Here is a 57,012-nt window from a genome sequence, read left to right as displayed (position 1 = left end):
TGATCCTCGTAGAGGACGGCAGCCCCAACGGCTGCGGCGAGCTTTGCGACCAGCTGGCCAAGACCGACCCCCGCATCCGGGTGGTACACAAGAAAAACGGCGGTCCCGCATCCGCTGCCAACGCCGGGCTGGACGCCGCTACCGGCGATTACATCAGCTATGTGGATTCCGACGACCTGCTGCACCCGGATTTTCTGAAAACCCTGTACAGCACCGTGAAGGAAAGCGGCTGTCCGCTGGCGTCCTGCGGCGCGGTGTGCATCGACGAAAAGGGCAATTTTCTCGAGCGTGGCGTGACCCTGCCCGAGGAATTCCTGGGCCGCCACGACGCGCTGGAGCAGTTTCTGGACGTGTTCAAAAACGGCGGCATGTACTCCATGGTCACCTGGAACAAGCTGTACGACGCGCGGCTGTTTAAAAACGTGCGCCACGACGAGACCATGTTCTACGGCGACGACGCCAACATCATGGACAAGATCTACGACGGCAACGAGATCGTGCTCTCCAACGAGCCGCTCTACTACTACCGCACCCGCACCGGCAGCATGACCGCCCTGGCCTTCTCGGCCAAGCGGCTGGACGATCTGCGCCTGTACGGCGGCTGGGTGGACTTTTTCACCGGCAAGACCGGCTATGAGGATCTGGCCGCCTGGGCGGTGGCCCGCTACTGGCAGGTGTTCTACCTGTTCTACGTGCACGCCAACCTGGCGGGACCGCTGTCCGACCAGCTGAAATCGGGCTTTGCCCTGCACAAGAAAAAACTGAACAAGCTTTTGCCTCGCATCCTCTCAAACCCTCACGTGCCCGGGTTTGAAAAGCTGCGGGCGGTGCTGTTCTGTGTGAGCCCCGCGCTGTGCTACAAGCTGGCTGCTGCCCGGGGAAAAATGGACCGCAAAAAGGAGGCCTGAGCCATGCCCCGCATCAGCGTGATCGTTCCGGTTTATAAGGTGGAGCAGTTTCTGCCCGCCTGTGTGCAGAGCATTCTGGGCCAGACCTTTGCCGATTTTGAGCTGATTTTAGTGGACGACGGCAGCCCGGACGGCTGCGGCGCACTGTGCGACGCTTATGCCGAACAGGACAGCCGGGTGCGGGTGATCCACCAGAAAAACGGCGGGCTTTCCGCCGCCCGCAATTCCGGCATTGCCGCCGCGAAGGGCGAGCTTCTGGCCTTTGTGGATTCCGACGACCTGATCGCGCCGGATTATCTGGAGCAGCTTTACAACGCGCTGTGTTTCTCGGGGGCGGATATGGCGCTCTGCGCGGTGGAGGACGTGAACGAGGACGGCTCACCGCTGGAGCACCCCGAGATCACCGCCCCCGCCGCTGCCGGAAGCTTTTCCGGCAAAGCGCTGCTGGCGGAATTTTTCGGGCCCAACGCCACCTGCTACACGGTGGCCTGGAACAAGCTGTACAAACGCAGCCTGTGGGAGCAGCTGCGCTACCCGCAGGGACTCATCCACGAGGACGACGCGGTGGCCCATCGGCTGTTCGCCGCCTGTGAAACGGTTTCCTGCCTGGATGCTCCCCTTTACCGCTACCGGCTGCGCCAGGGCAGCATCTGCCGCAGCGGCATCAGCCCCGGCAGCTTCGACGGGGTGACCGCCCACGCCGACTGGTGCCGTTTTTTTCGGGACCAGGGCATGGACAAGGCCCTTCTGGACAAGGCGCTGGCCGCCTGTTTCCGTCGGTATCTGGCCCTTTGCGCCGGAGCGAAAAACGAGCTGACCTGGCCCATCGCTGCCCGCTGGCACGGCGTCCAGGCGGAGCTGCGCTGCCTTTTGCCCCTTGTGAAGCATTGCGGCGCGCTTTCGCTGACCGAAAAGCTCAGCTGCCTGCGCTGGTGCACCCGGCCGCTGCCCCTGCCCGGACACAGCGGAACGCCCCGGGCCGCCCTGCTTTTGCCGCCCGAGCTTCCGGTGCCCGCCGTGAAGGGCGGCGCGGTGGAGACCCTGGCCACCCACCTGATGGAGGAAAACCAGACCCAGCGGCAGCTGGAGCTGGCCCTTGTCTGCCGCCTGGACGAAGAGGCCGCGGCGGCTTCGGCCCGGTTTTCCCAGTCGCTGATCTTCTTCGTGCCCCCCGCCGGGCAGGCGCGTTTCCTTGTGCACCGGGTCCGTTACCGGCTGGCAAAGCTGGCCAAGCGGCCGGTGTACTGGCAGGAATACCAGCATTCCCCCCTGCCCTTTTTGAAGCGGCTGAGCGCCGATCTCTACTCGGTGGAAGGCGGCCAGCTGGACGCCTGGCAGCAGGCCGCCGCCTGCTTCGGCGCCGAAAAAATGGCGGCGCACCTGCATGGGGTGGCATACAGCAGCCCCGCGCTGGACGCTCAGTTCGGCCGGGTGCTGGCCATCAGCGACTATGTACGCAGGGCCTGGCTCTCCTCCAGCGCTCTGCCCGCTGACCGGGCGGTGCTGCTGCCCAACTGCGTGGACACCAGCCGCTTCTGCCCCATCCCTTCGTCGGAAAATGAGCGGGCACAGCTGCGCAGCCGCCTGGGCCTTACACAGGATGACTTTGTGGTGCTGTTCTGCGGCCGGGTGTGCGAGGAAAAGGGCATCCACCGGCTGGTGCAGGCCATGCGGCAGATTCAGGACCCCGCCGTGAAGCTGGCGGTCATCGGCTCGCCCTTCTTTGCCGGGCAGGCCGATTCCCCCTTCTTTGCCGAACTGCGGAAGCAGGCCGCGGCCCTGGGCGAGCGGATCGTCTTTACCGGCTTTGTGCCCAATGAAGAATTACCCGCTTATTACCGCATGGCAGACGCCGCCTGCTTCCCCGCGCTGTGGGAGGAGCCGGCAGGCATCACCGCCATCGAGGCCATGGCCTGCGGCTGCCCGGTGATCGCCACCGACAGCGGCGGCATGCCGGAATATCTGGAGGGCAGCGGCGCGGTGCTGCTGCGCCGGGATGAGATTTGGGACGGCGAATGCACCCCCATGCCCGGTGTGCCTGAGCTTTCCTGCCAGATCGCCGAAGCCATCCTTGCTCTGAAAGACCAGCCCGCCCGCCGGGCCGAAATGGCCGCGGCCGGTGTGCGCCGGGCGCAGGATTTTTCCCGCCAGAGCTACTACCGGACCTTCGCCGGTTTCGTCCGCCGGATGCGCCGCTGAACAGCAAAGGAGTTATTATGCAGCCCATTGTGAGTATCATCGTGCCGGTGTACAACCCCGGCCGTTATTTCAGCCGCTGCCTGAGCAGCGTGGCAGCCCAGACCTTCCGGGACTGGGAGTGCATCCTGGTGGACGACGGCAGCCCGGACGGCTCCGGCGCTCTGTGCGATGTGTGCGCCGAAGAGGACAGCCGCTTCCGGGTGATTCACCAGAAAAACGCGGGGGCCAGCGCCGCCCGCAACGCGGGCATTGCCGCTGCCCGGGGTGAGTATCTGCTGATGCTGGACGCGGACGACGCGCTGAGCCCCATCGCGCTGGAGACCCTGCTGGAGGTGCAGCGCCGGTTTGCCGGGGATTTTCTTTTCTTCAGCTTCACCGAGGATGCCGCCCGTCTGGCCGCTCCCGGCCAGATGCCGGAGGTGACCGCCTACCGGCCCGCTCAGGCCGGAGAGCTTTACAACGACGCGCCTTTCCCCACCCCCTGGGGCAAGCTGTTCTGCGCCGGGCAGCTGCGCGACACCGGTCTTTTGTTCGACACCAGCCTTTCCTGCTACGAGGACCGGCCCTTTGTGCTGGAATACCTACGGGATTTCTGGGCCAGGAATCCCGAGGCCTGCTGCCGGCTGGTGAAGCTTCCCCTTTACTATTATGAAAACGGCAACGAGAACAGCCTGAGCAAGTCCGACCGGTCCCGGCTGCAGCCTGCCTTCTGGGAGATGTTCGACCGGCTGCTCTGTTTGTTCTGGAAGGAATACGGCGTGCCCCACACCCAGATGCACGGCATCGTTTCGGAATATCTGAACACCCTGCTGTACGGGCTGTGGTGTACCCCCAAAAAGGACCGCCGGGCGGTGATGCGGCGCTTTTATCAGAGCGATGCTTACCGCAATCTGATGGACTTTTTTGCCCGGAACCGCCACTACGAGACCCGCTATCTGCCCCTGCGCTTTCACCTGACCAGCCTGGCCCTGGCCCTCAACAAAAGCCGCCTGGGCGAAAAGAAGCTGTGGTGGAAGCTGCACTGGCTGGGCTGGTATCTTTTGGGCGGCCGCTGGTACCGGGGCTGACCGCCCTTTTATTGCAAGTTGGCCGAAAACATGCTATAGTATCAGTAATTCTAATTGTGATAAAGGTTGAGTTTCTATGGCTACAAGAATCAATGTTACCCGGGCTTCTTTGCCTCCCTTTGAGGAATACATTCAGGAGATCGCCCCCTTGTGGAACAGCCACTGGCTCACCAACATGGGCGAAAAGCATCAGCAGCTGGAAGCCCGGCTGGCGCAGTATCTGCAGGTTCCCCAGGTCAGTCTGTTTTCCAACGGTCACCTTGCGCTGGAACTCATGCTTCAGGCATTTCATTTGAAGGGCGAGGTCATCACCACGCCCTTCTCCTTTGCAAGCACCACCCACGCCATCGTGCGCAACGGGCTGACCCCTGTTTTCGCCGACGTGGACCCGAATGACTGCACCCTGGACCCCGCCTGCGTGGAGGCGGCCATCACCCCCAACACCTGCGCCATTCTGCCGGTACACGTGTACGGCAATCCCTGCCATGTGGAGGAGCTCCAGGCCATTGCCGACGCCCACGGGCTGAAGCTTCTGTATGACTCCGCCCATGCCTTCGGCGTGACCTACAAGGGCCGGGGCATTGCGGAATACGGCGACGCCTCCATGTTCAGCTTCCATGCCACCAAGGTGTTCAACACCATCGAGGGCGGTGCGGTCACCTGCAAGGACCCGGCGCTCTACCACAGCCTGTATCAGCTGAAAAACTTCGGCATCGCGGACGCCGAGCACGTGAACGCGGTGGGCGCCAACAGCAAGATGAACGAGGTGCAGGCCGCCATGGGTCTGTGCAACCTGCGCCATCTGGACGAGTCTCTGGCCAGCCGGAAGGCCGCGCTGGAGCGGTATCTGGATCATCTGACCGGCGTGCCGGGAGTGAAGGTCCTGCTGCGCCGGGAGGAAAGCATTCGGCCCAACCATGCCTATCTGCCGGTGGCCTTTGACCCGGAGCAGTTCGGGCATGACCGGGACGAGGTATATGCCGCGCTGGCCCAGCACAACATCTTTGCCCGCAAGTATTTCTATCCCCTGATTTCGGACTACGCCTGCTATTGCGACCAGTACGATTCCTCCGCCACCCCCAACGCCAAGCGTCTGGCGGCCCAGGTGCTCACCCTGCCTCTGTTCGAGGGGCTGGAGCCCGGCCAGGTGGACGAGATCTGCCGCATCATTCTGAACATGAAATAAGGAGCATTTATGCCCAAGATCAGCATCGTGATTCCCGTATACGGGGCAGAAAAATATCTGCCCCGCTGCCTGGACAGCCTCGCCGCCCAGACCTTTGCCGATTGGGAGTGCATCCTGGTGGACGACGGCAGCCCGGACGGCTCCGGCGCCATCTGCGACCGCTACGCCCAGGCCGATCCCCGCTTTGTGGTGATCCACCAGAAAAACCAGGGCGGAAGCGCCGCCCGCAACAACGGCGTGGACCGGGCCCGGGGGGAATATCTGGCCTTTCTGGACAACGACGACGCCTATTCCCCTTTCCTGCTGGAATCGGTGCTCGCCGCCCAGCAGCACCAGCCGGAAGACCTGATCGTCTGGCGGTATTCCTCGGTGGAATCCGAGCTGGCCGAAAAAAGCTGCGAGTTTTCCCGCATCGAAACGAAAAAGGCGGGCCAGCTTTACCTGCAAAGCCATCTGTACTACGCCTGGAATAAGCTGTTCCGGCTTGATCTTGTACGCCAGATCAAACTGGCACACATCCCCGGCATCACCTATGGCGACGACGTGTATTTTTCCATGGAATACGCCCGCCACTGGTTCCGGCTGCATCCCCAGGGCTGCTTTGCTGTGAGCGACGCACCCCTGTACTTCTACGAAAGCGGCAACGAGAACAGCACCACCTTCCGTCTCAAGCCCTGCTACTGCAAGGACGAGCTGTGGCTCACCGGCCATGTGCTGGACTGGTTCGAGCGGGACTTTGCCATTCCCGAGGAGGACATGCGGCTGGTGCTGATCCATCTGCTCAAGACCATTGCGGGCGGGCTTTCGGTGGATGTCGCCCAGCCCGGCGGCAAGGCGCTGGCCCGGGAGCATCTGAACGACCCCGTCGCCCGGCGGCTGGTGGAAAAGGCCCGGGCGCTGGGCTGCTACAGCCCCTTTCTGTTCCCTATGGTCCACGGCTTTTCCTCCCTCACTGCCCGTCTGGGCGGCTGGATGATGGAGGATTCCCGCTGGTACCACCGCGTTTACTGGGCGGGCTGGCATCTGCGCCGGCTGCGCACCGGCCAAAAGCCGCCCGTGACCTTATAATGAAAAAAGGATTTTTGCCATGAAAACCATCCTTGTGACCGCCATCGGTTCCTTCTCCGCCGACATTGCCCTGCGCTCGCTGCGCGATGCGGGCTGGCGGGTGATCGGCTGCGACATCTACCCCCGCCAGTGGCTGGCCAACAGCCTGCTCACCGACAGGTTCTATCAGGCCCCCCTCTGCGCCGACCCGGACTACCTGCCCTTCATCCGCCGGGTATGCGAGAGTGAGGGCGTGCAGTTTCTTCTTCCCCTCACCGACCTGGAGGTGGACGTGCTCAGCCCCTGCCGCCAGCAGCTGCTGGAGCTGGGCGTGACCCTGTGCATCTCCGGCGAGGCGACCATCGCCCTCTGCCGGGACAAGCTGACCTGCTTTGAGCATCTGCGCGCCACCACCGGCCTGCCCCTGATCCCCACCCGCCGCCTGGCGGATGTGGTCCCGGGCGAGGCGCCGGTGCCCTGCGTGCTCAAGCCCCGGGACGGCCGCAGCAGCCAGGGCCTGCACAAGGCTCCGGACGCGCGCCACTGGGACTTTTTCATCCAAGAGCTGGACCCGGACAGGACCCTGGTACAGCCCATGATCGAGGGCCGCATCGTCACGGTGGACGTGGTGCGGGACGCTGCCGGGCACTGCGTATGCATGCCCCGGCGCGAGCTGCAGCGCACCCTGAACGGCGCGGGCCTCACGGTGGAGACCTTCTGGGACGAGCCGCTGGTTCAAATGTGCCGTGAAGCAGCCCAGGCGCTTTCCATCACCGGATGCGTAAATTTCGAGTGGATCGACAGCCCCCAGGGCTACTACTTCCTGGAGTGCAATCCTCGGTTTTCCGGCGGGCTTGCCTTCAGCCACATGGCCGGGTACGCCTGCGTAAACAACCACATGGCCTGCTTCACCGGCGGCGAGATCGAGCCCCAGGTGATCCCCCAGCAGCGTGTGCTGACCCGCAAGTACCACGAGTATTCCGTTTGACCCATCTTCCGAACAGAAAGGACAGGTATCGACTTTGAACCCCAACGAACAGCAGTGGACCACCGTTGTGAAACCCCGCACCGGCTGGTTCGACATCGACCTGAAAGAACTCTGGCATTACCGGGACCTGGTGACCCTGTTCACCAAGCGCAACTTTGCGGTGATCTACAAGCAGACCATTCTGGGCCCGCTGTGGATTCTGCTGAACCCGCTGATCACCACCATCCTGTTCAATGTGATCTTCGGCGGCATCGCCGGGCTGCCCACCGAGGGCGCGCCTAGCTTTTTGTTCATCATGGCCGGCAACACCCTGTGGACCATGTTCGCCGCCTGCATCAACAACACCGCCAACACCTTCGTGGCCAACGCGGGCATGTTCGGCAAGGTCTACTTTCCCCGTCTGACCATTCCCCTGTCCCAGGTGCTCACGGCGGCGATCAACTTCTTCATTCAGTTCGTCATGTTCCTGGTGTTCTGGGTCTTCTTCTTTTTCAATCAGGAGGCCTTCGGCCATCTGAGCATGACCGTGTGGCTTGTCTACCTGCCGGTGTGCATCATCCAGGTGATGCTGCTGGGCCTGGCGGTGGGCATCATCGTTTCCAGCCTGACCACCAAATACCGTGACCTGGCCATCGCCGTGACCTTCGGCGTGCAGCTGTGGATGTACGCCACCCCCGTGGTGTACTCCACCACCAGTCTGACCGAGCAGCCGATCCTGAGCGCCATCGTGAACCTGAACCCCATGACCGCGCCGGTGCAGGCCTTCCGCATGGCTTTGCTGGGCTGCGGCAGTGTGGACCCCACCGGACTGGTCTACAGCCTGATTGTGACCGTAGTCCTGCTGGCCATCGGCGTGGTGCTGTTCAGCCGCATTGAAAAAACCTTTATGGATACCGTGTAACAGGAGGATTTTTGCATGTCCAATCACAGCGAGCCGGTACACAGCAAAGAGCCTGTCATTCAGGTATCCGGCGTAAAGAAACAATACAAACTGGGCCAGATCGGCGGCGGCACCCTCACCGCCGACCTGCAGAGCTGGTGGGCCCGCATCCGCGGCAAGGAGGACCCCAACCTGCCCATCGGCACCGACACCCGCCTGTTCGGCCAGACCTTCATGGCGCTGAACGGCGTGGACCTGACCGTTTACAAGGGCGAGGCACTGGGCATCATCGGCCGCAACGGCGCGGGCAAGTCCACCCTGCTCAAGCTGCTCAGCCGCATCACCGCCCCCACCGAGGGCGAGATCAAGATCAAGGGCCGCATCGCCAGCATGCTGGAGGTGGGCACCGGCTTCAATCAGGAGATGACCGGCCGGGAAAACATCTACATGAACGGCGCCATTCTGGGCATGACCAAGGCCGAGGTGGATTCCAAGCTGGACCAGATCATCGAGTTCTCCGAGTGCGGTGACTTCATCGACACCCCGGTCAAGCGCTATTCCAGCGGCATGTTCGTGAAGCTGGCCTTTGCGGTGGCCGCCCATCTGGACAGTGAGATCATGGTGATGGACGAGGTCCTGGCCGTGGGCGACATGAAGTTCCAGCAGAAGTGCCTGGGCAAGATGAGCGACGTGGCCGGCCAGGAGGGCCGCACCGTTCTGTATGTGAGCCACAACATGAGCACCATCCGCCAGCTGTGCACCCGCTGCGTGGTGCTGGACAAGGGCAAGGTGATCTTCGACGGCAACGTGGACGACGCCATCGCCGTATATATGGACACCACCGACGTGAACGTGGTGGACTACGACCTGCGCGAGATCGGCCGCATGAGCTCCAGCGCGGGCAAGCGGCTGCGGGTGGAGCGGCTGACCTTCCTGGACAAGGAAAGCAGCGTGTTCGCCGCCGGCGAGCCCTTGCGGGTGCGCATCGACTGGCAGGTCATGCAGCACTTCGACGCGGTGAACCTGAAGCTGAACTTCCATTACCGGGATTCCACGCCCGTGGGCATCACCCATCCCATCACTCTGGGCGAGGCCGAGCCGGGCCGCCGCTACTCCACCGTGTTCACGGTGGACACCTCCATCTTCAGCGAGGGGCAGTATTTCTTCTACCTGGACGTGTTCGAGCGGGAGCTGGCCAACGCCGCCTGCCTGGACAAGCCCGCCCAGGAATTCGCCTTCGAGATCACCAACATGGACCGCACCCTGCCGGAGTGGTCCAGCGGCTGGGGGCACATCCACTTCCCGCCGGTGGTCATTGAATCCAATGAGGTAAACTGACGATGGGTCTGCCCAATTTATACATCTGCCACACCGCCTATCAGGTGCTGGTGGAGCTGGTCCGGGCCATGGAGGACACGGTGGCCCCGGACCTTATTCTGAGCAGTGTCATCCCAAACACCGAAGAACTGGCCGGGCGGCTTTCCGCCACCGGCCTGTTCCGCTGTGTACGGGTTTTTGACGAAGAGGCCTGCGGCAACGCCATCCAGACCGGTTTTCTGCGCACACTACTGTTGCAGCGAATCATGGGCCGCCGCAATGTGGAAAAATACTACGGCTTTTCCATCGACCCCAAGGCCTACGGGGCCATCTACATCCACAACGACTGGAGCGTGCTGGGCCGGTATTTGCAGGACCTGAAAGCCCCCTACGTGCTCTGCGAGGACACCATGGCCAGCACCTGCCACCCGGACCATCCGCTGATCGACGAGCAGCGGACGCTGCCCCATTTCAAGCTGCGGCAGAAGCTGGGCTACGGTTATCTGTACTGGGGCGACTACAAGCGGGTCACGGCGGTGGAGACCGAGTGCGCCGCCAGAACGCCCTTGTTCCCCCAAAAGCTGCGGGAGGATTCCAAGTCCGACCGGTTCCACCGGCTCACCGACGAACAGAAGGCGCTGGTTCGGCAGGTGTTCCTCACCCGGCCGCTGCCGGAAAACGCCGAGGGCGCTGTACTGTTCCTGCCCCGGGATTTCGTGCCGGATGGTCTTCTGGACGGCGAGACCCAGCAAAAAATGTTCACCGCCGTGGTGAAGGCCCACTGCCACGGCGGGCCGCTCTTCATCAAGACCCATCCCCGGGACGCTTTTGACTATTCGCGTCTCTTCCCCGACGCGGTGATCCTGGAGCGCACCATGCCCAGCGAGGTGCTGAACTTTGCGCTGCCCTTCCGGTTCAAAAAGGCGGTGACGGTGGAATCCACCGTACTGAAAACGCTGGAGGTGGCGGACGAAAAGCTGGAACTGAGCCTGACCGAGGCGCTGGCCCTGCTGGACTGAGCTTTTTGTTGCACAGCGCGCTTGTGCGCTCACAATTTGTTCATACCGAAGCATTACCATGAAATCAAGCGGCCCGGTCCATCGTTCTTATTACGGGCCCGCAAGGAGGTTGTTCCTATGAAAATCATCGGCGTGATTCCCGCCCGGTATCAGTCCAGCCGTCTGCCCGGCAAGCCCCTGGCGGACATTCTGGGCAAACCCATGATCTGGTGGGTCTACCAGGCGGCGAAAAAGTGCGAGAAGCTGGACGATCTGGTGATCGCCACCGACGACGAGCGGATCATGGAGGTCTGCCGCCAGTACGACATGCCCGCCCTCATGACCCGGGCCGACCACGACACCCCCACCGCCCGCATCCACGAGGTGAGCTGCATGCTGGACGCGGACCTGTACCTGCAGATCATGGGCGACGAACCCCTGATCGATGCCCGGGCCTTTGACCTGATTCTGCCGGACACCCTGCCCGAGGACCCCTACTACGTGGCGGGCGTGACCAACATCATGGACCATCCGGCGGACGTGATCGACTTCTCCAACCAGAAGGTGGCCTGCAATGCCCGCCGGGAGATTCTGCTGATCTCCCGCAGCCCCATCCCCTATCCGAAGGGAACGGCGGATTTTGAGTACGAGAAGATCACCGGCATCCAGCTGTTCAGCAAAAAGGCGCTGGACTTCTACGCCGCCACCCCCAAGAGCGCGCTGGAAAAGGCCGAGGAAAACGACCTGATGCGCTTCATCGAAAACGGCCACACGGTGCACGCTGTGGTCTCCCCCTACAAGACCGTATCGGTGGACACGCCCAAGGACGTGGACATCGTGTGCGATATCCTGAAACAGCGCGGCAACTGAAACTTGCCGGAAAGGAGCTGCTTTATGCATACCCTCAAACTTCTGGACTGCACCCTGCGGGACGGCGGTTACATCAACGAATGGCGCTTTGGCTATGAGAACATCCGCGACATCGTGCGCAGCCTGGTGAAGGCGGGCACCGACATCGTGGAGGTGGGCTTTCTGCGCAACGTGGACTATGACCCGGACTGCACCCGCTGGAACACGGTGGCCGAGCTGAAGAAGATCCTGCCCGCCGACCGGAAAAACGTGATGTTCAGCGGCATGGCCCTGCACAACTTCTACGACATCGACAAGCTGGAGCCCTGGGACGGCACCGGCATCGACCTGATCCGGGTCACCTTCCACGACTACGACATTGAGGAGGGTCTGGCCTTCTGCAAAAAGGCCCAGGACAAGGGCTACAAGATCAGCTGCAACCCCATCAACATCATGGGCTACTCGGACGCGGGCGTGCTCTGGCTGGTGGAGCAGGTGAACAAGCTGCACCCCTACGCCTTCTCCATCGTGGACACCTTCGGCAGCATGCGCCAGCAGGACCTGGACCGCATCGTGAGCCTTGTGGACAACAACCTGGCCAAGGACATCACCCTGGGCCTGCACCTGCACGAGAACATGGCCCTCAGCTCCAGCCTGGCCCAGAGCTTTGTGAACAAGCATCTGAACCGGGACGTGATCGTGGACGCCAGCCTTCTGGGCATGGGCCGCACCCCCGGCAACCTGTGCATCGAGCTGATCGCCGATTACCTGAACCTGAACTTCGGCAAGCAGTACGACATCGACTGCATGCTGGATGCCATCCAGGATCAGATCATGCCCATCCGGGAAAAGGAGCCCTGGGGTTACTCCCCGCCCTATTTCCTGTCCGCCCGGTACAACCTGCACCGCAACTACGCCGAGCATCTGCTGGGCAAGGGCGATCTGTCCAACCGGGACATCAACCACATTCTGAGCCGCATCGCTCCCGAGAAGAAGACCGCCTTTGATGCCGCCTACGCGGACGAGCTGTATGCCCAGTACAAGGGCAGCGCCCTGGACGACGCGGCCGACCGGGCCAAGCTGAAAGAGCTGCTGGCAGGCCGGAAGATCCTGGCCCTGGCCCCCGGCCAGACGCTGGACACCCACCGGCAGGCCATCGAGGCCTACATCGCCGAGAACGCCCCCGTCGTCATCAGCGCCAACTTTGTGCCGGAGCACTACAAGGCGGATTTCGCCTTCTTCACCAACGGCAAGCGCTTTGAAAAGCTGGAAAACTGCCCCTGCGCGGTGATCGCCACCAGCAACCTGCAGGGCGAAGCGGATTACCGGCTGGATTACAACAGCCTGGCCGGGGCCTTCGACAAGGGCGCCAACAGCCTGATCATGCTGCTGCATCTTCTGGCGGAGCTGGGCGTGGACGAGGCTGCCATCGCCGGCGCCGACGGCTACGGCCCCGCGGGCGACAACTACTGTGACCCCCGCATGAAGAACCACACCCTGCGGGGCGCGGACTACAACCACGCCATGGCCGAGGCCATCCGGGCTCAGGAGCTGCGCGTGCGCTTCGTGACCCCCAGCTATTACGAAAAGGAGTAACATGCCCATGCAGACCAAGCTGCTTGTGCTGGATGTGGACGGCACCCTCACCGACGGGGGGCTGTATCTGGATTCCACCGGCAACGAGACCAAGAAATTTTCCGTAAAGGACGGCGCGGGCCTTGTGATCGCCCGCACCGCCGGCATCAAGGTGATGATTCTCACCGGCCGGGAAAGCGAGCCGGTGCGCCGCCGGGCCGCCGAGCTGCACCTGGACTACTGCGTGCAGAACTGCAAGAACAAGGCGGCCTATCTGACCGATTTTCTGGCGCAGCAGGGCCTGAACGGCCAGGAGGTTGCCTATGTGGGCGACGACTGGAACGACATGGCGGCCATGAAGCTGTGCGGCTTCGTGGCCTGCCCCGCCGACGCTGCCCCCGAGGTGAAGGCCATCGCCCATTACGTCTGCCCCCAGAAGGGTGGCGAGGGCGCGGTGCGCGGCGCGGTGGAAAAGCTTCTGAAGGATGCGGGCCTGTTCGAGCAGGCGGTGAACCAGGCCTTCGGCGCGGGGGTGTGAGCCCATGTATGAAGCGCTGAAGCAGGCGGCCTGGGCCGCCAACCTGGCCCTGCCCAAGGCGAACCTCTGCCTTGCCACCTGGGGCAATGCCAGCCAGGTGGACCGGGATGCCGGAGTCTTTGCCATCAAGCCCTCCGGCGTGGACTACGACACCCTGCGCCCGGAGGACATGGTGGTGGTGCGCCTTTCGGACGGCAGCGTGGCGGAGGGCGAGCTGCGCCCCTCGTCGGACACCAAGACCCATCTGGAGCTGTACCGGGCGTTTCCCTCCATCGGCGGCGTGGTGCACACCCACAGCCGGTGGGCAACCATTTTCGCCCAGGCCGGGCGGGAAATTCCGGCCCTGGGCACCACCCATGCCGACACCTTCTACGGCCCGGTGCCCTGCGCCCCTGCCCTGACCAAGGAGCAGATCGAGGGCGACTACGAGACCAACACCGGCCTGGTGCTGGCCGCCGCCTGCGCGGAGCATTACGAAGCCATTCCCGCCGGGCTGGTGAAGGCCCACGGCCCCTTCACCTGGGGCAGGGATGCCGCCAGTGCGGTGGAAAACGCCATCATTCTGGAAGAGGTGGCCATGATGGCCTACCACAGCCTTATGCTGGGCGCGCAGCCGGTGGACGGCTACCTGCTGGACAAGCACTACCTGCGCAAGCACGGCCCGGGCGCCTACTACGGCCAGGCGGGCAAATAATTCAACCGGAAAGGGTTTCCCTATGGAAAAACTTCTCACGCAAATCAAGCGCCACCGCCGCCTGCTGGGCGGCGCGGTGCTGCTGGCTGTGGCCTTTTTCATCTTTGCCTGCGTCTGGCTCACCCAGGTGCGGGGCAACGGCGAAAAGAGCCGCAGCTGGATGATCAACGACCAGTTCAGCGAGTTCGCCCTCATCGACGACACCGTGACCCAGGATTTCGTCTGTGACCGGGACCTGCTGTACATGGGTTTTGCCTTCAAGGTGCAGAAGGCGGGCGACGAAGGCCCCGCCGGAGTGCTGGAGCTCACCCTCACCGATCTGGATACCGGCGAGGTTCTGGCCACCAGTGAAGGCGACATGAGCAACATTCTGGACACCACCGAAGCCTACTACACCACGCTGGGGCTTTCCCAGCCGGTGGAGCTGACCGAGGCGGGCGAACGCCATTACCGGGTGAGTCTGACCGCTCACTACACCGGCGAGGGCCGTCTGCTCGTGGGCTACACCCCCACCCCCAACGAGGCGGGCCTGGGCCTGACCGTGAACGGTGAGGCCACCGAGGGCATGCTGGCCATCCTGGGCGTATATGCCCAGATCGGCGGCTTCGTGACCAAGTTCTACTGGGTCATTGCCCTGCTGGCGCTGATTCTCATCGGGGCCGGGTGGTGGCTGTTCACCGGGCAGAAATGTCCCCTGCACCGGATGGTCTTCTGCTTCGTGCTGGTGCTGGGCATCCTGTTCAGCATGGTTCTGCCCCCTTACTCCGCACCGGATGAGCAGTTTCACATCAACCAGAGCTTCACCCTGGCCTCCACCATCTACAATCCCTATCTGCCGGTGGCCCAAAGCCAAATTCACAGCAGCCTGCGCCGCCCCTCGGATGTGGACGTGATCGTGCAGGACGGCGAGACCACGGTATTCACCTGGCAGCACATTGCCAAGAATCTGCTTACCACCAATTCCGACCCCTTCACCCACACCCAGGACTACGACGAATATCAGGTGGATTCCAGCTACACCATGTACTGGATCAGCGCCTTCGGGGTTCTGGCGGGCTTTTTGCTCCGGCTGGGCTTCATCCCCACCCTGTTTTTGGGCAGGCTTGCAAACCTTGTATTCTTCGCCTTCCTGGCGGCCTGGGCGGTGAAGCGTACCCCGGTGGCCAAGGCGGTATTCGCCGCGGTGGCGCTGCTGCCCATGACGCTGCATCTGGCCGCCTCCTACAGCCGGGACTCCAACCTGCTGGCGCTCTGCCTTCTGTTTGCCGCCCTGGTGCTGGACCTGGCCTTTGGTCCCCGGGAAAACATCGGCTGGAAACAGCTGATCCTGCCCGCGCTGGCCGGGCTGCTGATCGTGCCCTCCAAGATCGTGTATTTCCCGCTGGCGCTGCTGGTCTTTCTGATTCCCGCCGCCCGGCTGGGCCGCTATTCCAAGGCGGTCAAGGGCGGGTTCCTAGCCCTGTGCCTGGCAGTCTTTTTCTTCAGCGCCGGTGGTCAGGTGATTTTGAACGACTTTGTGAGCGGCAGCACCCAGGTGGCGGCGGGCGCGGCCTCCTCCAGCGTTTCCTCTGAAATTACGGCACCGGCCCCAAGCGCGCCGGAAAGTTCCGCACAGAGCACAGCCTCCGCGCCGGAGAGCAGCGAGGAAACCGCCGCCCCGCAAACGGAAGAGGCCCCGGTGCAGGACGACAGCGTCTGCTACACCCTGCCCTACATCCTCTCCCATCCGCTGGACACCCTGGAGCTGGCCATCCGCTCGGTGGTGGAAAACGGCGACCATTATGTGAAAACGCTGATCGGCGGAACCCTGAGCTACTTTGACCCGGGCGTACAGATCGCCTGGACCTGGGTGGCCGCCCTGATGATCCTGCTGGTGCTGGCCTGGCTGCAGCCCGGCTTTGAGCTGCCGGTCTGGGCCAAGGCCCTCTGCCTGCTGATCGGGCTTGCCTGCTGCGGCCTGGCGGTGCTGGGCTGCATCTCCTGGACGCCCACCTATTACACCACCATCTACGGTCTGCAGGGCCGTTACTTCCTGCCGGTGCTGAGCCTGCTGCTGCTGGCCCGGCCCAAGCGCCTGCTGCTGCAGACCGACTGCACCCGCGGCCTGGTCTACGCGGTGACTCTGGTGGACCTTCTGGTCCTTCTGAATGCTTTTCTTTCCATTCTGGCCCGTTAAAGGCCATACGCCATCCGTTAAGGAGTACGATATTTGATGGATTACAAGCAAATTCCCCTGATCATCCCCTCGCTGGAGCCGGATGAAAAGCTGCCCCGTCTGCTGGAGCAGCTGCACGAGGCGGGCATCCAAAACATCGTCCTGGTGGACGACGGCAGCGGCCCCGCCTACGCCCATTTCTTTGAAGAAGCACAGGCCCGCTGGGGCTGCGCGGTGCTGCGCCACGCGGTGAATCTGGGCAAAGGGCGCGCGCTCAAGACCGCCTTCAACCACTGCCTGAACACCTGGCCGGAGGCTCCCGGCTGTGTGACCGCCGATTCCGACGGCCAGCACACCCCGGAGTGCATCCTCAAGGTGATGAAGGCCCTCACCGAACGACCGGACGCTTTGATTCTGGGCTGCCGCAACTTCGACGAGAAGGACGTGCCGCTGCGTTCCAGCTTCGGCAACAAGTGCACCCGTTTCATGTTCAAGCTCTTGGTGGGCCTTGCCATCACCGACACCCAGACCGGCCTGCGGGCCGTTCCCACCTCCTTCATGAAGACCCTGATGCATTCCGGCGGCGAGCGGTTCGAGTTCGAGTCCAACATGCTCATCGACACCAAGGAGGCCGGGGTACCCATCGTGGAGGTACCCATCGAGACGGTATACATCGAGGAAAACAAGACCAGCCATTTCAATCCCTTGCGGGACTCCGCCCGCATCTATGCGGTGTTCGGCAAATTTTTGTTCTCCTCCATCTCCTCCAGCGTGGTGGACCTGGTGCTGTTCAGCCTGTTCTGCATGCTGCTGCACTCTTTTGTACAGGGCACTCTGTACATCACCCTGGCCACCGTCTGCGCCCGGGTGATCTCGGCCACCTACAACTACCTGTTGAACTACAAGCTGGTCTTCAAGAGCCGGGAGCACCACGGCATGGCCGCGGGCAAATACTTTTTGCTGGCGGTGGTGCAGATGGCCTGCTCCGCCGGGCTGGTCAGCCTGCTGTACGCCTTGACCGGCGGCTTCTCCGAGCTGGTGATCAAGATTTTCGTGGACGTGTTCCTGTTCTTCATCAGCTTCCAGATCCAGCGGGAATTCGTTTACAAAAAGCGCGGGGCGTAACGCACGCCGCGCACGGGAGGTTCGCTTCGTGACCATCTGTTTTTTCTCCGCCCAGTACCTGCCCACCGTGGGCGGGGTGGAGCGCTACACCTTCAATCTGGCGCGCCGTGTGGCGGCCGCGGGGCACACCGCCATCGTGGTGACCAGCGCCCTGCCCGGCCTGCCGGATTTTGAGACCGACGAACACGGCATCCGTATCTACCGGCTGCCGGTCTGGCCGCTGATGAACGGCCGCTTCCCGGTGCTGAAACCGGGGCGGGCATTCCGGACGCTGGCAAAGCACCTGTGGGCCGAGCCCATCGGCTTCTGTGTCATCAACACCCGCTTTTACATCAGCAGCCTGTATGCGGCCCGCCAGTGCAGAAAGCGGAACATTCCCGCCATCGTGGTGGACCACTCCACCGGCCACCTGCCCATGGGCAATCCGCTGCTGAACGCCGCCGGTGCCTGCTATGAGCATCTGGCCGCCGCTTACCTGAAGGCCTGCCGCCCCCGCTTTTACGGGGTGAGCCGGGCGGTGTGCCGCTGGCTGGAGCATTTCGGTATCCGGCCGGAGGGCCAGCTGTACAACGCGGTGGACCCCGCCGAGGTGCGGGCGCTGGCCTGTGCGCCGGACGCGGTGAACTGGCGTGCCCGGCTGGGCCTTGATGCCGGCGAAAAGCTGGTGGTCTTTCTGGGCCGGGTGATCCCGGAAAAGGGCGTGGCCGAGCTGATTGAGGCTTTTGCCCGGGCCAGTCTGCCCGGGTGTAGCCTGGTGGTGGCGGGCGACGGACCCCTGCTGGCAAAGCTGCGGGAGAACTGCCCGCCGAAGGTGCATCTGGCGGGCTCGGTCCCCTACGCCCAGGCCATGCAGCTGCTGGCCCAGGCTCAGCTGTACTGCCTGCCCACCTATTATGCCGAGGGCTTCCCCACCACATTTCTGGAGGCTGCCGCCTGCGGCTGCCCCATCCTGACCACCCGCACCGGCGGCAGCGACGAGCTGCTGCCGGACGAAAGCTACGGCATCCAGCTGGACGGGGTGGACCCCGATGCGCTGACCGCCGCGCTGAAACGCTGCCTGTCTGACGGCGGCTGGGGCGCTGCCGCAGCCCAAAAGACCGCCGCCCGGCTGGAGGAGCACTTCACCTGGGAGGCCGTGACCCGCGAGCTTCTGCGGCTTGCCGGGGCGCAACAACCTGACTGCAAAGGAAATTGAACGCTTATGTCCAAGCTATTGATCGTGATTCCCGCCTACAACGAGGAGGGCAACATCGTTCATGTGGTGAACGAGCTGGTGGCCCGTTACCCCCAATACGACTATGTGGTGGTGAACGACGGCAGCCGTGACCGCACCGCCGCGCTCTGCCGCCAGCACGGTTTCCGGCTGATCGATCTGCCGGTGAACCTGGGGCTGGCCGGGGCCTTCCAGACCGGGCTGCGCTACGCCGCCGAAAACGGCTACGACTGCGCACTGCAGTTCGACGCGGACGGCCAGCACAAACCGGAATTCATCCAGCCCATGCTGGATGAGCTGGAAAACGGGGCCGACATCGTGATCGGCAGCCGGTTCCTTACCGTGAAAAAGCCCAAGAGCCTGCGGATGCTGGGCAGCTACCTGATCAGCTGGGCCATCCGCCTGACCACCGGCCAGGCCATCTGCGACCCCACCAGCGGTATGCGGATGTTCAACCGCCGCATGGTGGAGGAATTCTCGCTGAACCTGAACTACGGCCCCGAGCCGGACACCATCAGCTATCTGATCAAGAACGGCGCGGTGGTGCGGGAGATCCAGGTGGAGATGGGCGAACGGCTCACCGGCACCAGCTATCTGAACTTCGCCCGCTCGGTGGAATACATGCTCAAGATGGGCCTTTCTATCCTGCTGATCCAGTGGTTCCGCAAACGGGAACCCGTTACCTTCTATTACCCGGAAAGGAGAGACTGAACGCCATGTCCCCACTGCTTCCCCTCGCGCTGCGCGCACTTCTGATCTGCGGCAGCCTGTGCACCACCCTGTTCATCCTTCGCCGGGTCCGTCATGCCAAGGTCCAGATCGAGGACTCCATCTTCTGGCTGCTGTTCTCCGCCTGCCTTTTGTTTTTGAGCCTGTTCCCGGAGATCACCACCTGGGTGGCCCGCCGCTTCGGCTTCGTGAGCGAGATCAACGTGGTGTATCTTGCCATCATCTTTCTGCTGCTCATCAAGCAGTTCTTCATGTCGGTGCGGATCAGCCAGATGGATTCCAAGCTGAAAAGCCTGGCGCAGAAGGTCGCTCTGAACGAGGAAAAGATTGAACGGGGCAAGCTGGACCTGTAAGGCGGCGCGCCGTTGTTTTTCCGAGTCGTTTATGGTATAATAAAAATAATATATATCAACCGACTGGAGGGTTTTTACAATGGCATATACCCCGAAACTGACCTACAAGGGCAAGCCTTTGGTGCGCTGCGGCAACGAGATCTACTACGGCAGCCTGGCTGATCCCTTTGTGCTTTTTATGCAGATTCTCACCGAAAAGGAAGAAAACGGCATGAAGATGGCCGATAAGATCCATGTGATGCTCATGAGCACCGACGCTTCCAAGCCCCTGCCCGAGCGGGTGGTCAAGCAGAGCAGCAAGACCGGCCTGTACACCGCTCTGGAGGTCGGCTCCATGTGGCTGGAGCGCGCTTTGAAGGAAGCGCCCGCCAAAAAGTAAACGCCATTTACTGCAAAACGATGCGCACTGTTCCATGCCCGGAACAGTGCGCTGTTTTGTTGCCATTTGCGCCGTGCAGACGCATACCCAGCAGGAAAGGATGGATGCAGCAAAATGTCATTTCCTCATTTTCACCGGACCGCCGGGGGCGGCCAGGTGGATTTTTCCGGCCCCAACGTGCGCCGCAGCGTTCTTGCGGTGGCGGCGCCCATGCTGGTGGCCCAGGTGCTGAACCTTTTGTACAACATCGTGGACCGGATCTACATCGGCAAAATTCCCGGTCAGGGCACGCTGGCACTGGCCGGGCTGGGGCTGTGCTTTCCCCTCATCACCCTGATCACCGCCTTTGCCAACCTGTTCGGCGTGGGCGGCGCGCCGCTGTGCTCCATCGCCCGGGGCCAGAAGGACCTGAAAAGCGCCCGGACCATTATGGCCAACGCCTGGTTCATGCTGATGGTCAGCGGGGCGGCGCTTACCCTTATTGGCATTGTATTTCACAAACCGCTGCTTTACTTATTCGGCGCCAGCGGCGACACCTACCCCTACGCGGCCCAGTACATGACCATCTATCTGCTGGGCACCGTGTTCGTGATGACCTCGCTGGGAATGAACCCCTACATCAACAGCCAGGGCTTTGCCCGCACCGGCATGCTCACCGTGCTGCTGGGCGCGGTGGCCAACATCATTCTGGACCCCATCCTGATTTTCGGCCTGGGGCTGGGCGTGCGGGGCGCCGCCATTGCCACTGTGCTTTCCCAGCTGCTTTCGGCGGTGTGGGTGATGGCCTTTCTCACCGGCTCGAAGGCGGAACTGCGGCTGGTGCTGAAGGGATTCCGGCCGGATGCGGCCATCATCAAGCGCATTCTGGCGCTGGGCACCTCCAGCTTCGTGATGGGCTTCACCGACAGCCTGGTCCAGGTGGCCTGCAACTCCACCCTGAGTGCCTTCGGCGGGGATCTGTACATCAGCGTGATGACGGTGATCAACTCGGTGCGGCAGCTCGCCCAGACGCCGGTGCTGGCCCTTGCGGACGGCGCTTCGCCGGTCATCAGCTACAACTACGGGGCCCGGATGGCGGACCGGGTGCGGGCGGCCATCCGCTTCATGACCCAGCTGGGCTTCGGATACACCCTGCTGATCTGGGGTTTCATCTCTCTGTTCCCGGAGACCTTCATCCGCATCTTCAATCCGGACCCGGAGCTGCTGGCCATCGCGGTGCCCTCGCTGCACATCTACTTCTTCGGCTTTGTGATGATGGCCTTTCAATTCTCCGGCCAGAGCGTGTTCAAATCGCTGAACAAGGCAAAGCTTGCCATCTTCTTCTCGATGCTGCGCAAGGCGATCATCGTGGTGCCCCTCACCCTGCTGCTGCCCCATGTGGGCGGACTGGGGGTAAACGGTGTGTTCCTGGCCGAGCCCATCTCCAACCTGATCGGCGGCCTTGCCTGCTACATCACAATGCGCTGCACCGTGATGCCGGAGCTCTCGGCCATGGAGCGGGCCAAATCCGCCCGATAAATGGCCTTTCTATCGTTTTTTCACTTTCATCCAGGATGGAACATTCCAAAAGGAAAAATCGTTTTTAGCGCAAAAAAGCGGCGGATGGCAATTGCCATCCGCCGCTTTCTTTTCTGTTTGGTGCAGGGAGCAATCAGAGGATTACTCGTTCTCCTCGGTGCATTCCTCGCACTCGCAGTCCTCGCCGCACTCGCTGAATTCGATCTCGAACTCGGCGCCGCAGTTGCCGCAGCAAACCTGCTCGTTCAGCAGGGTATCCTCGTCAACGACGGTCACTGCGCCGCAGTTGGGGCAGGTCAGCTCGTACTCGGCTTCCACTTCCTCGTCCTCGTCGTCTTCCTCTTCTTCGTCCTCGTCCTCGTCGTCACCGAACACGGCTTCTTCCAGGTCGTCCATATCCTCGTCCATGGCGTCCAGCTCATCGTAGACCTGGTCCAGGTCGTCGTCCATATCGGCCACGGTGTCGCACAGATCCTCCAGCAGGTCGTACATGGCCTTCAGGACCTTGCCTTCCTTGCTGTCGCCGATCTCCAGACCCTCCATCAGGCCCTTCAGGTATGCAGCACGCTCTTTCAGTTCCATTGTTCATTCCTCCTTTGAAGAAGTATCAAACATTTTTATGACCACGCCCTCGCCCCCGAAAACCGGCAGCGCGGCGCTCACACAAGGTAAAACAAAACCTGGGCGGCGGCAAAGCCGCCGCCCAGGTGAATGCGTTCAGGGTCAAGCCTAAAATCAGGCGCGCTCCATGTATTCGCCGGTGCGGGTGTCCACACGGATCATGTCGCCCTCGTTGATGAACAGAGGCACGCGGATCTCGGCGCCGGTCTCCAGCTTAGCGGGCTTCAGGGTGTTGGTGGCAGTGTTGCCCTTGAAGCCGGGCTCGGTCTCGGTGACCTGCAGCACTACAAAGTTGGGAGCCTCCAGGCCGAACACGTTGCCCTTGTAGCTCAGGATCTTAACCATCTCGTTCTCCTTCACGAACTTGAAGGAGTCGGACAGATCATGCTCGTTCAGGGGGATCTGCTCGTAGGTCTCGGTGTCCATGAAGTAGTACAGGCCGCCGTCCTCGTACAGGTACTGCATCTCACGGCGCTCGATGAAGGCGGTGGGGAACTTGTCACTGGGGTTGTAGCTCTTCTCGGTCACGGCACCGGTGATCACGTTCTTGGTCTTGGTGCGCACGAAGGCAGCGCCCTTACCGGGCTTAACATGCTGGAACTCCACAACCTGGAGCACGTTGCCGTTCTCTTCAAAAGTTACGCCATTGCGAAAATCGCCTGCAGAAATCATAAATGATCCTCCAATTAAAATTTATTCTGGCCCGGCCAAACCGGCCTTGCGCTGCCAGCGCCGCGGCCTGGCTGCCTGCTGCTGCACGGCAGCGATGCGGCGCGGGCATTCACTGACATATCTGTTATTATTCTACCCCAGAAACGGCTATTTTTCAAGCCCTTTCTTGCCCTTTTCAAGGGCCCGGGGCAGACCCGGGGCTCACTTGCCCAGGCTCTGGTAATACCGCTTCATGGTGGCGGCGTCCTCCGCCTGGGTACCGGCGGACTCGCAGATGATCACCGGAGACAGCCCCCGCTCATAGCACAGCTCCAGCAGCGGCTCGAAGTCCGGCCCGTAGACGGTGTCGGCGAAGGTCAGATGCTGCTTTTCGCCGCCGGTGGTGTATTCGATCTTGCTGAAGTGCACATGGAAATGGCTGGCCCGGTCGTCGCCCAACACCTCGCCCATCCGGTCCAGGAGGGCGGCGTAGTCCGCCTTGGTCTTGATGGAACCCTGGTCCCGGGCGTTCAGGTGGCCGAAGTCGATGCAGGGGGTGATGCGCTTGTCCACCCCGCACAGTGCCAGCACCTCGTCCAGGGTGCCCAGCTGGCCCACCTTGCCCATGGTCTCGGGGCAGAGCACGATGTCGGAGAAACCGGCCTCGTCCATCGCTGCCACGATACGGTGCATGGTGTCCAGCGCCTTTTCCAGAGCAGCTTCCCGGCTCTGCTTGCCGCAGCTGCCGGAGTGGAAGATCACCCGCTGGCCGCCCAGCGCCCGGATGGCCGCCGCGCTCTGCAGGATGTAGTCCACGCTGTTCAGGCGCTTCTCCTCCTCCAGGCTGCTCATAGAGATGTAGTAAGGGGCGTGCAGGCTGAAGTAGATGCCGTGCACCGCCGCCTGGGCGCGGATCTTGGCCGCAAGCTCCTCCTTGATGCGCACGCCCCGGCCGCACTGATACTCAAAGGCGTCCAGGCCCATTTTCGCGGTGTATTCCGGCACCTGCACGCTGTTTTTATACCCCTGCTCGGCAAAGCTCTGGCTTGTGCCGGCGGTTCCGAATAAGATGCTCACAGCAGCTTCCCTCCCTTTTTGAAATAGCGGGCCAGAAAGGGCTTTTCCAGCCTGCGTTTGAAGCGAATGCCCTTTTTGAAATCCTCATACATGGGCTGCACCACCAAAGCCGGAATGCCGTACAGCGTTCCGGCCAGCCGGTCGGTGAACAGCTGGTCGCCCACAATGGCCATCTGCCGCCGGGGTACTCCGAACTTTTTGCGGGCCCGGGCCAGACCGAAGGTGAGCGGCTTGCAGCTCATGGCCACATAATCCAGCCCGATGGACTGGGCAAAGGGCCGCACCCGCTCCTCGTTGTTGTTGCTGGCGATGGCCAGCTGAATGCCCGCTGCCCGCATCCGGTCCAGCCAGTCGCGGATCGCTTCGGGCAGCTGCTGGCTGTCGTGGCCGGTGAGGGTGTTGTCCACATCCAGCACCAGGGCGGTGATGCCCTTCTCCTTCAAAAATTCCGGCGTGATGGCCGCCGCGCCGGAAAAAAGATACTCCGGTGTGATGAACATAGCGCTTCTCCCATAAAAGCGGGGCCGATGCCCCGGAAAAAATTGATAAAAAATGAGCGGGCCCCCAGGGGACCCGCTCGGGCGTTTGCACGCATTTCAGCCTTTGTTCCGGCTAACCGCAATTACTTGAACTTGCGCTTGCGGGCAGCTTCGGACTTCTTCTTGCGGCGCACAGAGGGCTTCTCGTAAGCTTCACGCTTGCGAACCTCGGCAAGCACACCGCTGCGGGCGCAAGAACGCTTAAAACGACGCAGCGCGCTCTCCAGCGACTCGTTGTCCTTGACACGAATTTCCGACATCTATTTTTCCCTCCCTTGGACCTGAGGCAGGAGTTTCGTTGCATAACCCAAAATTAGGGTATTCAACATATCGATTATACTATGCCACAGTTAGTTCTGTCAACTAAAATCTTGTGCAAATTCAAAACTTTCTGCGGTTGAAGACCGTTTTTTGGTCTTCAACCACAAATCGTCAACAGCTTTGCTTATTTGACCACCAGGTTGACCAGCTTGCCGGGTACGGCGATCTCCTTCACGATGGTCTTGCCCTCCAGCAGAGCGGCCACGGAGGCGTCCGCCTTCACAGCAGCCAGGGTGGCGTCCTTATCCAGGCCGGAAGCCAGGTTCAGGCGGGCCTTGGGCTTGCCGTTCAGCTGCACCAGCACCTCCACGGTGCTTTCCACGCACTTGGCCTCGTCATAGGCAGGCCACTGGGCGTGAGCGATCTGGCCCTCAAAGCCCTGCTGCTGCCACATCTCCTCGGTGATGTGGGGAGCAAAGGGGTTGACCAGGATCAGCAGGGTGCGCAGCTCGTCCTTGGTAACGCCGCCGGCGGCGTACAAATCGTTCAGCAGGCTCATCATGGAGGCGATTGCGGTGTTGTGCTTGAGCACCTCGATGTCCTCGCCCACCTTCTTGATGGTCTTGTGGAAGGCGGTCTCCAGCTCGGGACGGTAGCCCTCGCCGGGAACGATCATCTCGCCCAGGCCCCACAGACGGTCCAGGAAGCGCTTGCAGCCCTTGATGCCCTTGGTGGACCAGGGAGCGGCCTTCTCGAAGTCGCCGATGAACATCTCGTACAGACGCAGGGTGTCGGCGCCGTACTCGTTCACCACGTCGTCCGGGTTGATGACGTTGCCGCGGCTCTTGGACATCTTCTCGCCGTTCTCGCCCAGGATCATGCCATGGCTGGTGCGCTTGGCGTAGGGCTCCTTGGTGGGAACCACGCCGATGTCGTACAGGAACTTATGCCAGAAGCGGCTGTACAGCAGGTGCAGGGTGGTGTGCTCCATGCCGCCGTTGTACCAGTCCACAGGACCCCAGTATTCCACGGCCTCCTTGCTCACGGGAGCGGTGTCGCAGTGGGGGTCCATATAACGCAGGAAGTACCAGGAGGAACCGGCCCACTGAGGCATGGTGTCGGTCTCGCGCTTGGCGGGGCCGCCGCAGCAGGGGCAGGTGGTGTTGACCCACTCAGTGTGACGGGCCAGCGGGCTCTCGCCGCCCTCGCCGGGCTCGAAGTCGCTGATCTCGGGCAGCTTCAGGGGCAGCTCGCTCTCGGGGATGGGCTGCCAGCCGCACTTCTCACAGTAGACCATGGGGATGGGCTCGCCCCAGTAACGCTGACGGCTGAACACCCAGTCACGCAGCTTGAAGTTCACCTTGGCGTGACCCTTGCCCTCGCTCTCCAGCCACTCGATCATCTTTTTCTTGGCGTCTTCCACGCTCAGGCCGTCCAGGAAGCCGCTGTTCACCAGGGTGCCGGTGGCAACGTCGGTGAAGGCTTCCTTTTCCAGGTTGCTCTCGCCCTGGCCCTTAACTACCTCAACGATGGGCAGGCCGAACACCTTGGCGAACTCGTAGTCGCGGGTGTCGTGGGCGGGCACGGCCATGATGGCGCCGGTGCCGTAGGTGGCCAGCACGTAGTCGGAAATGAAGATGGGGATCTCCTTGCCGTTCACCGGGTTGATGCCCATCACGCCCTCCAGCTTGACTCCGGTCTTTTCCTTGTTCAGCTCGGTACGCTCGAAGTCGCTCTTGCGGGCGGCCTCGGCCTGGTAGGCGCGCACGGCCTCGGCATTCTGGATGGTGCCGTTGTCCAGCCACTGGTTCACCAGGGCATGCTCGGGGCTGACCACCATGTAGGTGGCTCCGAACAGGGTGTCGCAGCGGGTGGTGTACACGGTCAGGGTGTCGCCGGTGGTAGTGGTGAAGTTCACCTCGGCACCGGTGGAGCGGCCGATCCAGTTCTTCTGCTGGGTGGCAACGCGCTCGATGAAGTCCAGGCCGTCCAGATCGTCGATCAGACGGTCGGCATATTCGGTGATCTTCAGCATCCACTGGCTCTTGACCTTGTGGACCACTTCGCCGCCGCAGCGCTCGCAGCAGCCGTTTACAACCTCTTCGTTGGCCAGCACCACCTTACAGCTGGTGCACCAGTTCACGCTCATTTCCTTCTTATAGGCCAGACCGTGCTTGTACAGCTGCAGGAAGATCCACTGGGTCCACTTGTAGTAGCTGGGATCGGTGGTGTTGATCTCGCGGTCCCAGTCAAAGGACAGGCCCAGCGCCTGCAGCTGGCTCTTGAAGCGGGCCACGTTGTTCTTGGTCACGATCTCGGGATGGATGTGGTTCTTCATGGCGAAGTTTTCGGTGGGCAGGCCGAAGGCATCCCAGCCCATGGGGTACAACACATTGTAGCCGGCCAGCCGCTTTTTGCGGGCCACGATGTCCAGCGCGGTGTAGCTGCGGGGATGGCCCACGTGCAGGCCCTGACCGCTGGGGTACGGGAACTCTACCAGAGCGTAGAATTTGGGTTTTGCGTGGTCGATCTTGGCGGCGAAGGTCTTTTCGTCCGCCCAGACTTTCTGCCATTTTTTCTCAATGGCTTTGAAATCGTATTTCACCTTTATCAACTCCAACCAAAATTTGAGCGATATGCCCCTTTAAAATAAAACGGCGACAGCCAGTTTTCCACCGCAGGCTTGTCCCACCGTGGAAAACTGGCTCATGGCCGCCCCGCGCAAAAAGCACAGGACGGCGTTCCGTTTGATTTATTCCTCCGCGCCGCTCTCGGGTGCGTCGAACTGGATGTCGCACTCCTCAGCATCCGCCCACAGGTGCTCCAGGTCATAGAACTCCCGGGCCTGGGGGTAGAACACGTGAACGATCACGGTGCCGTAGTCCAGCAGGATCCAGTTCTTGGCATCGTAGCCCTCGGTGCGCAGGGTCTTCACACCCTGCTGCTCCAGCTGGAATTCCACTTCCTCGGCCAGGCTCTTCACGTGGGTGGTGGAAGTACCGTTGGCGATCACAAAGTAATCGGTGAGCACGGTCAGATCCCGCACCTTCAGTACCTTTACGTTCGCGGCTTTTTTGGTATCCAGCACCTTGGCGATGCTGGTTGCAAGCTGCAAGCTTTCCATTTATTGTTTCTCCTTTCGCCGGTCTGTCGCCGGCTGCTGTTCTTGATGTTGCGGGACTCAGCCGCCGGCCTGTGCGCCCTCGGCCTCGGTATCCAATTGGCCCATATACTGCACGTTGGGGTCGGTGGACTCGCCCACGGTGGCCAAGGTGGGGACGTTCAACTCAGACACAGGTTCCCCGTAGGTGCGGAAGTACTGGTTGAGCAGGTCGGTGGTCTTGGCCACATCGCAGATCAAATGGGTCTGTTTGTTGTAGCGCTGGGCGGCGGAGTAGGTGGGCAACTTGCACATCATGATATTGGAACTGTCCACCTGCAGGAAGCTCACGCCCAGGCTGACCAGCACATCGCCGGGAATATCGGTGGTGATGTACTTGAGCGCCACCGGAGTCAGCTTGGCAATGTCCCACACATTTGCGGTGCGGATGCGAGCGAACAGGCCCTGATAGAAGTAGCGCTGCATATCCAGGCGGGCGATGTCCGCCTGGGCGTAGTTGCGGTTGCGCACGAAAAACTCGGCGGCCTCGCCGTCCAGGTTGCGGTAGCCCTGCTCCAGAGTGCTGCCCTTGTAGGACATATCCTGAGGGATGTACACCTCGATGCCGCCGAAGTGATCCACGATCTCCTTCAAAGACTGCATATCGATGGTCACATAATAGTCGATGGGCAGCTTGTACTGCTCGCTGATGAGCTTTGCCAGATCGGTGATGCCGCCCTCGTTGTGCAGGGCCACCGCGTTGATCTTGCCGGTGTTGCCGTGATTGTACTCCTCGCCGGGATAGGTGTCGCGGGGGATCTGCAGCATGTTGATCTTCTTTTCCTTCACATTGAAGTTCACATACATGATCATGTCGGTCATACCGTCGTTGGAGCTGGAATCACCGCCGTAGTTGCGGGTCTCATCCTTGTCGATGCCGCAGACCAGAATATTCACAACATCGCCCTTATACTCGCTGGGGGTGTTGATCAGCTCATTGATGGTGGGGGCACCGCCTTCGGGGCTGATGCTGCGCACCACCCACTGATACAGGCCGAACAGGCCCACACAGACCACGGCCACCAGGGTCAGCAGACTGATCAGAGCAATTTTCAGCGGGCTCTTTTTCTTTTTCGGGCGGCGGCGGGGCTGGCCCCGGTGCGCTGCCGGCTGGACCTGCCGCTGAGGCTGGGCCTGACGCTGAGGCTGGGCCTGACGGCGGGGCTGCTCGCTGGCATGGTAGACCGTGCGCTGCTGGCCTGAACCGGAAGCGGGCGAACCGCTGCGGTTGATGCGGCGGCCGGTGGAGCCGCTGGGTGCGGACGAACGGCCCGAAGCGGAGCCGGTGTTCAGTTTACGGGGCTGTTTGGGTTCATTCATGGGTATCCTCCCTGGTTTGCATGCCGCGCTTCAGGTCCTCCAGGGCCTCGAGCGACAAGGGGTCGATGGATTTGCCGCATTCCTTCATCCATCCAATGTTCTTCTCCACGGCCGTGCAGACGGCCTTGTCCAGATCCTCCTCGGCGAGCCTGCGCAGCTCGTACACCTCCGGGTAGTCCCGCTCGGCGCTGATCATATCGCTCAGATAAATGATCTTGTCCAGCTTGGACATGCCGGCCTTGCCGGTGGTATGGCAGCGGATGGCGCTGACGATCTCCGGGTCGGCGACGCCCCATTCGGTCTGGGCCAGGATGGCGGCACAGATGCCGTGCCAGACCGGCGGGGGGCTTTTTTCGGCATTTTGTGCCATTATAGCATTGTTTCGCAATATCTGCAACAATTCCTCCCGGCTGCGCTCCTTCACCGCGTCGTGCAGCAGAGCGGCCAGCTCGGCCTTGTCCGGGTCGGCCCCGTACTTTTCGGCCAGATGCACCGCCGCGTCCCGCACGTTCATGGTGTGGGTGTAGCGCTTTTTGGAAAGGCACTCCTTTACCATCTTCTGCGCTTCTTTTGCGTTCATGGGTCCTCAGCTCTTTTCGTATAAATGATACTGTTTGCAGATGTGCTGCACCAGGGGCGGCAGCGCATCCATGCCCAGCTTCCCGGCACGCACGTCGCTGGAGGCCGCCTGCAGGACCGGGGCGTGGGCGAAGATCACCCGTCCGCCCGCCGCTTCCAGCTCACGAGCCGCGGCCGCAAGGTCCGCGCCGTCACCGCTGTAGCGGCTCTGCACCACAAGGGTGGTTTTTTCCAGCAGGCTCTGCCATTCCCTCCACTGGGTGAAGGTGGTGAGCATATCGCTGCCCACGCTGAGAAAGATCTCGGCGCCCGGGTAGCGTTCTTCCAGCATGCGCACCGTGTCGATGGTGTAGTTTTTGCCGCCGCGGCCGATCTCCCAGTCCGAGACCACAAGATCCGGGTGCAGCGGTGCAAAGCACTGGCACATGGTCAGCCGCAGGCTGGCCGGGGTGGCGCTGGCCGCCTTGTGGGGCGGGACGCCCGCGGGCATGACCATCACCTTATCCGGCTGCACCGCGTCGATGGCACTCTGCAAAAGCCGCATGTGGCCGTTGTGGGGCGGGTCAAAGGTGCCCCCGAACAACAGCAGTTTCATTGCACCATTCCCCCATCCTGCCCGGCCATGCATTCAAACAACGAGGCTTGCCGGGCAGATATTTCAAATAAGTTACAAACAAATTGTAAACAATCTGTTTTTCGCGCTGTTTTGCGGGCTCGCTCAGCGGGCGGCCTTCAGGATGTCCTCAAACTTGGACTCCTTCTTTTTCTTCAAGAACAGCACGAACTTGGAGCCGATGACCTGCACCACGTCGGCGCCGGTGGCCTCGGCCAGAATGGCGGCGGCCTCCTTGGCGTTGTACATGCTGGTCTCCAGCACCTTCATCTTGATCAGCTCCCGGGCTGCCAGGCAATCGGCGGTGGACTTGATGAGCATCTCGTCGATCTCGCCCTTGCCGACCTGGAAGACCGGATCGAGGGTGTTGGCGGCGGCGCGCAGCGCGGCGCGTTGTTTACTGGTGAGCATAGTGTTCTCCTTATATTATAGAATAAATTGGTTTGCGGCTCAGCCCTCGTTCAGGAAGGCGGCCAGGTTTTTGTCCAGCAGGGCCATGGCTTTGCCCCGGTGGCTGATGGCGTCCTTTTCAATGGCCTCCAGCTCGGCGTAGGTGCGGCCCTCGGTGTTGGGGCGCACGCCGCCCTCGGCCAGGCCCACATCATCGGGCACGAACAGGGGGTCGTAGCCGAAGCCGTTGGTGCCCCGGCGCTCGAAGATCACCCGGCCCGGGCACTCGCCCAGATAGGTGACAGAGCGGCCCTCGGGCAGATAGAAGCAGACGGCGGACACGAACTTTGCCGCCCGCTTGCCCTCCTCCACCCCGGCCAGCTCGGCCAGGAGCTTGTCGTTGTTGGCCTCGTCGTCACCATGGCGGCCGCAGTAGCGGGCGCTGTAGACGCCGGGCGCGCCGCCCAGCGCCTCCACCATCAGGCCGGAGTCATCGGCCAGGGTGGGCAGGCCGCTGGCCTCGCAGATGGCTTTTGCCTTGATGAGGGCATTCTCGGCAAAGGTGGTGCCGGTCTCCTCCGGCTCCAGGGTGATGCCCAGCTCCTTCTGGCTCTTGACCTCATGGCCCTGAGCCTCCAGAATGCGGCGGATCTCTTTCAATTTACCGGCGTTGCCGGTGGCTGCGCAGATGAGCATGCTCGGCGCTTCCTCCTTCTTGGGATCTCGGAATCAGTTTTCGGCGAACAGAGCGTCGGCAAAATCGTGAGGAGAGAACTCCATCAGGTCGTCCACTCCCTCGCCCACGCCCACAAAGCGCACCGGCAGGCCCAGCTTCTGCTTCACGCTGATGACCGCGCCGCCCTTGGCGGTGCCGTCCAGCTTGGTGAGCACGATGCCGGTGGCACCGGCGGCGCTGATGAACTGGGAAGCCTGGTTGATGGCGTTCTGGCCGGTGATGGCATCCAGCACCAGCAGGGTCTCCACGCTGGCGGTCTCGCAGGCCTTGTGCACGCTGCGGCTGATCTTGCCCAGCTCGTTCATCAGGTTCTGCTTGTTGTGCAGGCGGCCGGCGGTATCGCAGATCACGATGTCGTAACCGCGGGCGGCGGCGGACTGCACCGCGTCGAAGACCACGGCGGCCGGGTCGGCGCCCTCGCTGTGGCGCACCACCGGCACGTCCACCCGGTCGGCCCAGATGCACAGCTGCTCGGCGGCGGCGGCGCGGAAGGTATCACCCGCGGCCAGCATCACCCGCTTGCCCTGATCCTTATAGAGCTTGGCCAGCTTGGCGATGCTGGTGGTCTTGCCCACGCCGTTCACGCCGATCATCAGGATCACGGCGGGCCTGCCGCTCATGTCCATGGGGGCGTCCGCCACCAGCTCATCGGTGATGATGTCCTTCAGGGCGGCCAGCGCGTCGGACGCGGTCTTGATGTGGTTCTTGCGCACCCGGGTGCGCAGCTCCTCCACCAGCCGCACCGCCTCGTCGGCACCGGTGTCGGCCAGGATCAGCTGCTCCTCCAGGTCCTCGTACATATGGTCGTCGATCTCGCCCGCGTTGAGCATGTCCAGAATGCCGGCAAAGAAGCCCTTGCGGGTCTTGGCCAGGCCTTCATCCAGCTTTTTCTTCCGGCTGAAAAGTCCCATAATGTTTCCCCTCGTTTCCTTATGCCACGCCGGCTAAGGCGGGCCTGTGGTTCGATTGCGTCCGCTTTTGGGCGGACAGTACTCTTCTTTTATATCACGAAACCAGCGTCGCGTCCACCTGTTCCAGGTCCAGACGCAGCAGTTTGGACACACCGTCCTCCTGCATGGTCACACCGTACAGCACATCGGCAGCCTCCATGGTGCCGCGTCGGTGGGTGATGACGATGAACTGGGTGTGGTCGGTGATGCGGCGCAGATACTGGGCGTAACGGGCCACGTTCACGTCGTCCAGCGCGGCCTCGATCTCGTCCAGGATACAGAAGGGCGCCGGGTTCACCGCCAGAATGGCGAAGTAGATGCTGATGGCCACCAGCGCCTGCTCGCCGCCGGACAGGGCGGCCAGGTTTTTAATGACCTTGCCCGGAGGCGACACCTGAATTTCGATGCCGCTTTCCAGCACGTTCAACTCGTCGTCCAGTTTGAGGCAGGCGGTACCGCCGCCGAACAGCTCGGTGAAGATGCGGCCGAAGTTCCGGTTGATCTCGGCAAAGCTGCGGGTGAAGATGTCCTGCATCTCAGCGGACAGCTCCCCGATCATCCTCGTCAGCTCGGCGCGGCTCTTCTCCACGTCCTGCACCTGGTTCTTCAGGAAGGTATAGCGCTCGCTTACCTCTTTGTATTCCTCGATGGCGCCCACGTTCACGTTGCCCAGAGCGCGGATGCGGCCTCTGGTCTCGGCCACCTGGCGGCGCAGGTCGGCGGCGCTTTCAAAGGGCACGCAGAGGGGCTGCGCGTCGCTCATGGTCAGCTGGTATTCCTCCCACAGCTTGGCGATCAGCTCGTCGTACTCCTTTTCGGCGGCAGCCTTGCGCTCGTTCAGACGGGCCATCTCCTGGCTCATCTTTTCCCGCTCGTCGCTCACCGCGCGCTGGCGCTGGCTCTCGCGGCTGATGCTGCCTTCCTTCTGCATCCGTTCCTCGGCGGCCTTGCGGATAGCCTCCTCCGCTTCGCGGATGCGTCCGGCGCTCTTTTCCTTTTCTTCCTGGATGGCGCGGATGCTCTGCTCGTGCTCCTCGTTGGCCTTTTTCAGCCGTTCGATGTTCTCCCGCAGAGCCAGCTCCCGCTGGCCGCTCTCGCCGTGACGGCTTTCCAGATCCCGGATGGAGGCCTCGTGCAGGCTCACGTCCTTCTCGGCGGCCAGACGGGACAGGCGGGTCTCGCTCAGCTCATCGGACAGGCGGGCCCGGGTGGCCAGGAAGCTGTCGTCGCTTCCGGCCAGCTCGGCCAGCTCCGCCTCCAGAGCGGCGATCTGCTGGCCCAGACGAGTCTCCTCGGCCTTGGCCTCCTCCAGCTCCCTGCGGCTCTGGCGGATGGTCTCGTTCAGCTGCTCGCACTCGGCGGCGCGCAGCTGGGCGGCGGCCTGGGCCTGGCTGATGGCCGCTTCGATGCGGCGCAGCTCGCCCTCGGCCCGGATCTTATCGCCGCCCGCGGTAATGGCCTCGCTGGAGGCGGCGGTCAGCTGGGCATTCAGGGCTTCCACCTCGGCCTTGAGCTTATCCGCCGCGGCCTGGGCCTGGCCCTGCTTGTTTTGCAGAGAACCGATCTTCTTGCGCAGATCCTCAATCTCCTGACGGCGGCTGAACAGACCGGCGGACTGGCTCACGCTACCACCGGTGAAGGAACCGCCCGCGTTGATGACCTGACCGTCGGCGGTGACGATCCGGTTGCGGTAGTCCAGCGCACGGGCGACCCGGCTGGCCTCCTCGATCTCGTCCACCACGATGATGCGGCCCAAGAGGTTGGCCACAATGTTGTTGTATTTGGGGTCGTATTCCACCAGACTGGACGCCACCCGGGCGCTGCCGGTCAGGCGGGAGGCGTCGAAGTGGCTGCCCTTCACAGTGTCCAGCGGCAGGAAGGTGGCCCGGCCCGCCCGCTCGTTGCGCAAAAAGGCCATGGCGGCCTTGGCGGCGGTCTCGCCGTCCACCACGATGTTCTGCAGCGCAAAGCCCAGAGCGGTCTCGATGGCCACCTCGTAGCCCGGCTGCACCGTGAGGATGCTGCTCACCGGGCCGATGATGCCCCGCAGCCGGTGGTTCTGGGCGGCCTTCATCACGGTCTTGACGCTGTGCTGATAGCCGTTCATGTTCCGTTCCAGGTCGGTCAGCAGCTGCAGGCGCTGGGTGGAGGCCTCCAGCTGGCGGTTCAGCTGGGCGGCGGTGCCGTCCGCTTCTTCCAGCTGCTTTTGCCGGCTGGACAGCTTCAGGTTCAGACCATTTTTCACATTTTCCAGCCGGGTCAGGCTTTCTTCCAGGGTGTTTAAGTAGGTCCTGGTGTCGGCCAACTCGCTCTCCAGCTCCTCCAGCCCCTGGCCGGAAGCGGGTTCATTTTGCAAAGATTCCAGCCGCTGGGCGGCGGTGGCGGCGGTGCTTTCGCAGCCCGCGGCCCGCACCTTTTCGGCGGTCTGGCGCTCGGTCAGCTCGGCCAGCACCCCGGTCACCTGACCCCGGCGCTCGCCGGTGGCGGCGTTTTCCGCCTGGATGCGCCGGAGCATCTCTTCCTTTTCCCGGATCTGGCCGTCCAGCTGTTCGATGGTTTTCTGAATGGTCTCGATGCCCGCCCGGTGCTCCTGCATCTGGGCGGCAAAGCTCTCACGTCCGGCGCCGCTCTCCTCCAGCTGGCGGGAAAGGTCCGCCATGGTCTCGGTGTTGTGGCGGATGTCGTTGTTCAGCACGGCGATGCGGCTGTCGCTGCCCGCCACCTCTTCGGTGATGGTGCGGATCTCGCCGTTCAGCCGGTCCACCTCCATGGTGAGCCGGTTCATCTCGGCCCGGATGCCCTCGGTGGAGGTGTCGATGGCCTCGATCTCGGCGGTCATCCGGTCGTAGTCCGCCTGGGCGGTCTCGTAGCGGCGCTGCTGGCCGCGCACGGTCTCCTTGGCGGTTTTCACGCTGTCCACCCAGAGGGTGACCTCCAGCTCCTTGCGGCGGGCGGAAAGCTCCAGGAATTGCTGGGCCTTGGCGCTCTCCTTTTCCAGGGGGCCCACCCGGCTTTCCAGCTCGTCCAGAATGTCGTGCAGGCGCTCCAGGTTGTCCTCGGCGCTGGCCAGGCGGCGCTCGGCCTCGTTCTTGCGGTAACGGTAGCGGGCGATGCCGCTGGCCTCCTCAAAAATCTCCCGGCGCTCGGCGCTTTTGGCGCCCACGATCTCGGCGATACGGCCCTGCCCGATGATGGAGTAGCCGTCCCGGCCGAGGCCGGTGTCCAGGAAAAGCTCGTAGATGTCCTTCAGGCGCACGTTCTGGCCGTTGATGGAATACTCGCTCTCGCCGCTGCGGTAATATTTGCGGCCGATGACCACCTCGTCGGCGTTCACGTCGATGCGGCGGTCGGAGTTGTCCACCGTCAGGTTCACGCTGGCAAAGCCCATGGCCCCGCGGCTCTGGGTGCCGCCGAAGATCACGTCCTCCATCTTGCCCGCGCCGCGCAGCTGGCGGCTGCTGGTCTCGCCCAGCACCCAGCGGATGGCGTCGGAGATGTTGCTTTTGCCGGAACCGTTCGGCCCCACCACCGCGGTGATGCCCCGGTCAATGGGGATCTTGATGCGGTCCGGGAAGCTTTTGAAGCCCTGTATCTCTAGTTCCTTTAATACCATAAATCCTCCCTGGGATCATTCGGATGCGAATGCGATTGCTTCGCTCCGGCAGGAGAAAGCCGCGCAGCAGCGTTTTGGGCTGCGCTGTTTTCTCGCGCCGGGCAAAAACGGCGCGGCACAGGGTTTTCCCCGCGCCACACCGGCCCGATTCAGTCCACCAGGCCCATCAGGCGCAGGGCCTCCTTGGCGGCCGCCTGCTCGGCGGCCTTTTTGCTGTGCCCCACGCCCCGGCCGATCAGGTTGGAGTTCAGGTACACGGCCATGGAGAACCGCTTGTCGTGGTCCGGGCCGTCCTCGCCCTCCAGCTCGTAGCGCAGCCGCTCCTCCGGGTTCTGCTGGATGACCTCCTGCAGCTGGGTCTTGTAGTCCGCCTCGGCGGTCTTGCCCTCGGTGATGAAGGGCAGGATGAAGGAGCGGGCCACCTCGATGCCGCCGTCCAGATACAGAGCGGCGATGAGGGCCTCGAAGGCGTCGCTCACCACGCTGGGGCGGTGACGGCCGCCGCCCCGCTCCTCGCCCTTGCCCAGGCGCAGAAAGCTGCCCAGGTCGATCTCCTTGGCGAACTCGTACAGGGCGCTCTCGCACACAAGACTTGCCCGTGCCCGGGTCAATTCACCCTCCGGCCGGTCCTTCCACTGGTGGAACAGATGATCCGCCACCACGATGGACAAGACGCTGTCGCCCAGAAACTCCAGCCGCTCGTTGTGGTGGATGGGGGTCTTGCTCTCGTTGGCAAAGCTGGTGTGGGTGAGGGCGGTCTCCAGCAGGGTGGGGTCTTTGAATGTATAACCGATGATGGTTTCCAACTGATGCATGTTGTTACGCTTCTTTCTCTTCGCTGGTCAGGTTGCGGGCCATCACGCCGCACAGATCGTTCTCCACGCAGAGCTTCGCCTGGCGGATGGCCTGATGGATGGCCCGGGCATTGGAGGAGCCGTGGGCCTTGATGACCGGCTTGGCCGCTCCCAGGAAGGGCGCGCCGCCGTACTCGTCGGCATCCATGCCCTTTTTGAAGTCGGCCACGCCGCCCTTGAGCAGCAGATAGGCCAGTGCGCCCTTTGCGCCGCTCTTAAACAGGCCCTTCAGCTTTGCGCCGAAGAACTTGGCCAGGCCCTCGGTGAGCTTGAGGATCACGTTGCCGGTGAATCCGTCGGCCACCACCACGTCGGCCACGCCGGCGGGGATGTCGCGGGGCTCCACGTTGCCCACAAAGTTGATGCGGTCATTGGCTTTCAGCAGGGCGTGGGCCTCCACATAGGTGGGGGTGCCCTTGGACTCCTCGGCGCCGTTGTTCACCAGCGCCACGCGGGGGTTCTTCACACCCATGACCTTTTCCATGTAGACGCTGCCCATCACGCCGAAGGCCTCCAGCATGGAGGGGCGGCATTCCACGTTGGCGCCGGAATCCAGCAGCATGAAGGGGGTCTTGCCGGGGATGATGGTGGCCAGCGCCGGGCGCTTGATGCCCTTCACGGTGCGCACGATCAGGCTGGTGCCCACGTGCAGCGCGCCGGTGGAACCGGCAGACACAAAGGCGTCGCCCTTGCCCTCGGCCAGCAGCTTCAGGCCCACCACCATGCTGGAGTCCTTTTTGGTGCGCACGGCCTTGGCGGGCTCGTCGCACATTTCAATGGTCTCGGTGGCGTTCACGATCTCGATGTGATCCAGCTTCAGGTTGTTCTCCCTGGCACAGGCGGCGATCTTCTCGGCATCGCCCACGGCGATGATCTCCAGATCCGGCGCAAAGGTAACCACTGCGTCGGCCGCGCCCTTCAGGATCTCGGCGGGGGCATTATCGCCGCCCATTGCGTCCAGAATGATTTTCATGGTTTGCACACCCTTTCTATGCTGCTGTGTTTCGCTTCGTTTTTACTGCGCGTTTTGGGTCCACTGCTCCATGGCGGCAACCGCCCGGTTGGCAATGGCCAGATACCGCTCCCGCTTGTCCCGGATATGCTCGGCCAGCGGGGGCAGAATGCCCATGTTCGCGCCCATGGGCTGGAAGTTCTTGTTCTCGGTGGTGATGTAGCGCACCAGCTGGCCCAGCATGGTCTCGGCGGGCAGCTCGGGCAGCTGACGCTCCTCCAGTGCGGCCAGGATGCTGCGGGCCGCCAGCAGGCCGCAGGCGGCGCTTTCCATATAGCCTTCGAAGCCGGTGATCTGGCCCGCGAAATACACCTTGGGGTGCTTTTTCAGGTTCAGGCCCGCACTCAGCAGGTGGGGGCTGTTCAGGAAGGTGTTCCGGTGCATCACACCGTAGCGCACGAACTCAGCGTTTTCCAGGCCGGGGATCATGGAGAACACCCGCTTCTGCTCGCCGAATTTCAGGTTGGTCTGGAAGCCCACGATGTTGTAGAGGGTGCCGCCCGCGTTCTCCCGCCGCAGCTGCACGTTGGCCCAGGGCCGGTGGCCGGTGCGGGGGTCGGTGAGACCCACCGGGCGCAAAGGCCCGAAGCGCATGGTGTCCGCTCCGCGGCCCGCCATCACCTCGATGGGCATGCAGCCCTCGTAGACGGTGAGCTTGCCGTCAAACTCATGCAGGGGGGCGCGCTCGGCGCTGACCAGCGCGGTGTGGAAGGCCTCGTACTCCTCCTTATTAAAGGGGCAGTTCAGGTAGTCCGCGTCGCCCCGGCCGTACCGGCTGGCGGCGAACACCTTGTTCATGTCCAGGCTCTCGGCGGTGACGATGGGGGCCGCCGCGTCGTAAAAGCTCAGCTTGTCGCCCCCGGTCAGCCGGGTGATCTCGTCGGCCAGAGCCCCTTCGGTGAGGGGGCCGGTGGCCACCAGGGTCAGCTGGTTCTCGTCGATGGCGGTAACCTCGCCGGTATGCAGGGTGATGTTCGGCTGGCCCTTCACCATCTCGGTGACCGCGGCGCTGAAGGCGTCCCGGTCCACGGCCAGCGCGCCGCCCGCTGCCACGCGGGTGGCCTCAGCGGCCTTGAGCAGATGGCTGCCCAGCAGCTTCATCTCGGCTTTCAGCAGGCCGGACGCGGAGTCCAGCCGGTCGGCCTTCAGGCTGTTGGAGCATACCAACTCGGCAAAGCCCTCGCTTTTGTGGGCGGGGCTGAATTTGACCGGCTTCTGCTCGTACAGGTCCACCTGCACGCCCTGCTCAGCCAGCCAGAGGGCAGCCTCGCAGCCCGCAAGGCCCGCCCCTAAAATCGTTACTTGTTTTTCCATAGCTCTCCGTTACTGTTTGTTCACCTGAGTCTCAAAGCCGCAGCCGTCCTTTGCGCAGTACAGGCGGCTGCCCTTCTTGAACAGGGTCGTGCCGCACTTCTCACAGGTCTGGGCCACCGGCTCATCCCAGGTCATAAAGTCGCAGCCCGGGTAATTCTCGCAACCGTAGTATACACGGCCCTTGGCGCTCTTGCGCAGCAGCATGCGGCCGCCGCACTTGGGGCACTTGCCGCCGGTGTCCTTCACCAGGCGTTTGGTGTTGGTGCATTCCGGGAAGCCCGGGCAGGCCAGGAACTTGCCGTAGCGGCCGGTCTTGATGACCATCTTGCGGCCGCACTTTTCGCAGATCTCGTCGGTCTCCTCGTCGGGCACCTTAATCTTCTTGCCCTCCATGTCCTTCTCGGCCTTTTCCAGCGCGGTGGCAAAGCCCTTGTAGAAGGCGTCGATGGTCTCGCGCCAGTCGGCGCTGCCGTTTTCCACCTTATCCAGGTTCTTTTCCATGCCGGCGGAGAAGGTCACGTCCACGATGTCCGGGAATTCCTGCATCATCAAATCGTTGATGGTGCGGCCCAGCAGGGTGGGCTTGAGCTTCTTCTGCTCCCGCTCCACATAACCACGGTCGATGATGGTGGTGATGATGGGCGCATAGGTGGAGGGACGGCCGATGCCGTTCTCCTCCAGACTGCGGATCAGGGTGGCTTCGGTGTAGCGTGCAGGAGGCTGGGTGAACTTCTGCTCCGGGGTCAGGGCCCGCAGCTTCAACATCTGGCCCTCTTCCAGCGCAGGCAGGGCGGTCTCCTTTTTCTCCTTCTCGTCGGTGGCCTCCTCGTACAGGGCGGTGAAGCCCTCGAAGGTGACCACATAGCCGCTGGCCCGGAACTGGTAGTCCGCCGCGGTGATGTGGGCGGAGACGGTGTCCTGCTCGCAGTCGCTCATCTGGCTGGCGATGAACCGGCTCCAGATCAGCCGGTAGAGCTTGGCGATGTCGCCGGAGATGCTCTTTTCCGCCTCGTCCGGGGTCAGGGACGGCACACTGGGCCGGATGGCCTCGTGGGCGTCCTGAGCGGCGGTGGCGCTGCGGCTCTTGTAGGTGCGCTTGGTGGGGCAGACGTACCGCTCGCCGTAAGCGCCGGTGATATATTCCTTGGCACCGGCCACTGCCTCGTCGGAAACGCGCAGGCTGTCGGTACGCATGTAGGTGATCAGACCCATGGTGCCCCGGCCGGCGATGTCCACGCCTTCGTACAAGGTCTGGGCGGCACGCATAGTGCGGGTGGCGGTGAAGCCCAGGCGGCGGCTGGCTTCCTGCTGCAGGGTGGAGGTGATGAAGGGCGGTGCGGGCACTTTTTTGCGGTGGCCGCGCTTGAGCTCGGTCACGGTGTACTCCGCGCCCTCCAGGTCCTTCACGATGCTCATGGCCTGGGCCTCGTTGCTGACCTCCATCTTTTTGCCCGCGGCGGTGCCGTAGAAGCGGGCGGTGAACTTTTTCTGGCTGGACGGCGGCGACAGGGTGGCGTCCAGGTTCCAGTATTCCTGGGGCTTGAAGTCCTCGATCTCCTTTTCCCGGTCCACGATCAGGCGCACGGCCACGCTCTGCACCCGTCCGGCGGACAGGCCCCGACGCACCTTGCGCCACAGAAACGGGCTGAGCTTGTAGCCCACCAGACGGTCCAGGATGCGGCGGGCCTGCTGGGCGTTGAACAGGTCGATGTCGATGGCCCGGGGATGGGACATGCCCTCGGTGACGCCCTTCTTGGTGATCTCGCCGAAGGTGACCCGGTTGGCGTCCTCGATGTTCAGACCCAGCAGATGAGCCAGATGCCAGCTGATGGCCTCGCCCTCACGGTCCGGGTCAGTGGCAAGAAAGACCTGGTCGGCCTTTTTGGCCTCGCTCTTCAATTCCTTGATGAGCTTTTCCTTGCCCTTGATGTTGATATACTGCGGGGCGTAGTCGTGGTCCACATCGATGCCCAGCTGGCTGGCGGGCAGGTCGCGGATGTGGCCCATGCTGGCGGTGACTTCGTAGCCATCGCCCAGATATTTCCGAATGGTCTTCGCCTTGGCAGGCGACTCCACGATAACTAGCTTAGACATAGTACTCTCCCTTGCACAGAGCGCCCTGCCGCAAAACGGGCGGGCAGCTGTTTATACGCGCCGGTATTGCCCTCCGGCGCCGGAAACGGCAATGCCGCTGACCTCCAGCTCCATCAGGGCGGCCAGCGCCTGACCGGCCGAAAGGCCGGCCGCCTTGGCCAGTGGTTCCAGGCCCTGGGCCTGGCTGGTGAGCGCCTTCTGCATGGCTTTCGCCTCAGCGCTCAGGGTTGGGGCTGCCGGGCGTGCCCGGCGGGATACGCTTTTTTGCGGCGCGGGCTCGATGCCCAGATGCCGCAGGATCGGTGCTGCACTGGGGGCGGCGTAGGCCTGGCCCTCCTCCAGCAGTTGGTTGGTGCCCCCGCACAGGGGGCTGAAGATGGCGCCCGGCACCGCGAACACGGTGCGGCCGTAGCGCTTTGCGTGGCCCACAGTGTTCATGGTGCCGCTTTTCTGGCGGGCCTCCACCACGCAGACCGCGTCCGCCAGAGCGGCGATGATCCGGTTGCGCTGCAAAAAGCCCCCGGCCCCGGTGGCTTCCCCCGGGGCAAATTCGCTGATGACCGCACCGCAGCCCTGCTCCATCTCGGAGCGCAGGCGGCGATTGGTCACCGGGTAGGTCTTGTCGATGGCGGTGCCCAACACCCCAACGGTGGGGGCGCCGGCGGCCACGGCGGCCTTGTGGGCCTCGCTGTCCAGCCCGTCGGCCAGACCGCTCACCAGGCAGACACCCGCCTGGGCCAGCTGACCGCCAATCAGGGCGGCGGCTTCCACCCCGTAGCTGCTGGGGCGGCGGCTGCCGATCATGGCCACGGCCGCAGGCTGGGAAAGGGCGGACACATCGCCGGTGCAGTAGAGCACGGGAGGCGCGTCGGAAAGGGCGGCCAGCCGGGCGGGATAGTCCTCCTCGTCCTGGCAGAGCACCCGCACGCCCATGTGATGGCAGCGGGCCAGAAGCGGCGAAAACCGCTCCGGGGTCAGCTGTTCGGCGCGGCGCAGCTGGGCCGGTGTGAGCAGGCCGGACATGTCCTCCTTGCCCACTGCTTCATAAAGCTCTCCCGGGGTGCCGTAAAGGGCCAGTACCTGCCCGCAATGGGCCGCGCCCGGTCCCAGCACCGCCGAAAGCCAAAGCCATTCCAGCTGCCGCCGATCCGTCACTGAATCTCCCCCCGAAAATGCCACAGAAGTACGCTGCCCGCCACGCTGGCGTTCAGGCTTTCCACCTTGCCGGTGATGGGAATGCGCACCGCCGCGTCGCAGGCGGCGATCACCCCGTCGGAAAGGCCCTGCCCCTCGCTGCCGATGACCACGCACACCCCATTGGGGTATGCGCCGTCCACCTCGTTCAGCGGGCGGCTGTTGTACAGCGCGGCGGCAAGGCAGGTGCTGCCCCAGGCCCGCAGCTGGGCCAGTGCGTCGGCCAGGTTCGGGCAGGTGACCACCGGCATCCGGCCCGCCGCGCCCATGCTGGCGCGCAGCACCTTCGGCCCGAAGGGATCGGCGCAGCCGGGGCTTAAGATCACCCCGTCAAACCCGAAGGCGGCGGCGCTGCGGATCAGCGCACCCACGTTGCCCGGGTCCTGCACCCGCTCCAGCGCCAGGAAGCGGCCGTTGTGAGGCAGGTCCAGAAAGCTGGACACCGGCTGGCCGAACACCGCGAACACGCCCTGGTTGGACTGGGTGCCCGCCAGCTTCTCGGCCACATGGTCCTGGACCAGATACTGCTCGCAGTCAAAGCGTTTCAGCTCCGGCGATTTGGCCAGGGCCTTCTCCGTATAATATATTACCTTTATAGGGCAGGATTTTGCAAGCTCCAGGCAGAGCTTTAAGCCCTCCGCGAAGAAAGCTTTTTCTTCAAGGCGGAAGGCTGCGCTCTGGGCCAGTTTGCAGGCATATTTTATTTTGCCGTTTTCACGGCTGGTAATGCGTTCTGGCATGTGTTCAGTTCCTTATTTGGTCTGCTTGTGTGGAAAAACGGCGCCGCGCGTTTGCGCAAAGGGCGCGGCAGCCGCCCATATACAAAGCGACGCCCGTGCGCGTGCGCGGGCGTTGCTTTTGGTTATCAACTTACAGAGCCTTCTTGGCGGTCTCCACCAGAGCGGTGAAGGAAGCGGGATCGTTGATGGCCATCTCGCTCAGCATCTTGCGGTTCAGCTCGATGCCGGACTTCTTCAGGCCGTTCATGAAGCTGGAGTAGTTCATGCCCTGAGCGCGAACAGCGTTGTTGATGCGGGTGATCCACAGGTTGCGGAACTGACGCTTCTTCAGCTTACGGCCAACGAAAGCGTAGTTGCCGCTCTTCATGACCTGCTGCTTGGCCATCTTGAAGTGCTTGGACTTGCTGCCGAAGTAGCCCTTGGCCAGCTTCAGAGTCTTCTTTCTGCGTTTGCGGGTCATCATAGCGCCTTTGATACGTGCCATTGTTTATATCTCCTTTACAGTCACAATCTAAAAAGTTAAAAAGTCCGCTGGTCTAAGCCGAGGTAAGGCTTAGGCGTAGGGCAGCATGGCCTTCACGGCAGCTGCGTTGGTCTTGTCGGCGTAGGCGTTCTTACGCATGCCGCGCTTGAGCTTGGTGCTCTTCTTGGTCAGGATGTGGCTGTGGTAGGCGGGGCCGCGCTTTACTTTACCGTTCTTGGTCAGCTTGAAACGCTTTTTCGCACCGGAGTGAGTTTTGATCTTAGGCATTTTAATTTCCTCCTAGTTGTTTGAATTACTTGTTGGGCTTGGGGCTCATGAACATCTGCATGCTGCGGCCCTCGAGCTTCGGCTGCTTATCCACCACCGCGTCGGGCAGAGCCTCGGCGAAGCGCTTTTCCACTTCCAGGCCGAGGTTGGTGTGCGCCATCTCACGGCCGCGGAACCGGATGGACACCTTGATCTTGTGGCCGGCCTTGATGAACTTGGCGGCCTGGTTGACCTTGGTGTTGAAGTCGTTCGTGTCGATGTTGAGCGAGAGGCGGATCTCCTTGATCTCGACGACCTTCTGGTTCTTCTTGGCCTCTTTCTCACGCTTTTGCTGCTCGAAGCGGTACTTGCCGTAGTCCAGGATCTTGCACACGGGGGGGACCGCCTGGGGGGCGATCTTTACCAGGTCCAGATTCTGCTCTTCGGCCATGCGCAGCGCCTCGCGGCTGGACATCACACCCAGCTGGCTGCCATCCGCGCCGATCAGACGGATCTCTTTGTCACGAATGCCCTCGTTGATCTCAAGCTCTTTTTTGCCGTTCGTAGCGATGTGGATACACCTCCAATTTGATTTCAAAACTGTGATAAAATGAAACGCGGCCGCCGAATCGGCAGCCGCGCAGTACACACGCAATGGACCCGTTTTGCTTCAAAACAGATCGTCGCACATATGACCCGGACCCCTTTGGGCCGCAAGGTGAGCACGGCGGCTAAACCGGTTGCTGCTTTCTTTACCGGTCTAGTATAGCACGCCCGAGTGCCGCCGTCAAGGGATTTTTACCGTTTTTGCCAAGTATTTTTTGAATCGGCCCTTTCCACAAAAAACGCCCTTCATTCGCCGGAGGTTTCGCTCTTTTTATTGACAATCGCTTCCCGGTTTTTTACACTGAAAGCAGAGAAACTGTTGAGAAGGAAGGAGTGGCAGCCTTATGGCGGAATTTGCCCTGCTCGGACTGCTGGCATTGCTGGCGGGAATGGTGCCTTATTTCACCATCGGTGCGATCCGCGCGAAGGACGACGAGACCCTTTCCGACCAGCGCGCCTACGCCTGCCTGTGCTGCGCCGGTGCGGCGGTGCTGCTGGTGTTTGTGCTGTGAACAGCGATGTGAAGGAGGATCACTATGGATGCTGTATTGGTTTCGTTGATGTATCTTGTGCCCACCGTTGCCATTTGGGCAATCAAGATGCTGATCTTGTATTTTATCCTGAAAAAAGCCTTCTACCGGGCGCTGGTGAAATTCCACGACACCCACGGCTTCGTCTCCCCTTATGAGGAGCCGGAAGAGCAATTCGAGCCCGCCCCCGAAGAAACCGCTTCCGAGCAGCTCCCCGGTCAGACCCAATAATCAAGACAAACAGCCCCTGACGCTGCGCGATGCAGCGCCAGGGGCTGTTTTCTTTTTATGCGCTTTCCGGCGGCACGTCGATCTCGCTGCCCAGCGAGAAGCTGTAGAGGGTCATTTTGGTCAGCGGCTTTGCAAACCGGCGGCGGATGGCCGCCGCGTACAAAAGCAGCTGGGGCCGGTAGGCGGCCAGAAACTGCTCCGGCGTTTTGTTCCGGTCGGTCTTGTAGTCCACCAGCTCCAGATGGTCCTCAAATTCCAGGATCACGTCCGCCACGCCCTGCACCAGCACCTGGGCCGCGCCGTAATCCGCCGCCTTGTCCACGGCGGCCCGGGCGGCGGGCTGGGCGGTGATGAACTCGTATTCCCGCAGAATCCGCTGCGCGGACTGCATCCGGGCGAACAGCGGCCCGGCGAAGAACTGCCGCAGCTTGGCAAAGTCCATCTTGTCGTAGAGGGTCTCGTCCAGCAGCTTTGCCTCCACCTGCCGCTTTGCCTCCCCTTCCGGGTCGGCGGCCGCGGCGGCCAGGTCCGCATGCTGCAAAAAGGCGTGGAGGGCGGTGCCCTTTTCGGCGGCGGTCAGGCCCTCCTTATACAAAAAGCCCGGCCGCTCCAGAATAGGCTCGGCGGCCTCGTGGGTGAGGGCGGTCACACTGACCTTGGCGGGCACCTGGGTCAGCGCCGCGGCCGGGTACTGCCAGGCAAAGCGGCTGCGCACCGCCTCCAGCAGCGTTTCGTCCGGCGCGCCCTCCGGCAGCCGCACCGGGCAGGCGGGGGCGGGCTCGGTGAATTCGTCCGCCTCCAGACTCACGGTGAACCGGTCCGCCATCTCCTTTTCGCTCACCGGGGGCTGGGGCATCACCTCCACCTCCAGCTGGCGGCAGAAGCTCTGGGCCTGGGGGTGGGCCATGGCGGCCTGCATCACCCACTCGCCCCGGCTGGCGCAGTGCTCCAGCAGATACGGCTCCGGCGCGCCGGAGAAGATGCGCAGAGCCAGCTTCTGGGCCAGCTTCAGCGCGTTCTTGGTGGCCATGGTCATGACCAGCTTGTCCCGCGCCCGGGTGAAGGCCACATACAGCACCCGCATCTCCTCGCTCAGGCCCTCCTGGGCCAGGGCGGACTGCACCGCCCGGTAGGGAGCGGTCACGTAGGTTCCCCCCTGCCCGGCCCGCAGGGTCAGGCCGATGCCCAGCTGCGGGTGGAACACCGCCGCGGCCCGCAGGTCCTCTTTATTGAATTCCCGGCTCAGATCGGCGGCGAACACCACCGGGAACTCCAGCCCCTTGGACCGGTGCACCGTCATGATGGTCACGCAGCCGGGGCGGCTCTGGCCCTGCTCCGGGCCGGGCACACCATCCCCCGCCAGGGCCGCATCCATGGCCCGCACCACACCCGCCAGGCCGTGGCCGCCGCAGCCGGAGGCAAAGGCGGCGAACTGGCGCAGGTTCTCCCGCCGGGCGCTGCCGTCCGGCATGGCACCCGCCGCGGCAAGACAGCCGGTGCGGGCAAAGATCTCCTCCATCAGCCGGTCCACCGGCATGGTCTGGCTGAGCTGGCGCAGGGTGTGCAGCCACTGGCCGAAGGCCTTCACCTTTTCGTCCTCGCTGGCCATCACCGCGCCGTAAAAGCTGCCGTTTTTGCGGCCAAGGCGCAGGTTCACCAGGTCGTCCGGGGTAAAGCCGCCCATGCCGCTGAGCATCACCGCCGCCAGGTGCACGTCCTGGGCGGGGTTGTCCAGCACACGCAGCAGGCTCGCCACCGGGCGGATCTCCGGCGCGTCCAGCAGGTTCTCGGCCCGGTCCACATACACCGGGATGCCCTCGGCCTCCAACTGGGCGGCGTAGTCCCCGAAGGCGCCCCGGCTGCGCAGCAGGATGCAGAAGTCCTCGTACCGGGGCGGCCGGGGGCCGGTCTCGCCCCGCACGGCAAAGCCGCTGGCCGGGTCCATCAGCTGGCGGATGCGCCGGGCGATGTACTCCGCGTCGCCCGCCGGGCGCTCGCTCTGTACCAGCCGGAACTCGCAGTCACCGGCGTAGCCGCCGTAATTTTCCAGACCTCCCAGGCCGGGCACCAGCCGTTCGCCGGGGCCGTAGTCCACGCCGCCCAGCTTGCGGCTCATCAGGGGGGTGAACAGGGCGTTCACCCCGCCGATCACACCCGGCGCACTGCGGAAGTTGGCGTCCAGAAACAGCTTCTGGGGGCCGGGCTGGCCGTATTCCACAAACCGGTCCAGCTTCTGTTGAAAGATGGTGGGGTCCGCCTGGCGAAAGCGGTAGATGCTTTGCTTCAGATCGCCCACAAAGAACAAATTGGAGCCGTCCGGCCGGGCCAGGCAGTGATAGAGGGTGTCCTGCAAGGCGTTGGTGTCCTGGTATTCGTCCACCATCACCTGCTCGAACTGCTCGCTCAGCTGGGCCGCCAGCGGAGTGGGGGTGCCGTCCTCGTTCTGCAAAAGCTGCAGGGCCAGCTGCTCCACGTCGCTGAATTCCAGCATCTTTTCCTCCAACTTGGCCTGATAGAACCGCTGGTTGAATTCCCGCTCGGCCCGGGCCAGCGCCCGCACCAGCGGGGCGGCGGTGCGCCGGTCCTGCAAAAACTCCTCCTCGCTGCACAGAAAAACCGTCTCCTGCAGGCGCTTGAGGGTGTCCTTCAACAAATCCCGCCGGTCCTTGATGCGGGTCATGGCCTCGCTGGAATGGCCCCGCACCGCTTTCAGGCGGGCATAGCTCAGCGAGCGGCTGGCCTCGCACATGGCATCCCAGGGCTGGGAGTCGATGGCGTCCAGCAGCGCATCTACCGCCGCCTCGTCCGATTCCAGCGCCGGGCGGTAGGCCTCGTCGATGGCCGGGTCGTTTTCCAGATCCTCCAGGTTCTGGGCCGCCAGCTCCCGGGCGCAGAGGGCCGCCCGCCTCGCCTCAGTGCGCAGGGTCTGGCCCCAGCGGGTCTCGTCCAGGGGCGCGTCCTCCTCCCACTGGGCGCAGAAGGCCTCCAGCACCTTTTCCGGCCGGGGCATGCTGCTCAAAAAGTCGTGCAGCTGCTCCACCACCCGGCTGGCCATGGCGTCGCTGCGGCCCTTGCCGTACAGGTCCGCGAAGGCGCAGAAGTCCGGGTCATTGTAGGCGTTTTCCAGCGCGTCCGCCAGTGCCTGACGGCGCAGCTGGGCCAGCTGGGGGCCGTCGGCGGTGGTGAAGTCCGCCGGGATGTCCAGCGCGCTGAAATGGGTCTTGAGCAGTTGCAGGCAGTAGGAGTCGATGGTGCAGATGGGCGCGCGCTGCAGCAGCATCCGCTGGCGGCGCAGATGGCCTGAGCCGGGGCGCTTTGCCAGCTCGGCGCTAAGGCGCTGGGCCAGCTTTGCCCGCAGGCTGGCCGCCGCCGCCCGGGTGAAGGTGACGATGAGCAGCCGGTCCGCGTCCACCGGGTTTTCCTCCCGGCAGAGGATGCGCACCGCCCGCTCCACCAGCACGGCGGTCTTGCCGCTGCCCGCGGCGGCGCTGACCAGCAGGGCGCTGCCGGTGTGGTCGATGGCCCGGCTCTGCTGGGGGGTAAATTTGATGGTTGCCATAGATTGCCGGTCCTCCTTTTAATCGTCCTCGTGGCCGCAGACGCTGCGGTAGTCACAGTATTTGCAGTTGGTTTCCTTGCGTTTGCCGTGGCCGATGGGCTCGGCGGCCACCTGCCCGGCATAGAGCCGCTCGGCCATCTGGACCACCAGGCCGTCCAGCTCCTGCCGAAGCCCGTCCAGGGTCTCCAGGCTGGCCAGCGCCGGGCCGGGCTTGGGGGTGCCGTCCTTGTCAAACTTGAAGGGCACGAACAGGCCCTTGCGCTCCCGGTCCATGGCGTCGATGACGGCGTATTCGTCCGCCACCAGGCCCTCCACCTTGTATTCCAGGCCCTTGGCCGCCTGCTGGCGGCTGCCCCGGGTTGGGGCCGGGTCGGCCATCAGGTAGAGCACGCCCGCCGGGGCCGGGTCGGCAAACTGCTGCCCGCCGTTGCGGGTAAGGGTGAACAGGTAGACCAGCATCTGGCAGTTGAGGCCGTTTTTCACGTCCTCCAGCAAAAACTCCTTGCTGCCGGTCTTGTAGTCCACCACTCGCAGCCAGGTGCTGCCGTTTTTCGCAAAGGCGTCCACCCGGTCGATCTTGCCCACCATGCGCACCGTCTCGCCGGTGGAGGTGGTGAGCACCACCGGGGGCACGTCCTCCGGGCTTGTGCCGATGCCCTTTTCAAAGGCCACCGGCACAAAGCTGCCCTGCCGCTGCTCCGCCTGGATATACAAAAGCAGGCTGGCGGCGCTCTTTTTCAGCCGCTCCACCAGATAGGAAAACCGCCGGGCCTGGCCGGGCATGTTCTCCTCCACATATTCCTCCGCGATGGCCCCGGCCAGGGCCTTCACCTGCTCCTCGCTCAGGTCCACAAAGCCCTCGCCCGCCCGGCGCAGGGCCTGCTCCAGGATATAATGGACCAGATTGCCGCTCTGGTCGGCGGTGAGGGCCGCCTGCTTGCGGGGCTTTGCGCCCAGCACATACTCCAGAAAATAGGCGAAGGGGCAGGAATAATACCGCTCCATCCGGCTGGGGGTGAGCCACAGCTCCCGGCCCAGCAACTGCTTCATGGCGGCGGTGTTGTGCACCGCGAAGGGCTCGGCCCCCGCCGCCTGCTTCACCGGGTTCAGCAGCTTGCCCTGCTCGGCCTCGTCCCGGTATTCCGCAAGGCTCTGGAAAAGGGCCGCGGTCTCGCCGCTTTCCGCGTCCCAGCTCTGGCCCAGCAGGTCCAGCGCCATGGCCGGGGTGGCGGCCAGGTCCGCCCGCTCCAGCGCCGGTTCCTTTGGCGTAAAGCACTCGATCACCGGCGCAAGGGCACTGGTCACCGGCATGGCGGCGCTGCCCGCCGCCCAGCTGAGCCACAGGCCTTTCGCCGGGGCGGTGAGCGCCTTGTAAAAGCACACCTGCTCCCGGATGGCCCGGTTCTCGAAGCAGTCCGGCATTTCCACGCCCTGGCGCATCAGGCTTTCCCGCTCGGCGTGGGTCAAAAGGCCCTTGTCGACGGGGGCCTTGGGAAATTCGCCCTCAGCCAGGCCCAGCACAAAGCACCAGTCCGGGTTATCCAGCCGCATCCGGCCCGCGGTGGTGAAAATCACCTGGTCCAGCGTCTGGGGAATGTGGCCAAGATCCGTGCTGCGCACCAGCAGCTCGAACAGGTCCGCCAGCTCGGCGGCGGGAAGCACCTCGTCCCCCAGCAGCAGAGCCATCTGGTTTAAAAGGTCCGCCGTCAGGTTCCACACCCGCACCGCCTCGCTGGCGGCGGGGATGCCCTCGCCCTCTTTCAGCTCGGCGCACATCCGGCCCATGGCCTCCTCGCCGCCCAGGGCCTGCATCCGTTTATACAGCGTGGCGCAGACCTGAGAGGCGGGCAGGTCCTTGCAGCGGGCGGCAAAGCCGTCCAGCTCGTCCACCAGGAAAGCCCGGGCCTCCTCGGCCAGAGCCAGCTGCTCCTCCTGTTCCTTCTTCGCCTTTTCTGAAAGGGTATTGGCCCCAAATCCGGCGGGCGACAGGGTGAAGGGCTGCCGCCACTGGGCAGCGGAGAGCTGCCAGGTATAGGCGTAGTTTTCCAGCGCGCAGAGCTGGGGCTCGGTGAGACAGGTCAGGCCGGTTTTGGCCACGGCCAGAAGATTGTCGGTGCAAAGGCCCCGGCGCAACAGAGCCAGCAGCGCCCGCACCAGCCGCACCGGGGCGGCGTGCTCGGCGGTGGTGGCTTCGTCGCAGAAGAGCGGGATGCCCGCCAGACGGAACTCGTACCGGATGGGGGCCAGATAGTTCTCGCTGTCCCGGCAGATGACCGCCATTTTACCGTAGGGTACCCCCTGCCGGGCCAGGGCCTGGATGGCCGCCGCCACCTGCTTTGCCTCGTCCGCCCGGGTGGGGGCCTGCCAAAGGGTGAGCTGGGTTTCACTGGCGGGGGCCGGGTCCTCCAATTGGCCGGACAACAGCCGGTTCAGCCGGGCAAGGTCCGGCGCTTCGCTGTGGCGGAAGTCGGTGTCCAGCACCAGGGGCGCGGCCACCGGCACGCTGTTTTTGCGGGCCAGCTGGCGCAGCGCCGCCGCCATCTGCTTGGCTCCGCTGAACAGGCCGAGGCCTCCCTCGTAGTCCTCCATCCCGTCGCAGCAAAGGGCCACCGTCACATCCTCGGCCATGGTGAGCATTGCCTCCAGCAGGCGGCGCTTGGGGGCGTTGAAGGTGTCGAACTCGTCGATGAACACCGCGCGCCCGGCAAAAAAGTCCGGCTGCAGCGCTTTGGCCGCCGCCAGCACCCGGTCGCCCGGGTCCATGGCCGAGCCCTCCAGCAGGGCCTCGTAGGCGGCGAAGATGCCCGCCAGCTCGCCCAGCTTGCGGCTGCTGTGGCCGGTATTCTTGGCCAGTTCTTCTAACTGCCGGGGATCAAGACCGGCGCTTTTGAATTCGTCCAGGGTCTCGGCGCATTTTTCGCAGAAGGCCGCGCTGCGCCGGTGGCGGCTGTAGTACACCAAATTCGGCCCCATGGACTGCAGCGCACGGCGCACCAGCACCGCACGGCCCGCGTCGGTGAGGGTGCGCACCGCCGCGCCGCCATAGGCCTGTAAAATATCCTCCGCCAGGCTGGTGAAACTGTAGCTGGTCACATAGCCGGACAGCTCGTCCCCCAACAGCTGATACAGCCGCCCCTCGGTGGAAGAGGTGAACTGCTCGGGCACGATGAGCACGCTCTTTTCCCCTGCCAGCGCCCGGGTGCGGATGGTTTGTAACAAATGGCTCGACTTGCCGCTGCCGGACACTCCCAGCACCAGATGCAGCATGGCGATCCCTCCCTTTTGTGGTCTGTGCTTTTGATTATAACACAGCGAACCTGTGCCGCAAACAAAAAGCGGGCGCTCCATGCCGGGAGCGCCCGCTGAAACGATTTATAAGGTAAGATCAGGCAGTGGCGGTGGCGGCCTCCTGTGCGGGGGCGGCAGCCTGCTCGGCCTTCTGGGCCTTCTTCTCGGCCATGGCAGCCATCAGGTTGGCCACGATGGAACCGGAGATGTTGTGCCATACGCTGAACAGCGCGCCGGGAACGGTGGCCAGGGCCAGATCGGGGAAAACGGTGCCCGCCAAGCTGGTGGCCAGGCCGCTGTTCTGCATGCCCACCTCGATGGACAGCGCGTTGCACTTGGGATCGGACATGCGCAGCAGCTTACCCACGCCGTAGCCGCAGGCGTAGCCCAGAACGTTGTGCAGCATGACCACGCCCAGGATCAGCAGGCCGTTGGCGAAGAGCTTGGCCTGGTTACCGGAAACCACGGCGCCCACGATGGTGACGATGGCGGCCACGCTGACCAAAGGCAGAACCTCCACGGCAGCCTGGGTGAACTTGCCGAAGAACTTGTTGACCACAAAGCCCAGGGCGATGGGTACCACAACCACCTGCACGATGCTCACGAACATGCTCATGGCATCCACGGAAACGGTCTCACGCAGGTACAGGTAGGTCAGCGCAGGGGTCATGAGGGGAGCCAGGATGGTGGAGCAGGCGGTCATGGCAACGCTCAGGGCAACGTCGCCCTTGGCCAGGAAGGTCATCACGTTGGAGGAGGTGCCGCCGGGGCAGGTGCCCACCAGCATCACGCCAACCGCCAGCTCGGGGGGCAGGTTGAACAGCTTGATGAGCAGAAATGCCAGGAAGGGCATGACCGCGAACTGGGCCACGCAGCCGACCAGAACGTCCTTCGGGCGGGTGAACACGACCTTGAAGTCATCCAGCTTGAGGGTCAGGCCCATGCCGAACATAACCACCATCAGCAGGTTGTTCACGGTGACCAAGCGGGTCACGGCGTTCCAGTCCTTGCCAACCCACAAGAAGCTTTCGGGTACGAAGAAGGCCAGGGCGGCAACCGCCACTACGATGAAGGCCATGTACCGGCCCACGAACTTGCTCACTTTTTTCAATGCATTCATTTTAAGATTCCTCCTGTTGTTTTATTTTCTTCCGCAAGGGTTTGTTTTTCGCAAGGTTATTTGAGCACCGCGCCGGTGTTTGCGCTGCTCACCAGACGGGCGTAACGGCCCAGCCAGCCGGTGGTGATGCGGGGGGCGGGTGCCTTCCAGTTTGCCCGGCGGCGTTCCAGCTCCTCATCGCTCACCTTCAGCTCCACCTTTCCGGCGGGGATGTCGATGGAAATGGTGTCGCCCTCTTCGATCAGGGCGATCTCGCCGCCCTGGGCAGCCTCCGGGCTCACATGACCGATGGATGCGCCCCGGGATGCGCCGGAGAAGCGGCCGTCGGTGATCAGGGCCACGGTCTTGTCCAGCTTCATGCCTGCCAGAGCGCTGGTGGGGTTGAGCATCTCCCGCATGCCGGGGCCGCCTTTGGGGCCCTCGTAGCGGATGACCACCACGTCGCCGGGATGGATCTGGCCCGCGTAGATGGCGGCGATGGCCTCGTCTTCACTGTCGAACACCCGGGCCGGGCCTTCATGCGCCAGCATCTCGGGGGCAACGGCGCTGCGCTTGACCACGCAGCCGTCCTTTGCGATGTTGCCCCAGAGCACCGCGATGCCGCCGGTGGTGCTGTAGGGGTTGTCCATGGGGCGGATGGCGGAGGGGTCCCGATTTTCGGCCCCGGCCAGATTCTCGCCCAGGGTCTTGCCGGTGACGGTGGGCAGCTCGGTATGGAGCAGGCCCGCGTCCGCCAGCTGCTTCATCACCGCCTGCACGCCGCCCGCGGCGTACAGGTCCTCGATGTGGGTGGGACCCGCCGGAGCCAGGTGGCAGAGGTTGGGCACCTTGGCGCTGACCGCGTTGATGGTGGCCAGATCCATGGGAACGCCCGCCTCGTTGGCGATGGCCAGCAGGTGCAGCACGCTGTTGGTGCTGCAGCCCAGGGCCATATCGGTGGCCAGTGCGTTTTCAAAAGCGGCGGGGGTGAGAATATCCCGGGGGCAGAGGTTCTGTTCCACCAGCTTCATCACCTGCATGCCCGCGTGCTTGGCCAGCTGGGTGCGGGCGGAGTAGACCGCCGGGATGGTTCCGTTGCCGGGCAGCGCCATGCCGATGGCCTCGCTCAGGCAGTTCATGCTGTTGGCGGTGTACATGCCCGCGCAGCTGCCGCAGCCGGGGCAGGTATTCTTGGTGAAATCATCCAGGGTGGCGTCGTCGATCATGCCCGCCTTGTAGCTGCCCACCGCCTCGAACATCTGGGAGAGGCTCACCTTCCGCTGGCCCTGACGGCCCGCCAGCATGGGGCCGCCGCTTACCAGAATGGAGGGAATGTTCAGCCGGGCCGCCGCCATCAGCATGCCGGGCACGATCTTATCGCAGTTGGGCACCAGCACCAGACCGTCGAAGCAATGGGCCAGGGCCATGGTCTCCACCGAGTCGGCGATCAGCTCCCGGCTGGGCAGCGAATACTTCATGCCGGTGTGCCCCATGGCGATGCCGTCGCACACGCCGATGGCCGGTACCAGCACCGGGGTGCCGCCCGCCATGCGAACGCCGTCCTTCACCGCCTGGGCCAGCTTGTCCAGATGGGAGTGGCCGGGCACGATCTCGCTGAAGGCGCTCACCACGCCGATGAGCGGTCGGTCCAGCTCCTCGTCGGTGTAGCCCAGCGCGTAGAACAGGCTGCGGTTGGGGGTGCGCTCGGCACCCTTTTTCACGTTGTCACTTCTCATGATTCCAGATCCCCTTTATCGTAAAATCAAAATAAAAAAGCCTTTGTCTTTCACACTCGAACTTGTTCGAATGCAAGAGACAAAGGCTTTTAAAAGCTCTCTGCGGTACCACTCTTGTTGCCCCGCCAAATGGCGAAGCCACCTCATGCCCGGACTCCCCGATTTTTACAAACCGGTTTTAACCAAGCGGCGGGATAACGGTTGCCTTCCGTCCGCGTTTACTCGTGCCCCGAAGGACCTTTCAGGCGGCAGCTCAGAGGTGATTGTTCTCCTGGCCTTGATCGCGCTGCCTCGCACCAACCGGCAGTTCTCTGGGCGCAGTACGCAGGGTACTTTTCCTCTTCAATGCTTTTGTGTGTTGAATTGTCGTTGTGACCATTATAGCACCGTTTGCGCAGTTGTCAAGCGGTTTTCTCTCCGTTATTTTGAATAAATTCTCAGCTTTCCTTTTGAATTTATTCGTGCATTTCGCACTTTGCAACCGGAATTTTTTCTGCTACAATAACAAAAAACACGCCGCGCCGGGGGGCTATCCCCTCGTGCGCGGAGCATGGAAATGAGGTTGATTCAAATGGCAGGTTTGACGATGGAACGCGCCAAAGAGCTGCTGCACAGCACCACCACCGAGGCTCATCTGTTCGAGCACGCCATCGGCGTGAGCGCCGCCATGAAAGCCATGGCCCGCCGCTTCGGCGAGGATGAAGCCTATTGGCAGGCGGTGGGTTACCTGCACGACTACGATTACGAGCAGTACCCCGAAGAGCACCTGAAGCACACCGAGGAGCCGCTGCGCGCCGCCGGGGTGGACGAGGAGAGCATCCGGGCGATCCTGGCCCACGGCTTTGGCCTTTGCAGCGATGTGGAGCCCCAGACCCCCATGGAGAAAAGTCTGTTCACAGTGGACGAGCTCACCGGCCTGATCGGGGCCACCGCACGCATGCGGCCGGGCGGACTTTCTGATCTGGAGGCATCCAGCGTGAAGAAGAAATTCAAGGACAAAAAGTTTGCCGCCAAGATCGACCGGGCGGTGATCAAGCAGGGCTGCGAGATGCTGGGCATGGAGCTGGGCGACGTGATCGAGCTGTGCATCCAGGGCATGCGCGAGCAGATGGACGCACTGGGCCTTGGCCCCAAGGAGGGCTGAGCCGCCCCGCTTTTTCAAATTTTAACGGCAGAAAAAGGCCGGTATCCCGCTTGGGGTACCGGCCTTTTTTCTGGATTCACAGTCTGCCCTTTGCGCAAGGGGCGCACATTACTTTTTGAGGAACAGCTTCCAGACCGCGGCCAGCACTGCTGCTGCCGCCGCCACGCCTGCTGCCACCGGCAGCACCGGGAAGGGCTTGCGCTCCTCCTTCGCCGCAGCTTCGGCCTGCTCATTGTGTTCCGGCTGAGCCGTTTCGGCGGGCTGCTGCGCTTCGGAAGCATCCGGGAGCGTCTCTTCTCCCTTGGCCTGCTCCGGCTGACTGGTATTTTCCGGCTGCTGTGCCTGGGGCTTGTTGGGCCGGATCACCGCCTGCTGGCTCTCCCCCTGAGCGGCAGCCGTTACAGTGGTATCCGCAGCGGCCGGAGCCTGGGTGGGCTGAGGAGCCTGAGATCCCTGATTGGAGCCCGGAGCCTGGGTCGGCTGAGGCGCAGGGGTAGACTCCGGCTTCTGCGTGGGTTCCGGCTTTTGGGTCGGTTCCGGAGCCTGCGTGGGTTCAGGCTTCTGGGTCGCTTCGGGCGTTTGGGTAGCCTCCGGCTTCGGGGTCGGAATCGGGGTGGATTCCGGTTTCTGGGTGGGGTTCGGGGGTAGGTGTG

General features: G+C 63.1%; 50 protein-coding genes, 1 pseudogene and 1 other annotated feature (1 of these 52 only partly in view). Of the genes and pseudogenes, 23 read left to right on the top strand and 28 right to left on the bottom strand.

The window, feature by feature from the left end; all coding sequences use genetic code 11:
- From B5G03_RS10065 to B5G03_RS09970, 20 genes are all read left to right on the top strand, one after another.
- A protein-coding gene (locus B5G03_RS10065; RefSeq protein ID WP_087181574.1) for a glycosyltransferase family 2 protein crosses the window boundary here: on the top strand, positions 1–908 show its 3' portion. Its footprint begins 100 nt before the window's first position; only the last 908 of its 1,008 coding nucleotides appear in the window; the start codon falls outside the window, past its left edge; it ends in the stop codon at positions 906–908.
- A gap of 3 nt (positions 909–911) precedes the next feature.
- Positions 912–3,107 (top strand): glycosyltransferase, encoded by a 2,196-nt coding sequence (locus tag B5G03_RS10060; RefSeq protein ID WP_087181573.1) that lies wholly within the window; start codon positions 912–914, stop codon positions 3,105–3,107.
- A 17-nt stretch (positions 3,108–3,124) separates the two neighbouring features.
- Positions 3,125–4,174, top strand: coding sequence for a glycosyltransferase family 2 protein (locus B5G03_RS10055; protein WP_087181572.1), 1,050 nt, complete (start codon positions 3,125–3,127; stop codon positions 4,172–4,174).
- 76 nt (positions 4,175–4,250) lie between these two features.
- Complete coding sequence (locus B5G03_RS10050) at positions 4,251–5,360, top strand: DegT/DnrJ/EryC1/StrS family aminotransferase (RefSeq protein WP_087181571.1); 1,110 nt, start codon at positions 4,251–4,253, stop codon at positions 5,358–5,360.
- Positions 5,361–5,369: 9 nt separating this feature from the next.
- Entirely contained in the window at positions 5,370–6,428 is a 1,059-nt protein-coding gene (locus tag B5G03_RS10045; RefSeq protein ID WP_087181570.1) for a glycosyltransferase family 2 protein, read from the top strand.
- Positions 6,429–6,447: 19 nt separating this feature from the next.
- The gene (locus B5G03_RS10040) at positions 6,448–7,395 is read left to right on the top strand and encodes an ATP-grasp domain-containing protein (RefSeq protein WP_087181569.1); all 948 of its coding nucleotides are present in this window, start codon (positions 6,448–6,450) and stop codon (positions 7,393–7,395) included.
- A 34-nt stretch (positions 7,396–7,429) separates the two neighbouring features.
- Positions 7,430–8,296 carry an ABC transporter permease gene (locus B5G03_RS10035; protein ID WP_087181568.1) on the top strand — a complete coding sequence of 289 codons (867 nt, stop codon included), beginning with the start codon at positions 7,430–7,432 and terminating at the stop codon, positions 8,294–8,296.
- A 15-nt stretch (positions 8,297–8,311) separates the two neighbouring features.
- Entirely contained in the window at positions 8,312–9,613 is a 1,302-nt protein-coding gene (locus B5G03_RS10030; protein ID WP_087181567.1) for an ABC transporter ATP-binding protein, read from the top strand.
- Between the two features lie 2 nt (positions 9,614–9,615).
- Complete coding sequence (locus B5G03_RS10025; RefSeq protein WP_087181566.1) at positions 9,616–10,611, top strand: polysialyltransferase family glycosyltransferase; 996 nt, start codon at positions 9,616–9,618, stop codon at positions 10,609–10,611.
- Between the two features lie 117 nt (positions 10,612–10,728).
- Complete coding sequence (locus tag B5G03_RS10020) at positions 10,729–11,460, top strand: 3-deoxy-manno-octulosonate cytidylyltransferase (RefSeq protein WP_087181565.1); 732 nt, start codon at positions 10,729–10,731, stop codon at positions 11,458–11,460.
- Positions 11,461–11,484: 24 nt separating this feature from the next.
- Positions 11,485–13,035, top strand: a complete 1,551-nt coding sequence (locus B5G03_RS10015; protein WP_087181564.1) for an aldolase catalytic domain-containing protein — start codon at positions 11,485–11,487, stop codon at positions 13,033–13,035.
- Positions 13,036–13,042: 7 nt separating this feature from the next.
- On the top strand, positions 13,043–13,552 hold the full coding sequence (locus tag B5G03_RS10010; RefSeq protein WP_242962396.1) for a KdsC family phosphatase: 510 nt from the start codon (positions 13,043–13,045) through the stop codon (positions 13,550–13,552).
- Positions 13,553–13,556: 4 nt separating this feature from the next.
- A complete protein-coding gene (araD, locus tag B5G03_RS10005) occupies positions 13,557–14,246 on the top strand; it encodes an L-ribulose-5-phosphate 4-epimerase AraD (RefSeq protein WP_087181562.1) in 690 nt (229 codons plus the stop codon).
- A 22-nt stretch (positions 14,247–14,268) separates the two neighbouring features.
- Positions 14,269–16,422, top strand: a complete 2,154-nt coding sequence (locus B5G03_RS10000; RefSeq protein ID WP_087181561.1) for a DUF2142 domain-containing protein — start codon at positions 14,269–14,271, stop codon at positions 16,420–16,422.
- Positions 16,423–16,458: 36 nt separating this feature from the next.
- Positions 16,459–17,526 (top strand): bifunctional glycosyltransferase family 2/GtrA family protein, encoded by a 1,068-nt coding sequence (locus tag B5G03_RS09995; RefSeq protein WP_206423618.1) that lies wholly within the window; start codon positions 16,459–16,461, stop codon positions 17,524–17,526.
- Between the two features lie 28 nt (positions 17,527–17,554).
- A complete protein-coding gene (locus B5G03_RS09990; protein ID WP_087181559.1) occupies positions 17,555–18,721 on the top strand; it encodes a glycosyltransferase family 4 protein in 1,167 nt (388 codons plus the stop codon).
- Positions 18,722–18,727: 6 nt separating this feature from the next.
- Positions 18,728–19,450, top strand: coding sequence for a glycosyltransferase family 2 protein (locus B5G03_RS09985; protein WP_087181558.1), 723 nt, complete (start codon positions 18,728–18,730; stop codon positions 19,448–19,450).
- Between the two features lie 5 nt (positions 19,451–19,455).
- A complete protein-coding gene (locus B5G03_RS09980) occupies positions 19,456–19,821 on the top strand; it encodes a DUF2304 domain-containing protein (RefSeq protein WP_087181557.1) in 366 nt (121 codons plus the stop codon).
- Between the two features lie 79 nt (positions 19,822–19,900).
- Positions 19,901–20,200: a hypothetical protein gene (locus tag B5G03_RS09975; protein WP_087181556.1), complete on the top strand. Its 300-nt coding sequence runs from the start codon at positions 19,901–19,903 to the stop codon at positions 20,198–20,200.
- A gap of 114 nt (positions 20,201–20,314) precedes the next feature.
- Positions 20,315–21,718, top strand: coding sequence for an MATE family efflux transporter (locus B5G03_RS09970; protein ID WP_087181555.1), 1,404 nt, complete (start codon positions 20,315–20,317; stop codon positions 21,716–21,718).
- 141 nt (positions 21,719–21,859) lie between these two features.
- Here B5G03_RS09970 and B5G03_RS09965 read toward each other — a convergent pair whose 3' ends face one another.
- The 23 genes from B5G03_RS09965 to infC all read right to left on the bottom strand — a co-directional run bounded on the left by B5G03_RS09965 (position 21,860) and on the right by infC (position 44,737).
- Entirely contained in the window at positions 21,860–22,300 is a 441-nt protein-coding gene (locus tag B5G03_RS09965; protein WP_087181554.1) for a CD1247 N-terminal domain-containing protein, read from the bottom strand.
- A 153-nt stretch (positions 22,301–22,453) separates the two neighbouring features.
- A complete protein-coding gene (gene efp / locus B5G03_RS09960) occupies positions 22,454–23,011 on the bottom strand; it encodes an elongation factor P (protein WP_058963230.1) in 558 nt (185 codons plus the stop codon).
- Positions 23,012–23,212: 201 nt separating this feature from the next.
- A complete protein-coding gene (locus B5G03_RS09955) occupies positions 23,213–24,067 on the bottom strand; it encodes a TIM barrel protein (protein WP_087181553.1) in 855 nt (284 codons plus the stop codon).
- Positions 24,064–24,567 carry a YqeG family HAD IIIA-type phosphatase gene (locus B5G03_RS09950; protein WP_087181552.1) on the bottom strand — a complete coding sequence of 168 codons (504 nt, stop codon included), beginning with the start codon at positions 24,565–24,567 and terminating at the stop codon, positions 24,064–24,066. Before B5G03_RS09950 ends, B5G03_RS09955 begins: the two co-directional genes overlap by 4 nt.
- A 122-nt stretch (positions 24,568–24,689) precedes the next feature.
- Positions 24,690–24,866 carry a 30S ribosomal protein S21 gene (gene rpsU, locus B5G03_RS09945; RefSeq protein ID WP_058963227.1) on the bottom strand — a complete coding sequence of 59 codons (177 nt, stop codon included), beginning with the start codon at positions 24,864–24,866 and terminating at the stop codon, positions 24,690–24,692.
- A gap of 185 nt (positions 24,867–25,051) precedes the next feature.
- A complete protein-coding gene (gene leuS / locus B5G03_RS09940) occupies positions 25,052–27,472 on the bottom strand; it encodes a leucine--tRNA ligase (RefSeq protein ID WP_087181650.1) in 2,421 nt (806 codons plus the stop codon).
- Between the two features lie 147 nt (positions 27,473–27,619).
- Positions 27,620–27,991 (bottom strand): ribosome silencing factor, encoded by a 372-nt coding sequence (gene rsfS, locus B5G03_RS09935; protein ID WP_087181551.1) that lies wholly within the window; start codon positions 27,989–27,991, stop codon positions 27,620–27,622.
- A 57-nt stretch (positions 27,992–28,048) separates the two neighbouring features.
- A complete protein-coding gene (locus B5G03_RS09930) occupies positions 28,049–29,347 on the bottom strand; it encodes an LCP family protein (RefSeq protein WP_087181550.1) in 1,299 nt (432 codons plus the stop codon).
- The gene (gene yqeK, locus B5G03_RS09925) at positions 29,340–29,927 is read right to left on the bottom strand and encodes a bis(5'-nucleosyl)-tetraphosphatase (symmetrical) YqeK (RefSeq protein ID WP_087181549.1); all 588 of its coding nucleotides are present in this window, start codon (positions 29,925–29,927) and stop codon (positions 29,340–29,342) included. Before yqeK ends, B5G03_RS09930 begins: the two co-directional genes overlap by 8 nt.
- A gap of 6 nt (positions 29,928–29,933) precedes the next feature.
- Positions 29,934–30,521: a nicotinate (nicotinamide) nucleotide adenylyltransferase gene (nadD, locus tag B5G03_RS09920; RefSeq protein WP_162613384.1), complete on the bottom strand. Its 588-nt coding sequence runs from the start codon at positions 30,519–30,521 to the stop codon at positions 29,934–29,936.
- Positions 30,522–30,644: 123 nt separating this feature from the next.
- Positions 30,645–30,950 carry a YhbY family RNA-binding protein gene (locus B5G03_RS09915; RefSeq protein WP_087181547.1) on the bottom strand — a complete coding sequence of 102 codons (306 nt, stop codon included), beginning with the start codon at positions 30,948–30,950 and terminating at the stop codon, positions 30,645–30,647.
- Positions 30,951–30,989: 39 nt separating this feature from the next.
- A complete protein-coding gene (gene rdgB / locus B5G03_RS09910) occupies positions 30,990–31,625 on the bottom strand; it encodes an RdgB/HAM1 family non-canonical purine NTP pyrophosphatase (RefSeq protein ID WP_087181546.1) in 636 nt (211 codons plus the stop codon).
- A gap of 33 nt (positions 31,626–31,658) precedes the next feature.
- Positions 31,659–32,576 (bottom strand): signal recognition particle-docking protein FtsY, encoded by a 918-nt coding sequence (gene ftsY, locus B5G03_RS09905; RefSeq protein WP_087181545.1) that lies wholly within the window; start codon positions 32,574–32,576, stop codon positions 31,659–31,661.
- Between the two features lie 94 nt (positions 32,577–32,670).
- Positions 32,671–36,228: a chromosome segregation protein SMC gene (gene smc, locus B5G03_RS09900; protein WP_087181544.1), complete on the bottom strand. Its 3,558-nt coding sequence runs from the start codon at positions 36,226–36,228 to the stop codon at positions 32,671–32,673.
- A 149-nt stretch (positions 36,229–36,377) separates the two neighbouring features.
- Positions 36,378–37,043 (bottom strand): ribonuclease III, encoded by a 666-nt coding sequence (rnc, locus tag B5G03_RS09895; protein ID WP_087181543.1) that lies wholly within the window; start codon positions 37,041–37,043, stop codon positions 36,378–36,380.
- A 4-nt stretch (positions 37,044–37,047) separates the two neighbouring features.
- Positions 37,048–38,055 (bottom strand): phosphate acyltransferase PlsX, encoded by a 1,008-nt coding sequence (plsX, locus tag B5G03_RS09890; RefSeq protein ID WP_087181542.1) that lies wholly within the window; start codon positions 38,053–38,055, stop codon positions 37,048–37,050.
- A 42-nt stretch (positions 38,056–38,097) separates the two neighbouring features.
- Entirely contained in the window at positions 38,098–39,408 is a 1,311-nt protein-coding gene (gene trmFO, locus B5G03_RS09885) for a methylenetetrahydrofolate--tRNA-(uracil(54)-C(5))-methyltransferase (FADH(2)-oxidizing) TrmFO (protein WP_087181541.1), read from the bottom strand.
- 9 nt (positions 39,409–39,417) lie between these two features.
- On the bottom strand, positions 39,418–41,502 hold the full coding sequence (gene topA / locus B5G03_RS09880; protein ID WP_087181540.1) for a type I DNA topoisomerase: 2,085 nt from the start codon (positions 41,500–41,502) through the stop codon (positions 39,418–39,420).
- A 51-nt stretch (positions 41,503–41,553) separates the two neighbouring features.
- Positions 41,554–42,657 carry a DNA-processing protein DprA gene (gene dprA / locus B5G03_RS09875; RefSeq protein ID WP_087181539.1) on the bottom strand — a complete coding sequence of 368 codons (1,104 nt, stop codon included), beginning with the start codon at positions 42,655–42,657 and terminating at the stop codon, positions 41,554–41,556.
- Positions 42,654–43,436 (bottom strand): TrmH family RNA methyltransferase, encoded by a 783-nt coding sequence (locus B5G03_RS09870; RefSeq protein ID WP_087181538.1) that lies wholly within the window; start codon positions 43,434–43,436, stop codon positions 42,654–42,656. Before B5G03_RS09870 ends, dprA begins: the two co-directional genes overlap by 4 nt.
- A gap of 130 nt (positions 43,437–43,566) precedes the next feature.
- Positions 43,567–43,920 carry a 50S ribosomal protein L20 gene (rplT, locus tag B5G03_RS09865; protein WP_058963213.1) on the bottom strand — a complete coding sequence of 118 codons (354 nt, stop codon included), beginning with the start codon at positions 43,918–43,920 and terminating at the stop codon, positions 43,567–43,569.
- A 69-nt stretch (positions 43,921–43,989) separates the two neighbouring features.
- The gene (rpmI, locus tag B5G03_RS09860) at positions 43,990–44,187 is read right to left on the bottom strand and encodes a 50S ribosomal protein L35 (RefSeq protein WP_058963212.1); all 198 of its coding nucleotides are present in this window, start codon (positions 44,185–44,187) and stop codon (positions 43,990–43,992) included.
- 25 nt (positions 44,188–44,212) lie between these two features.
- Positions 44,213–44,737 (bottom strand): translation initiation factor IF-3, encoded by a 525-nt coding sequence (infC, locus tag B5G03_RS09855; protein ID WP_058963282.1) that lies wholly within the window; start codon positions 44,735–44,737, stop codon positions 44,213–44,215.
- A gap of 379 nt (positions 44,738–45,116) precedes the next feature.
- Between infC and B5G03_RS17425 the strand changes: the two genes are divergently transcribed.
- A complete protein-coding gene (locus tag B5G03_RS17425) occupies positions 45,117–45,284 on the top strand; it encodes a hypothetical protein (RefSeq protein WP_162613383.1) in 168 nt (55 codons plus the stop codon).
- A 24-nt stretch (positions 45,285–45,308) separates the two neighbouring features.
- Complete coding sequence (locus B5G03_RS09850; RefSeq protein WP_087181537.1) at positions 45,309–45,533, top strand: hypothetical protein; 225 nt, start codon at positions 45,309–45,311, stop codon at positions 45,531–45,533.
- A gap of 55 nt (positions 45,534–45,588) precedes the next feature.
- On the opposite strand, the gene addA is transcribed toward B5G03_RS09850, so the two are convergent.
- The 4 genes from addA to ilvD form a co-directional block, all read right to left on the bottom strand.
- The gene (gene addA / locus B5G03_RS09845; protein ID WP_087181536.1) at positions 45,589–49,092 is read right to left on the bottom strand and encodes a helicase-exonuclease AddAB subunit AddA; all 3,504 of its coding nucleotides are present in this window, start codon (positions 49,090–49,092) and stop codon (positions 45,589–45,591) included.
- Positions 49,093–49,110: 18 nt separating this feature from the next.
- Entirely contained in the window at positions 49,111–52,359 is a 3,249-nt protein-coding gene (locus B5G03_RS09840; protein ID WP_162613382.1) for a PD-(D/E)XK nuclease family protein, read from the bottom strand.
- Between the two features lie 118 nt (positions 52,360–52,477).
- A complete protein-coding gene (locus B5G03_RS09835) occupies positions 52,478–53,500 on the bottom strand; it encodes a bile acid:sodium symporter family protein (protein ID WP_087181534.1) in 1,023 nt (340 codons plus the stop codon).
- A 56-nt stretch (positions 53,501–53,556) separates the two neighbouring features.
- The gene (gene ilvD, locus B5G03_RS09830; RefSeq protein WP_087181533.1) at positions 53,557–55,215 is read right to left on the bottom strand and encodes a dihydroxy-acid dehydratase; all 1,659 of its coding nucleotides are present in this window, start codon (positions 55,213–55,215) and stop codon (positions 53,557–53,559) included.
- A 72-nt stretch (positions 55,216–55,287) separates the two neighbouring features.
- Positions 55,288–55,570: a binding site (T-box leader), on the bottom strand.
- Positions 55,571–55,786: 216 nt separating this feature from the next.
- On the opposite strand from ilvD, the gene B5G03_RS09825 reads away from it, so the two are divergent.
- A complete protein-coding gene (locus B5G03_RS09825) occupies positions 55,787–56,359 on the top strand; it encodes an HDIG domain-containing metalloprotein (protein ID WP_087181532.1) in 573 nt (190 codons plus the stop codon).
- Positions 56,360–56,467: 108 nt separating this feature from the next.
- Here B5G03_RS09825 and B5G03_RS17420 read toward each other — a convergent pair.
- A pseudogene (locus B5G03_RS17420) lies at positions 56,468–57,012 on the bottom strand (hypothetical protein); the annotation flags it as partial.

The sequence above is a fragment of the Gemmiger sp. An50 genome (assembly GCF_002161595.1).
Classification (GTDB): Bacteria; Bacillota; Clostridia; order Oscillospirales; family Ruminococcaceae; genus Allofournierella.
Note: the sequence above shows the minus strand (reverse complement) of the source record. Positions and strands in the feature narration are given on the sequence as shown.

What these genes read in the sequence shown, in the direction of transcription:
- B5G03_RS10060 (WP_087181573.1), top strand. Translation starts at nt 912, where the DNA reads ATGCCCCGCATCAGCGTGATCGTTCCGGTTTATAAGGTGGAGCAGTTT.
- B5G03_RS10055 (WP_087181572.1), top strand. Translation starts at nt 3,125, where the DNA reads ATGCAGCCCATTGTGAGTATCATCGTGCCGGTGTACAACCCCGGCCGT.
- B5G03_RS10050 (WP_087181571.1), top strand. Translation starts at nt 4,251, where the DNA reads ATGGCTACAAGAATCAATGTTACCCGGGCTTCTTTGCCTCCCTTTGAG.
- B5G03_RS10045 (WP_087181570.1), top strand. Translation starts at nt 5,370, where the DNA reads ATGCCCAAGATCAGCATCGTGATTCCCGTATACGGGGCAGAAAAATAT.
- B5G03_RS10040 (WP_087181569.1), top strand. Translation starts at nt 6,448, where the DNA reads ATGAAAACCATCCTTGTGACCGCCATCGGTTCCTTCTCCGCCGACATT.
- B5G03_RS10030 (WP_087181567.1), top strand. Translation starts at nt 8,312, where the DNA reads ATGTCCAATCACAGCGAGCCGGTACACAGCAAAGAGCCTGTCATTCAG.
- B5G03_RS10025 (WP_087181566.1), top strand. Translation starts at nt 9,616, where the DNA reads ATGGGTCTGCCCAATTTATACATCTGCCACACCGCCTATCAGGTGCTG.
- B5G03_RS10020 (WP_087181565.1), top strand. Translation starts at nt 10,729, where the DNA reads ATGAAAATCATCGGCGTGATTCCCGCCCGGTATCAGTCCAGCCGTCTG.
- B5G03_RS10015 (WP_087181564.1), top strand. Translation starts at nt 11,485, where the DNA reads ATGCATACCCTCAAACTTCTGGACTGCACCCTGCGGGACGGCGGTTAC.
- B5G03_RS10010 (WP_242962396.1), top strand. Translation starts at nt 13,043, where the DNA reads ATGCAGACCAAGCTGCTTGTGCTGGATGTGGACGGCACCCTCACCGAC.
- araD (WP_087181562.1), top strand. Translation starts at nt 13,557, where the DNA reads ATGTATGAAGCGCTGAAGCAGGCGGCCTGGGCCGCCAACCTGGCCCTG.
- B5G03_RS10000 (WP_087181561.1), top strand. Translation starts at nt 14,269, where the DNA reads ATGGAAAAACTTCTCACGCAAATCAAGCGCCACCGCCGCCTGCTGGGC.
- B5G03_RS09995 (WP_206423618.1), top strand. Translation starts at nt 16,459, where the DNA reads ATGGATTACAAGCAAATTCCCCTGATCATCCCCTCGCTGGAGCCGGAT.
- B5G03_RS09985 (WP_087181558.1), top strand. Translation starts at nt 18,728, where the DNA reads ATGTCCAAGCTATTGATCGTGATTCCCGCCTACAACGAGGAGGGCAAC.
- B5G03_RS09980 (WP_087181557.1), top strand. Translation starts at nt 19,456, where the DNA reads ATGTCCCCACTGCTTCCCCTCGCGCTGCGCGCACTTCTGATCTGCGGC.
- B5G03_RS09975 (WP_087181556.1), top strand. Translation starts at nt 19,901, where the DNA reads ATGGCATATACCCCGAAACTGACCTACAAGGGCAAGCCTTTGGTGCGC.
- B5G03_RS09970 (WP_087181555.1), top strand. Translation starts at nt 20,315, where the DNA reads ATGTCATTTCCTCATTTTCACCGGACCGCCGGGGGCGGCCAGGTGGAT.
- B5G03_RS09965 (WP_087181554.1), bottom strand. Translation starts at nt 22,300, where the DNA reads ATGGAACTGAAAGAGCGTGCTGCATACCTGAAGGGCCTGATGGAGGGT.
- efp (WP_058963230.1), bottom strand. Translation starts at nt 23,011, where the DNA reads ATGATTTCTGCAGGCGATTTTCGCAATGGCGTAACTTTTGAAGAGAAC.
- B5G03_RS09950 (WP_087181552.1), bottom strand. Translation starts at nt 24,567, where the DNA reads ATGTTCATCACACCGGAGTATCTTTTTTCCGGCGCGGCGGCCATCACG.
- rpsU (WP_058963227.1), bottom strand. Translation starts at nt 24,866, where the DNA reads ATGTCGGAAATTCGTGTCAAGGACAACGAGTCGCTGGAGAGCGCGCTG.
- rsfS (WP_087181551.1), bottom strand. Translation starts at nt 27,991, where the DNA reads ATGGAAAGCTTGCAGCTTGCAACCAGCATCGCCAAGGTGCTGGATACC.
- B5G03_RS09930 (WP_087181550.1), bottom strand. Translation starts at nt 29,347, where the DNA reads ATGAATGAACCCAAACAGCCCCGTAAACTGAACACCGGCTCCGCTTCG.
- yqeK (WP_087181549.1), bottom strand. Translation starts at nt 29,927, where the DNA reads ATGAACGCAAAAGAAGCGCAGAAGATGGTAAAGGAGTGCCTTTCCAAA.
- nadD (WP_162613384.1), bottom strand. Translation starts at nt 30,521, where the DNA reads ATGAAACTGCTGTTGTTCGGGGGCACCTTTGACCCGCCCCACAACGGC.
- B5G03_RS09915 (WP_087181547.1), bottom strand. Translation starts at nt 30,950, where the DNA reads ATGCTCACCAGTAAACAACGCGCCGCGCTGCGCGCCGCCGCCAACACC.
- rdgB (WP_087181546.1), bottom strand. Translation starts at nt 31,625, where the DNA reads ATGCTCATCTGCGCAGCCACCGGCAACGCCGGTAAATTGAAAGAGATC.
- ftsY (WP_087181545.1), bottom strand. Translation starts at nt 32,576, where the DNA reads ATGGGACTTTTCAGCCGGAAGAAAAAGCTGGATGAAGGCCTGGCCAAG.
- smc (WP_087181544.1), bottom strand. Translation starts at nt 36,228, where the DNA reads ATGGTATTAAAGGAACTAGAGATACAGGGCTTCAAAAGCTTCCCGGAC.
- rnc (WP_087181543.1), bottom strand. Translation starts at nt 37,043, where the DNA reads ATGCATCAGTTGGAAACCATCATCGGTTATACATTCAAAGACCCCACC.
- plsX (WP_087181542.1), bottom strand. Translation starts at nt 38,055, where the DNA reads ATGAAAATCATTCTGGACGCAATGGGCGGCGATAATGCCCCCGCCGAG.
- trmFO (WP_087181541.1), bottom strand. Translation starts at nt 39,408, where the DNA reads ATGGAAAAACAAGTAACGATTTTAGGGGCGGGCCTTGCGGGCTGCGAG.
- topA (WP_087181540.1), bottom strand. Translation starts at nt 41,502, where the DNA reads ATGTCTAAGCTAGTTATCGTGGAGTCGCCTGCCAAGGCGAAGACCATT.
- B5G03_RS09870 (WP_087181538.1), bottom strand. Translation starts at nt 43,436, where the DNA reads ATGCCAGAACGCATTACCAGCCGTGAAAACGGCAAAATAAAATATGCC.
- rplT (WP_058963213.1), bottom strand. Translation starts at nt 43,920, where the DNA reads ATGGCACGTATCAAAGGCGCTATGATGACCCGCAAACGCAGAAAGAAG.
- rpmI (WP_058963212.1), bottom strand. Translation starts at nt 44,187, where the DNA reads ATGCCTAAGATCAAAACTCACTCCGGTGCGAAAAAGCGTTTCAAGCTG.
- B5G03_RS17425 (WP_162613383.1), top strand. Translation starts at nt 45,117, where the DNA reads ATGGCGGAATTTGCCCTGCTCGGACTGCTGGCATTGCTGGCGGGAATG.
- B5G03_RS09850 (WP_087181537.1), top strand. Translation starts at nt 45,309, where the DNA reads ATGGATGCTGTATTGGTTTCGTTGATGTATCTTGTGCCCACCGTTGCC.
- addA (WP_087181536.1), bottom strand. Translation starts at nt 49,092, where the DNA reads ATGGCAACCATCAAATTTACCCCCCAGCAGAGCCGGGCCATCGACCAC.
- B5G03_RS09840 (WP_162613382.1), bottom strand. Translation starts at nt 52,359, where the DNA reads ATGCTGCATCTGGTGCTGGGAGTGTCCGGCAGCGGCAAGTCGAGCCAT.
- B5G03_RS09835 (WP_087181534.1), bottom strand. Translation starts at nt 53,500, where the DNA reads ATGAATGCATTGAAAAAAGTGAGCAAGTTCGTGGGCCGGTACATGGCC.
- ilvD (WP_087181533.1), bottom strand. Translation starts at nt 55,215, where the DNA reads ATGAGAAGTGACAACGTGAAAAAGGGTGCCGAGCGCACCCCCAACCGC.
- B5G03_RS09825 (WP_087181532.1), top strand. Translation starts at nt 55,787, where the DNA reads ATGGCAGGTTTGACGATGGAACGCGCCAAAGAGCTGCTGCACAGCACC.